General features: G+C 57.8%; 41 protein-coding genes and 18 pseudogenes (1 of these 59 running past the window's edge). 37 read left to right on the top strand and 22 right to left on the bottom strand.

What is annotated here, in order from left to right; translation table 11 throughout:
* The 13 genes and pseudogenes from B4967_RS05970 to lpxL form a co-directional block, all read left to right on the top strand.
* Positions 1-933: pseudogene (locus tag B4967_RS05970) on the top strand (GNAT family N-acetyltransferase); it begins 217 nt to the left of the window's first position.
* 82 nt (positions 934-1,015) lie between these two features.
* Positions 1,016-1,377, top strand: a pseudogene (gene ftsB, locus B4967_RS05965) (cell division protein FtsB).
* Positions 1,374-2,084, top strand: coding sequence for a 2-C-methyl-D-erythritol 4-phosphate cytidylyltransferase (ispD, locus tag B4967_RS05960; RefSeq protein ID WP_044630251.1), 711 nt, complete (start codon positions 1,374-1,376; stop codon positions 2,082-2,084). Before ftsB ends, ispD begins: the two are co-directional and overlap by 4 nt.
* Positions 2,084-2,571 (top strand): annotated as a pseudogene (gene ispF, locus B4967_RS05955) (2-C-methyl-D-erythritol 2,4-cyclodiphosphate synthase). The gene ispD and the pseudogene ispF overlap by 1 nt, the downstream one beginning before the upstream one ends.
* Positions 2,564-3,202 (top strand): tRNA pseudouridine(13) synthase TruD, encoded by a 639-nt coding sequence (gene truD, locus B4967_RS18890; protein WP_279384661.1) that lies wholly within the window; start codon positions 2,564-2,566, stop codon positions 3,200-3,202. Before ispF ends, truD (B4967_RS18890) begins: the two are co-directional and overlap by 8 nt.
* Positions 3,114-3,605: a tRNA pseudouridine(13) synthase TruD gene (truD, locus tag B4967_RS18885; protein WP_243470377.1), complete on the top strand. Its 492-nt coding sequence runs from the start codon at positions 3,114-3,116 to the stop codon at positions 3,603-3,605. The genes truD (B4967_RS18890) and truD (B4967_RS18885) overlap by 89 nt, the downstream gene beginning before the upstream one ends.
* A gap of 21 nt (positions 3,606-3,626) precedes the next feature.
* Entirely contained in the window at positions 3,627-4,373 is a 747-nt protein-coding gene (gene surE, locus B4967_RS05945; protein WP_044630248.1) for a 5'/3'-nucleotidase SurE, read from the top strand.
* Positions 4,360-5,036: pseudogene (locus B4967_RS05940) on the top strand (protein-L-isoaspartate(D-aspartate) O-methyltransferase). The gene surE and the pseudogene B4967_RS05940 overlap by 14 nt, the downstream one beginning before the upstream one ends.
* Positions 5,033-5,999, top strand: a pseudogene (locus B4967_RS05935) (DUF368 domain-containing protein). The pseudogenes B4967_RS05940 and B4967_RS05935 overlap by 4 nt, the downstream one beginning before the upstream one ends.
* Before the next feature lie 28 nt (positions 6,000-6,027).
* Entirely contained in the window at positions 6,028-7,080 is a 1,053-nt protein-coding gene (locus B4967_RS05930) for a peptidoglycan DD-metalloendopeptidase family protein (protein WP_044630245.1), read from the top strand.
* 153 nt (positions 7,081-7,233) lie between these two features.
* Positions 7,234-8,207, top strand: a pseudogene (gene rpoS / locus B4967_RS05925) (RNA polymerase sigma factor RpoS).
* 180 nt (positions 8,208-8,387) lie between these two features.
* Entirely contained in the window at positions 8,388-9,488 is a 1,101-nt protein-coding gene (gene alr / locus B4967_RS05920; RefSeq protein WP_044630244.1) for an alanine racemase, read from the top strand.
* A 12-nt stretch (positions 9,489-9,500) separates the two neighbouring features.
* Positions 9,501-10,415, top strand: coding sequence for an LpxL/LpxP family Kdo(2)-lipid IV(A) lauroyl/palmitoleoyl acyltransferase (gene lpxL / locus B4967_RS05915; RefSeq protein ID WP_083024188.1), 915 nt, complete (start codon positions 9,501-9,503; stop codon positions 10,413-10,415).
* A gap of 78 nt (positions 10,416-10,493) precedes the next feature.
* Here the strand turns inward: lpxL and speD are convergent.
* From speD to B4967_RS05895, 4 genes and pseudogenes are all read right to left on the bottom strand, one after another.
* Positions 10,494-11,291 (bottom strand): annotated as a pseudogene (gene speD / locus B4967_RS05910) (adenosylmethionine decarboxylase).
* 220 nt (positions 11,292-11,511) lie between these two features.
* A complete protein-coding gene (locus B4967_RS05905; protein ID WP_044629678.1) occupies positions 11,512-11,931 on the bottom strand; it encodes an OsmC family protein in 420 nt (139 codons plus the stop codon).
* 94 nt (positions 11,932-12,025) lie between these two features.
* Positions 12,026-12,688, bottom strand: a complete 663-nt coding sequence (gene murU, locus B4967_RS05900) for an N-acetylmuramate alpha-1-phosphate uridylyltransferase MurU (RefSeq protein WP_083024186.1) — start codon at positions 12,686-12,688, stop codon at positions 12,026-12,028.
* A complete protein-coding gene (locus tag B4967_RS05895) occupies positions 12,685-13,695 on the bottom strand; it encodes an aminoglycoside phosphotransferase family protein (RefSeq protein WP_083024184.1) in 1,011 nt (336 codons plus the stop codon). The genes murU and B4967_RS05895 overlap by 4 nt, the downstream gene beginning before the upstream one ends.
* A gap of 70 nt (positions 13,696-13,765) precedes the next feature.
* On the opposite strand from B4967_RS05895, the gene B4967_RS05890 reads away from it, so the two are divergent.
* From B4967_RS05890 to B4967_RS05860, 7 genes and pseudogenes are all read left to right on the top strand, one after another.
* Complete coding sequence (locus B4967_RS05890; protein WP_083024182.1) at positions 13,766-16,213, top strand: LPS-assembly protein LptD; 2,448 nt, start codon at positions 13,766-13,768, stop codon at positions 16,211-16,213.
* 37 nt (positions 16,214-16,250) lie between these two features.
* Complete coding sequence (locus B4967_RS05885; RefSeq protein WP_054641172.1) at positions 16,251-17,291, top strand: peptidylprolyl isomerase; 1,041 nt, start codon at positions 16,251-16,253, stop codon at positions 17,289-17,291.
* Positions 17,291-18,333: pseudogene (pdxA, locus tag B4967_RS05880) on the top strand (4-hydroxythreonine-4-phosphate dehydrogenase PdxA). Before B4967_RS05885 ends, pdxA begins: the two are co-directional and overlap by 1 nt.
* Positions 18,334-18,359: 26 nt before the next feature.
* Positions 18,360-19,207, top strand: a pseudogene (rsmA, locus tag B4967_RS05875) (16S rRNA (adenine(1518)-N(6)/adenine(1519)-N(6))-dimethyltransferase RsmA).
* On the top strand, positions 19,204-19,581 hold the full coding sequence (gene apaG / locus B4967_RS05870; RefSeq protein WP_044629671.1) for a Co2+/Mg2+ efflux protein ApaG: 378 nt from the start codon (positions 19,204-19,206) through the stop codon (positions 19,579-19,581). Before rsmA ends, apaG begins: the two are co-directional and overlap by 4 nt.
* Before the next feature lie 22 nt (positions 19,582-19,603).
* Positions 19,604-20,419: a symmetrical bis(5'-nucleosyl)-tetraphosphatase gene (locus B4967_RS05865; RefSeq protein WP_062373975.1), complete on the top strand. Its 816-nt coding sequence runs from the start codon at positions 19,604-19,606 to the stop codon at positions 20,417-20,419.
* Positions 20,420-21,547 (top strand): tRNA nucleotidyltransferase/poly(A) polymerase-related protein, encoded by a 1,128-nt coding sequence (locus B4967_RS05860; RefSeq protein ID WP_074210212.1) that lies wholly within the window; start codon positions 20,420-20,422, stop codon positions 21,545-21,547.
* A 14-nt stretch (positions 21,548-21,561) separates the two neighbouring features.
* Here the strand turns inward: B4967_RS05860 and folK are convergent.
* Positions 21,562-22,086, bottom strand: a pseudogene (gene folK, locus B4967_RS05855) (2-amino-4-hydroxy-6-hydroxymethyldihydropteridine diphosphokinase); the annotation flags it as partial.
* On the bottom strand, positions 22,083-22,463 hold the full coding sequence (folB, locus tag B4967_RS05850; protein WP_044629667.1) for a dihydroneopterin aldolase: 381 nt from the start codon (positions 22,461-22,463) through the stop codon (positions 22,083-22,085). The pseudogene folK and the gene folB, both read right to left, overlap by 4 nt.
* Positions 22,464-22,564: 101 nt before the next feature.
* Here folB and plsY point away from each other — a divergent pair, with 101 nt between their 5' ends.
* On the top strand, positions 22,565-23,134 hold the full coding sequence (plsY, locus tag B4967_RS05845; protein ID WP_083024180.1) for a glycerol-3-phosphate 1-O-acyltransferase PlsY: 570 nt from the start codon (positions 22,565-22,567) through the stop codon (positions 23,132-23,134).
* A 37-nt stretch (positions 23,135-23,171) separates the two neighbouring features.
* Here the strand turns inward: plsY and tsaD are convergent.
* Together tsaD and B4967_RS20140 are read right to left on the bottom strand one after the other, a co-directional pair.
* A pseudogene (gene tsaD, locus B4967_RS05840) lies at positions 23,172-24,088 on the bottom strand (tRNA (adenosine(37)-N6)-threonylcarbamoyltransferase complex transferase subunit TsaD).
* On the bottom strand, positions 24,024-24,215 hold the full coding sequence (locus tag B4967_RS20140) for a hypothetical protein (RefSeq protein WP_279384660.1): 192 nt from the start codon (positions 24,213-24,215) through the stop codon (positions 24,024-24,026). Before B4967_RS20140 ends, tsaD begins: the two are co-directional and overlap by 65 nt.
* Before the next feature lie 200 nt (positions 24,216-24,415).
* Between B4967_RS20140 and rpsU the strand changes: the two genes are divergently transcribed.
* The 3 genes and pseudogenes from rpsU (at position 24,416) to rpoD (ending at position 28,770) form a co-directional block, all read left to right on the top strand.
* Complete coding sequence (gene rpsU / locus B4967_RS05835; protein ID WP_016416934.1) at positions 24,416-24,631, top strand: 30S ribosomal protein S21; 216 nt, start codon at positions 24,416-24,418, stop codon at positions 24,629-24,631.
* 187 nt (positions 24,632-24,818) lie between these two features.
* Entirely contained in the window at positions 24,819-26,678 is a 1,860-nt protein-coding gene (dnaG, locus tag B4967_RS05830; protein WP_083024178.1) for a DNA primase, read from the top strand.
* Positions 26,679-26,913: 235 nt separating this feature from the next.
* Positions 26,914-28,770: pseudogene (rpoD, locus tag B4967_RS05825) on the top strand (RNA polymerase sigma factor RpoD).
* Positions 28,771-28,879: 109 nt separating this feature from the next.
* Here the strand turns inward: rpoD and B4967_RS05820 are convergent.
* Together B4967_RS05820 and B4967_RS05815 are read right to left on the bottom strand one after the other, a co-directional pair.
* Positions 28,880-30,451 (bottom strand): AbgT family transporter, encoded by a 1,572-nt coding sequence (locus B4967_RS05820; RefSeq protein WP_083024176.1) that lies wholly within the window; start codon positions 30,449-30,451, stop codon positions 28,880-28,882.
* 180 nt (positions 30,452-30,631) lie between these two features.
* Positions 30,632-31,273 (bottom strand): hypothetical protein, encoded by a 642-nt coding sequence (locus B4967_RS05815; RefSeq protein WP_083024174.1) that lies wholly within the window; start codon positions 31,271-31,273, stop codon positions 30,632-30,634.
* 189 nt (positions 31,274-31,462) lie between these two features.
* On the opposite strand from B4967_RS05815, the gene B4967_RS05810 reads away from it, so the two are divergent.
* A complete protein-coding gene (locus B4967_RS05810; protein WP_083024172.1) occupies positions 31,463-32,830 on the top strand; it encodes an L-serine ammonia-lyase in 1,368 nt (455 codons plus the stop codon).
* An 18-nt stretch (positions 32,831-32,848) separates the two neighbouring features.
* On the opposite strand, the pseudogene B4967_RS05805 reads toward B4967_RS05810, so the two are convergent.
* Positions 32,849-33,714: pseudogene (locus B4967_RS05805) on the bottom strand (LysR family transcriptional regulator); the annotation flags it as partial.
* Positions 33,715-33,872: 158 nt separating this feature from the next.
* Between B4967_RS05805 and B4967_RS18245 the strand changes: the two are divergent.
* From B4967_RS18245 to mtgA, 6 genes and pseudogenes are all read left to right on the top strand, one after another.
* Complete coding sequence (locus tag B4967_RS18245; RefSeq protein WP_207953586.1) at positions 33,873-34,163, top strand: hypothetical protein; 291 nt, start codon at positions 33,873-33,875, stop codon at positions 34,161-34,163.
* Entirely contained in the window at positions 34,105-34,497 is a 393-nt protein-coding gene (locus B4967_RS18240; RefSeq protein WP_207953585.1) for an MBL fold metallo-hydrolase, read from the top strand. The genes B4967_RS18245 and B4967_RS18240 overlap by 59 nt, the downstream gene beginning before the upstream one ends.
* A complete protein-coding gene (locus B4967_RS18235; RefSeq protein WP_207953584.1) occupies positions 34,497-34,829 on the top strand; it encodes an MBL fold metallo-hydrolase in 333 nt (110 codons plus the stop codon). Before B4967_RS18240 ends, B4967_RS18235 begins: the two co-directional genes overlap by 1 nt.
* Positions 34,830-34,917: 88 nt before the next feature.
* Positions 34,918-36,028 (top strand): annotated as a pseudogene (locus B4967_RS05795) (S-(hydroxymethyl)glutathione dehydrogenase/class III alcohol dehydrogenase).
* Positions 36,029-36,100: 72 nt separating this feature from the next.
* Positions 36,101-36,955, top strand: a complete 855-nt coding sequence (fghA, locus tag B4967_RS05790; protein ID WP_083024170.1) for an S-formylglutathione hydrolase — start codon at positions 36,101-36,103, stop codon at positions 36,953-36,955.
* 12 nt (positions 36,956-36,967) lie between these two features.
* Positions 36,968-37,684: a monofunctional biosynthetic peptidoglycan transglycosylase gene (mtgA, locus tag B4967_RS05785; protein WP_039175641.1), complete on the top strand. Its 717-nt coding sequence runs from the start codon at positions 36,968-36,970 to the stop codon at positions 37,682-37,684.
* Between the two features lie 7 nt (positions 37,685-37,691).
* Here the strand turns inward: mtgA and B4967_RS05780 are convergent, their stop codons facing one another.
* Positions 37,692-38,459: an EAL domain-containing protein gene (locus B4967_RS05780; RefSeq protein WP_455757926.1), complete on the bottom strand. Its 768-nt coding sequence runs from the start codon at positions 38,457-38,459 to the stop codon at positions 37,692-37,694.
* A 37-nt stretch (positions 38,460-38,496) separates the two neighbouring features.
* Positions 38,497-39,420, bottom strand: coding sequence for a DMT family transporter (locus B4967_RS05775; protein WP_083024168.1), 924 nt, complete (start codon positions 39,418-39,420; stop codon positions 38,497-38,499).
* A 146-nt stretch (positions 39,421-39,566) separates the two neighbouring features.
* Between B4967_RS05775 and B4967_RS05770 the strand changes: the two genes are divergently transcribed.
* From B4967_RS05770 to B4967_RS05760, 3 genes and pseudogenes are all read left to right on the top strand, one after another.
* On the top strand, positions 39,567-39,956 hold the full coding sequence (locus B4967_RS05770) for a DUF4168 domain-containing protein (RefSeq protein ID WP_083024167.1): 390 nt from the start codon (positions 39,567-39,569) through the stop codon (positions 39,954-39,956).
* A gap of 278 nt (positions 39,957-40,234) precedes the next feature.
* Positions 40,235-42,144 (top strand): annotated as a pseudogene (locus B4967_RS05765) (DUF294 nucleotidyltransferase-like domain-containing protein).
* A gap of 1 nt (position 42,145) precedes the next feature.
* Positions 42,146-42,871: a 3'-5' exonuclease gene (locus B4967_RS05760; RefSeq protein ID WP_083024165.1), complete on the top strand. Its 726-nt coding sequence runs from the start codon at positions 42,146-42,148 to the stop codon at positions 42,869-42,871.
* Positions 42,872-42,949: 78 nt separating this feature from the next.
* Here B4967_RS05760 and B4967_RS05755 read toward each other — a convergent pair.
* From B4967_RS05755 to B4967_RS05740, 4 genes and pseudogenes are all read right to left on the bottom strand, one after another.
* Positions 42,950-44,591, bottom strand: a pseudogene (locus B4967_RS05755) (BCCT family transporter).
* A 245-nt stretch (positions 44,592-44,836) separates the two neighbouring features.
* Positions 44,837-45,709, bottom strand: a complete 873-nt coding sequence (locus B4967_RS05750; RefSeq protein WP_083024163.1) for a glycine betaine ABC transporter substrate-binding protein — start codon at positions 45,707-45,709, stop codon at positions 44,837-44,839.
* Positions 45,710-45,859: 150 nt separating this feature from the next.
* Positions 45,860-46,693 (bottom strand): ABC transporter permease, encoded by an 834-nt coding sequence (locus B4967_RS05745; RefSeq protein ID WP_083024161.1) that lies wholly within the window; start codon positions 46,691-46,693, stop codon positions 45,860-45,862.
* Positions 46,693-47,895: pseudogene (locus tag B4967_RS05740) on the bottom strand (quaternary amine ABC transporter ATP-binding protein). The gene B4967_RS05745 and the pseudogene B4967_RS05740 overlap by 1 nt, the downstream one beginning before the upstream one ends.
* A 396-nt stretch (positions 47,896-48,291) precedes the next feature.
* Between B4967_RS05740 and B4967_RS05735 the strand changes: the two are divergent.
* Together B4967_RS05735 and B4967_RS18020 are read left to right on the top strand one after the other, a co-directional pair.
* The gene (locus tag B4967_RS05735) at positions 48,292-48,708 is read left to right on the top strand and encodes a hypothetical protein (protein WP_083024160.1); all 417 of its coding nucleotides are present in this window, start codon (positions 48,292-48,294) and stop codon (positions 48,706-48,708) included.
* Between the two features lie 185 nt (positions 48,709-48,893).
* Positions 48,894-49,070 (top strand): hypothetical protein, encoded by a 177-nt coding sequence (locus B4967_RS18020; RefSeq protein WP_161491476.1) that lies wholly within the window; start codon positions 48,894-48,896, stop codon positions 49,068-49,070.
* A gap of 39 nt (positions 49,071-49,109) precedes the next feature.
* On the opposite strand, the pseudogene B4967_RS20690 reads toward B4967_RS18020, so the two are convergent.
* From B4967_RS20690 to B4967_RS05710, 5 genes and pseudogenes are all read right to left on the bottom strand, one after another.
* Positions 49,110-50,510 (bottom strand): annotated as a pseudogene (locus B4967_RS20690) (sigma-54-dependent transcriptional regulator).
* Between the two features lie 11 nt (positions 50,511-50,521).
* Positions 50,522-51,967: a sensor histidine kinase gene (locus tag B4967_RS05725; RefSeq protein WP_083024158.1), complete on the bottom strand. Its 1,446-nt coding sequence runs from the start codon at positions 51,965-51,967 to the stop codon at positions 50,522-50,524.
* Positions 51,968-52,003: 36 nt separating this feature from the next.
* Positions 52,004-53,164: a PQQ-dependent sugar dehydrogenase gene (locus B4967_RS05720; RefSeq protein WP_083024156.1), complete on the bottom strand. Its 1,161-nt coding sequence runs from the start codon at positions 53,162-53,164 to the stop codon at positions 52,004-52,006.
* Positions 53,165-53,268: 104 nt separating this feature from the next.
* On the bottom strand, positions 53,269-54,144 hold the full coding sequence (locus B4967_RS05715) for an AEC family transporter (RefSeq protein WP_083024155.1): 876 nt from the start codon (positions 54,142-54,144) through the stop codon (positions 53,269-53,271).
* A 68-nt stretch (positions 54,145-54,212) separates the two neighbouring features.
* On the bottom strand, positions 54,213-55,136 hold the full coding sequence (locus tag B4967_RS05710) for a LysR family transcriptional regulator (RefSeq protein ID WP_083024153.1): 924 nt from the start codon (positions 55,134-55,136) through the stop codon (positions 54,213-54,215).
* A 190-nt stretch (positions 55,137-55,326) separates the two neighbouring features.
* Between B4967_RS05710 and B4967_RS05705 the strand changes: the two genes are divergently transcribed.
* On the top strand, positions 55,327-57,285 hold the full coding sequence (locus B4967_RS05705; RefSeq protein WP_083024152.1) for a ligand-gated channel protein: 1,959 nt from the start codon (positions 55,327-55,329) through the stop codon (positions 57,283-57,285).
* Positions 57,286-57,671: the final 386 nt, after the last annotated feature.

The raw sequence follows: 57,671 nt of genomic DNA, 5'->3' as shown, positions 1-57,671 counted from the left end.
ACCGCAAGGACCACTCCTATGGCGAATATGTGTTTGATTGGGGGTGGGCGGAGGCGCTGGAGCGGGCAGGTGGCGACTACTACCCCAAAGGGCTAAGCGCTATTCCTTTTACGCCCGCGCCTGGCCCCCGAGCACTGATAGCCGCGAATACCGATACTGCCGCTGTCCGTGAGCAGTTAGCCATCGGTTGGAAACAGCAGTGCGATGAGGTGGGGCTTTCCAGTTGGCACTTGCTGTTTGCCGAGGAGCCAGAGGTCGAGGCGTGGCAGCGCCAGTGTCCTGAGCTAATTGCGCGAGAAGGGGTACAGTTTCAGTGGCGAGACCGAGGTGTCGGCGATTTTGACGGCTTTTTAGCTAGTCTGACCTCAAAGCGTCGCAAAATGATAAAGCGTGAGCGGCGGTTAGTCGCTGATCAGGGCCTTACGCTGCATCGTCTGGAAGGTGCTGCGATTAGTGATGTCGATATGGCGCACTTCTATCGCTGCTACACCATTACATATCATGAGCGTGGCCGACCACCCTATCTTAATCACGTCTTCTTTGAACGCTTACGGCCAAGTAATGCCCGAGGCGCTGATGTTGGTGCAGGTGCGTTTGGAGGGCAGGCCCGTGGCCGCTGCGCTCTATTTTCGCGGTGCACACACTCTTTATGGACGCTACTGGGGCAGTGAAATCATCGCGGACTGCCTGCATTTCGAAGCCTGCTACTACCAAGGTATCGACTACTGCCTAGCCAAGGGGCTAACCCTATTTGACCCTGGCACCCAGGGCGAGCATAAACTGGTAAGGGGCTTTGCACCGCAGCGGGTTCGCTCGCTGCACTATGTGGCCCATCCAGGGCTTGCCGCAGGGGTCGCGCAGTTTTGCCAAGAAGAGGCTGCCCATATCATGGCCTATCGCCGTGCCGCCGAAGATGCCTTACCGTTTAAATAATTCCCACAGCGCTGCGGCTCGCTGCCTATCGCCCTTAATGGCATAATGCGCGCCGTTCTCGCTTTCACAAAGGATCTCTGTGATGCACAAATGGCTTGTGGTGATACTGCTTGCCGCTCTGGATTGCTGCAGTACCAGCTGTGGCTGGGAAACGGCGGCTGGCAAGACCTCCAGGAGGTAGAGCAACGCGTTGCCGTGCAGGAAGCCGATAACGTGCCAATGCGTGAGCGCAATGCAAGGCTCGCAGCGGAAGTCACTGACTTAAAAACGGGACTCGATGCCATTGAAGAGCGCGCCCGTAGCGATATGGGAATGGTGCGCACCGATGAACAATTTTATTGGGTGCCCGGTGTTGCCATCAAAAACGAGCTAGTGGGAATCAATGCGGGGCTGGTTTCCCTGCCTGGAGCTATACCACCGAGCAGTGAAGGCGCCGCAGAATGAGTAACACACTATGGCTCGTCGTTCCTGCAGCGGGGCAGGGCAGACGTATGGGGGCCGATAAGCCTAAACAGTATTTGACGTTGAACAATCAGCCCATTCTGGCCCACACCTTGGCAAGGCTTCACGCCGCTTTTCCGCAGGCGCGGTTGGTACTTTGCCTAGACAGCGACGACCGCTGGTTCGACCCCACCTGGGTGCCTTTTGCGCAGTGGCAGCGTGTGTCAGGCGGTGCTGAGCGTATGCATAGCGTATTAAACGCTTTGCAAGCGATGACCGCCGAGGGCTCAGACCTCGTGATGGTGCACGATGTCGCGCGTCCGTGCATTACTCGTGATGATCTCCACGCGCTCTATCAAGCAGCGCAGACACACTCAGGCGGTGCGCTTCTGGCAATGCCGGTGGCGGATACCATGAAGCGCGATAACGGTGACCAGCTCAGCCAAATTACCGAACCGCGGGATGGCCTATGGCACGCGCTGACGCCACAGAGTTTCCGTTACTCGCTGCTACGCCATGCGCTTGAGCAGGCTCAGCAAACCGGCACGGTGGTCACTGATGAAGCCTCGGCGGTAGAAGCGCTGGGCGAGGCGCCACGGCTAGTGAGCGGACGCCGAGATAATCTAAAAGTGACCCACCCTGACGACTTAGCCCTGGCGGCTGCCATTCTGGCCGCCCAGTCGGCAACCGCCAGCAACAGGAGTACCTAATGAGAATTGGCCACGGTTTTGACGTGCACCGCTTTGGGCCAGGTGACCATTTAATGATTGGCGGCGTTAAGCTGCCGTTTGACCACGGTTTTGTGGCCCACTCTGATGGCGACGTACTGCTCCACGCGATCAGCGATGCGCTACTGGGTGCCTGGCGCTGGGGGATATCGGCCGTCACTTCCCGGATACCGACCCCGCCTGGGCTGGTGCTGACAGCCGTGGCCTGCTGCGCCATGTGGTAACCCTGGTGCGTAGCGAGGGGTATCGCGTGGTGAATCTGGATGCAACGTTAATGGCCCAGGCGCCCAAAATGGCTCCCCATATTGACGCTATGCGCGCCGTCATCGCTGAAGATTTAGGAATTAGTCTTGGCCAGGTAAACGTCAAAGCCACCACTACTGAGCGCCTTGGCTTCACCGGGCGCGGTGAAGGCATTGCCGCAGAGGCGGTGGTACTGCTGACGGCCCCAGAGGCGCTGAGTGCTTAACCTACCCCCATGGCATCGTAGCCTAACGCCCGCTTTCGGCGTGCCCGCGCCAGGGCAGTACCGTGCTCAGCCGGAAGACTTTATCGTCGATGAGCAGCTTGATTTTACTCCGGAAGCTCATGGTGAACACCTGTGGCTGCGGCTTGAAAAGCGTAACCAAACCACGTTAGATATGGTGAAACAGCTAAGCCGACTGTGTGGCGTCACGCCTAGAGATATTGGCTATTCCGGCATGAAAGATCGGGTCGCGGTGGCTCGCCAATGGTTAAGCGTCCATTTGCCAGGGCGCGATGCCCCGGCGGATTTGTCGGCTTCTTTGGCAGCGCTGGGGGTTACGGTACTTGAGCAGGCGCGCCACCCACGTAAGCTAAAGCGGGGCGTGCATCGCACTAACCACTTTACGCTACGCCTGAGCGGTGAGGCGGTTCAGTCGGCCGGATTTTTGCCACGCCTGGGAAACACTCTGCGCTCAGGGCGTGCCCAACTATTTCGGCCATCAGCGCTTTGGCACAGGGGCGCGCAACTTACAGCGTGCCGCCGCCGTGCTGGCGAAAGGCTGGCGCAAGCGCGACGACCGGCAGGGCATGATGCTCTCCACTGCGCGCAGCTTTCTGTTCAACGAGCTGCTTAGCGTGCGGCTGAAGGATGGTAACTGGTGCCAGCCCATCGCTGGCGATGCTCTCATGCTTGATGGCACCCAAAGTGTGTTTGGCATTGAGGCGGTGGAGGAGAGTTTGGTGGAGCGCGCCGTTGCGCTAGACGTTCACCCAACCGGCGTGCTGTGGGGCGTTGGCCGCTCGGCTGAAGGAGATGCTGGGGCTTATGAAGCGCAGCTCGCCGCTCAGCACCCTGCACTGTGTGAAGGGCTTGAAAAAAGCGGCGTCAAGCGCGGGCAGCGTGCGCTACGCGCCCGGCTTATTGCACCGCAAATAACCTTCGAAGCAGACGCCGTGCTACTCTCGTTTGCCCTGCCGCGAGGCAGCTTTGCCACGGCGGTCATTGGCGAGTTAATTCATCATCCCGACATGGCTTAACGCTGAGGTGAGGAGATTCTGATGCGGCGACTGCTGCTTGCCAACGATGACGGTGTTCATGCCCCCGGCCTTAGAGCACTTTACGAGGCACTAACACCCCACGCTAACCTACGCGTGGTTGCCCCTGACCGTGACCGTAGCGGGGCCAGTAATTCGCTGACGCTATCTCGTCCGCTTGTGCTGACGGCGTTAGACAACGGCTTTTATAGTGTGGACGGCACTCCGGCCGACTGCGTCTATTTAGGCGTGAATGGGGTGTGGGATGAGCGTCCTGATTTGGTCATTTCAGGGATTAACCACGGCAGTAACCTCGGTGATGACGTGCTTTATTCAGGCACGGTCGCCGCCGCGATGGAGGGGCGTAATCTAGGTATGACGGCGATTGCCATGTCGCTATGCGGCACCCAGCACTTTGCCACGGCAGCCAAGTTTGCTGCCAGCTTGATCGGCGCGGCCGACCAGCTCTCGCTGCCGCCGCGCACGCTGCTGAACGTGAACGTGCCGGACGTTCCCTGGGAAGCGATCAAGGGCGTCAAGGTCACGCGTCTCGGCTATCGCGGGCCCGCAGAAAAACCGGTGCCCGTCAAAGACCCCCGGGGGCGTACGCGCTACTGGATCGCGCCTGTGGCGGCGAATGCGGATGACGGAGAGGATACTGACTTTGCCGCCGTCGATGCAGGCTATGTATCGATTACGCCACTGCAAACTGATTTAACGCGCCACCCGGCGCGTCGTGATGTGCAGGATTGGTTGGATGCCTTTGCCTGAGCTATCCCCTAGGGAGCTGCGCGGGCGGGGCATGACCTCTCAGCGCACTCGAGATCGTATGATCGAGCGCCTGGTCCAGCAAGGCGTGAGCGACCCGCGCGTACTGGACGTCATGGCCAGCGAGCCTCGCCATCTGTTCGTCGACGAAGCGCTGGCCCATCGCGCTTATGAAGACACCGCACTGCCCATTGGCTTCGGCCAAACGCTTTCCCAGCCGCTAACCGTCGCGCGCATGACCGAGCTGGTACTTCGCACGTCGCCCCAGCGCGTGCTGGAAGTGGGGACTGGTTCAGGTTATCAAACGCTGATTTTGTCGCGCCTAGTAGAAACGCTTTACTCCGTGGAGCGAATCTATACGCTGCACGAGCGAGCAGAGAGCGGCTATGGCGGCTAGGTGCCCCAGCGACATTAGCTGTGGCCGACGGCAGCGAAGGCTGGCCGGAAGCTGCGCCCTTTGACGTTATTTTGCTCACGGCCTGCGCGCAAACGCTGCCGGAAGTATTACTTGAACAGCTGAGTTATGACGGTGTGCTTATTGCACCGCTGGAAGAGTCAGATGGCAGCCAGTGGCTTACCCAAATTAAGCGTATTGGCTCTGCCTTTGAAAAACGCAGGCTTGAACCCGTGCGTTTTGTACCCCTATTGCAAGGAGTGGTGGATTGAAGCGTCGACCCATAGGACTGGTTTTAAACGGCGCTGGGATGGGCGCTGCCGATGCAGTACCTGGCGTATCGGGAGGCACGATTGCCTTTATTACCGGTATTTATGAAGAGTTAATCAACACTATTAAACATTTTGGCCCTACCGCCTTTGGCGCTTGGCGTCGCGGGGGCTGGGTGGGATTAAGTCGGCACCTGAACTTGGCGTTTCTAATACCGCTACTGCTGGGTGTTGCGGTCAGTTTGGTGAGTGTGGCTCACTTAGCGCTGTGGCTAATGGAGGCGCAACCGCTGCTGTTGGAGGGGTTCTTTTTCGGGCTTGTAGCGGCCTCGGCACTGGTGGTTGGGCAGGCTGGAGAACGATGGAAAATTTGGTACTTGCTGCCGCTGCTCATTGGCCTGATGCTTGCCGAATGGTTGCCGAGCCTAATGCCGCTGGTACTCATGGTGGGTAACGAGTCGCTGGTCGTCATCCTGGCGGGTTCCATTGCGATCAGTGCCATGTTGCTGCCCGGCGTATCCGGCAGCTTTTTATTGCTCACCGATGGGGCTCTACGGCACCATCATGGGGGCTATTCGCAGCTTCGATCTTGGCATTATCATGCTGTTTGGAGTGGGGTGCATCATCGGGTTGGCGCTCTCTTCACGACTGCTTTCGTGGCTATTGCGGCGCTACCATGGCGCGACACTACAGCTATTGTTGGGCTTTATTGTTGGCTCGCTACCGGTTCTCTGGCCCTGGCGTGAGCTGTTACGCTACCAGCTAGGTCCCGATGGGCAAATGATTCCGCTGGATTATCGCTATCTATTACCCAGCGATTACGCCGTGCTGACAGGGGCGTCGGCACAGGTAACTGGCGTGATAACGTTGATGGTCGTCGGTGCGCTACTCGTCGTAGCGCTCAACCGTCGTGCGGCCACTCATGCCCAGCATCACTCGACAGATAATCGTTCCATTGATCGTTAGCACGGCGTTGAACAGGAGTAGGGTTTCCATGCGTAAGGTTTTTATGATGACGGTGCTTGCACTGGCGGTGAGTGGCTGTGCCAGTCAGCAGTCCAACACCCCGCAGGTGCGCGATTTGAGCGACGCACGCCGTGCGGTGGAAAACTCACCACAGTACACCGTTAAAGCAGGCGATACTCTCTATGGCATCGCGTGGCAGCACAATCTGGACTATCGCCAGCTCGCCGCCATCAACAATATCGATGCGCCTTACCAAATTTATCCTGGTCAAACCATCGCTTTGCGTGAAGGCGCGGGAGGTATGTCGACTTCGTCTGGCGGCAACGCGTCACCCGCTTCGACCAGCGGTGCCGTTGCTACGGGGCTGCAACCACAAGCCACTGCCGTGGCAAGCAATGACCAGGAGCTCGACTGGCTGCTGCCGGACGAGAGTGCCATCGAGCGCAACCAGCGCCTAACCGCCGAGCGGGCTGAGCGCACGGCTGTGGAAGCATCCCAGCAGGTAGCTGCCGCTGCTAATGCCCCGGTTGAATCCACTAATCAACAGCCGCCAGCCCAGCCCGCGCAGGAGCCAGCGCCCACGCCTGAACCGACCCCAGAACCGGAACCTGCCACTGAGCCGGAACCTGCCGCTGAGCCGGAACCTGCCGCTCAGCCCACTCAAACCGTCCGCACCGATCGCTCGTCGCGTACCTTTACGCCTGCCGAAAACATCGATTGGCAATGGCCAACCGATGGTCAGGTCATCGGTGAGTTTGGGCAGGGAGGCAGCATTACAGCAGGGATTGATATCGCTGGGCAAAAGGGGCAACCTATTCGTGCAGCAGGCCCTGGTATTGTGGTCTATGCCGGTAGCGGTGTACGTGGCTACGGTAACCTAATACTACTGAAACATAACGATCAGTTTCTCAGCGCGTATGCACATAATGATAGTTTAAGCGTCAAAGAGAATGATGTCGTCGAGGCTGGTGAAGTCATCGCCACGATGGGCGATAGCGATGCAGATGCCGTCAAACTGCATTTTGAGGTGCGCCGCGATGGTCAGCCGCAAAATCCGTTGGACTATCTGCCATCGCGCTAGTCATTACCTAGCAGGTGTAACGTGTCAAGCCTGCTAGGGCAACCCGCATAGCTGAATTAGAGCGTCATATAACAATAAGGTGTATGCGCACAGGGAGTGCGACCACCCTTACTTTTCTAAATGGCGGTTAGGCGAGACAACGGGGGTATGACCATGAGTATGCTGGAGAAGGACCTACAGGAGATTGATCTGGATGAGGTTGAAGAGGCGTTAGATGACGCTGACGACGACGCCCGGCAGAGGAGGAGGCGTTTGAAAAAGCGCTGGGCCGTGAAGACCGTCAATCGACTCAAAGCTTGGATGCGACACAGATCTACCTTAACGAAATTGGCTTTTCTCCGCTGCTGACGCCGGAAGAAGAAGTGTACTATGGCCGCCTAGCGCGTAAAGGCGATGCGCTTGGCCGCTCAAGGATGATTGAGTCTAACCTGCGTCTAGTGGTCAAGATTGCCAGACGCTACCTGAACCGAGGCTTAACGCTGCTCGATTTAATCGAGGAAGGTAATCTTGGTTTGATTCGGGCGGTGGAGAAGTTTGACCCCGAACGGGGCTTCCGCTTCTCTACTTACGCCACGTGGTGGATTCGCCAAACGATAGAGCGTGCGCTGATGAACCAGACGCGTACTATTCGTCTGCCGATTCACGTGGTGAAAGAGCTCAACATTTATCTGCGTGCTGCCCGTGAGCTGACTCAAAAGCTGGATCACGAAGCTACCGCCGAAGAGATCGCTGAGCATCTTGATAAACCGGTCGAGACAGTTAAGAAAATGCTGGGGCTTAACGAGCGGGTGTCGTCGGTGGATTCTCCCATGGGCGGCGACAGCGATAAGCCGCTGATTGATACGCTCACCGACGATGAGGTGCTGGGGCCGGAAGCGTGTTTGGTGGATGGCGACGTGCGCGAACACGTAGACCACTGGCTGGATGAGCTAAGCGAAAAACAGCGCGAAGTCGTGGTACGCCGTTTCGGTTTACGCGGTCACGAGGCAGCAACGCTGGAAGAAGTGGGTGCCGAGATTGGCCTAACGCGGGAGCGCGTTCGACAAATTCAGGTAGAAGCGTTAAAGAAGCTGCGCCGCTCCCTGGAAAAACAGGGGCTTTCCCTCGACGCGATTTTCGAGAGTTAATTCCGGGTCGAGAGTTAAACCAGCTGCTTCCGACAAGCCCAACGGAAGTATTAAATAGCGCACCGAGTTATCTGCTCGGTGCGCTGTTTTTAGGGCGAACCATTTTCATTCATACATTACTGAGTGACTCCGCTCAGTCCGGCAAGTACGCCGGTCAGTGACCTAGTAAGTGAGAGAGCCATGCGCCCGTTAGTGGCCCATATTGATTTGGACGCGCTGCGTCACAACTATCAACTGGCGTGCCGCTGCGCCCCACAAAGTCGCTCAGTTGCCGTCATTAAAGCCGATGCCTACGGCCACGGTGCACTGGCTTGTGCCCGTGCCTTAGAAACGGACGTTCCGGCATTTGCAGTGGCCTGCATCGAAGAGGCGCTGAGCCTGCGCGAAGGAGGCATCAAAGCGCCCATTGTGCTGTTAGAGGGTATTTTCAGTGCCGATGAGCTGGCGCTGGTCGATCAGCACCGTTTATGGATCAGTGTGCACAGTGCGTGGCAGGTCGAAGCGCTGCTGGCGTATTCGCCACGGCAGCCTATTCCAGTTTGGTTAAAGGTGGATTCGGGGATGCACCGTTTGGGGTTCTCGCCGGAGGAGGCGACCAGTGTTTGGCAGCGTTTGGTGGATGCGCCGCAGGTAACGGCGCTGCATCTGATGAGCCACTTTGCCACCGCCGATGCGAAAGATCCTAGCTACTTCAACCGCCAGATGAATACGCTAAAAGCGCTGGCTGCCAAGCTGAAGGCACCGCTGTGTCTGGCCAACTCCCCGGCGACGCTGGCATGGCCTGCCGCACATGGTGACTGGAATCGCCCCGGCGTGATGCTCTATGGCAGCGACCCGCTGGAAGTGCCCAACGAGATCACCCAGCAGCTACGCCCGGTGATGACATTACGCTCAGAAATTATTGCGTTGCGCGAGTTGGCGGAGGGGGAGCAGGTGGGCTATAGCGGCCGCTGGAAGGCCAAGAGACCCTCTAAAATTGCCGTAGTCGCCGCAGGCTATGGCGATGGCTATGACCGCCACGCGGTCGATGGTACACCGGTACTGGTCAACGGCCAGCGCTGCCCCATTGCCGGTAAGGTCTCGATGGATATGCTGACGGTGGACGTTACCGACGTGCCTGATGCCGCGATTGGCAGTGAAGTGGTGCTCTGGGGCACTGCTAGCAATGGCAGTGTGCTGCCGGTGGACGAGGTGGCCCGCTACTGCGATACCATCAGCTATACGCTGCTGACCGGTGTGCTTCCCAGGGCTCCTCGGCGCTATCATGGGGCTCACGTTTAAACGGTTATCTGTATGTCAAAAGCGTCTTATCCGCGCTCCTTTGCGCACCCTCGCTACTGGCCGACATGGCTGGCGATTGGCCTAATGTATGTGGCCGCGTGGCTCCCCTGGCGGTTGAAGCTCTGGGTAGGTAAAGCGATTGGCCTGCTGGCGTGGCGCTTCGTGAAGCGCCGTCGGCACATCACCGCCACGAACATCGCGCTCTGCTTTCCAGAAAAAAGCGCCGACGAGCAGCGCCAACTGGTCAAAGAGACATTCATTGCCAACGGGATCGGTTTGGTTGAAACCGCAACTGGCTGGTGTCGTGATGCCGAAGGGCTGCGTCATCGAGTGGCCTATCACGGCCAAGAGCACCTTGCACGCGCTAAAGCCCAGGGCAAAGGCGTGCTGGTGGTGGGTATCCACTTTTCGACGCTGGACTTAGGCGGGGCGTTGCACTCGCTGTTCTTCCCGGCAGATGTGGTTTACCGCCCCCATAACAACCCGCTGTTCGAGCGATTCATGACCCGAGCACGTTCACGCATCTTTGGCCAAGCCATTGATCGCCATGACCTGCGCGGCGTGGTGCGCCGCATCAAAGCGGGGCACATCGTGTGGTACTCACCGGATCAGGATTTCGGCCGCGATGTGAGCGTCTTTGCGTCGCTATTTGGTCAGCAAGCGGCGACGATTCGTCTTACGGCCAAAATTGCCCGCATGACGGGCGCCCCTGTGGTGCCGCTAATGTTCCACCGTAATCCGGATAATCGCACCTACACCATTGAGTGTTTGCCCGCCTTTGAAGATTTCCCTAGCGGCGATGAACTGGCCGATGCTACGCGGGTAAATGCCTTCATCGAGCGGGCGATTCGCAAGCACCCCGAGCAGTACCTATGGCTGCATCGACGCTTTAAAACCCGTCCTGAGGGCGAGGCAGGTTTTTACTAGCCGTATCAACAAAGCGCATAAAAAAAGCTGCCCGCGGGCAGCTTTTCGGTGGCTTCATAGCTTGCTTAAGGCAACGCCTTAATCGAGATTACGGGAGTAGAATATCTCCAGCATCTCTTTACGTAGGCGGCTTTCGATATCCCGCGCTTCTTCAAAGGTGATGTCGCGGCGAGAGGTGCCGAACAGGTAGTTATCCAGAGTTCGAAGTCTTTCAGCAGCATCTTGGTGTGGAACATGTTCTCTTGATACACGTTCACGTCGATCATCTGATAGGCCTGCTTGGTGTCTTCCGCCAAGTAGTCCTGGATCGAGGTGATGTCGTGGTCAATAAACAGCTTTTTGCCATCCACATCCCGCGTAAAGCCGCGCACGCGGTAATCCATGGTCACGATATCGGAATCAAAACTATGGATCAGGTAGTTCAGCGCTTTCAGCGGGCTGATATGCCCACAGGTCGAGACATCGATATCCAGACGGAAGGTGCTGATGCCGTTGTCAGGGTGTGACTCCGGGTAGCTGTTGTACCGTCACATGGCTCTTATCCAGGTGGGCCACCACGGTTTCCGGTAGCGGGCCTGGGCCTGGTTCGGTTTGTCCAGGTGTTGGCTCATCCAGCTCGTGTTCGGCGATCAGGATGGTCACGCTTGCGCCGTGGGGCTCGTAATCTTGACGCGAAATATTCAGCACATGAGCGCCGATAATATTGGTCACGTCCTTGAGAATCTGCGTCAAACGTTCGGCGTTGTAAAGCTCATCGATATAATCGATATAAGCCGCACGCTGCTCTTCGGTTTTGGCGTAACAGATGTCGTAAATATTGAAGCTCAACGAGCTTGTCAGGTTGTTGAACCCGTGGAGTCGGAGATTATCTGACACTTCCGAACCTCCCTATGGCAGATGAAGACACCCCGACGATCCAGCGCCGGAACCGATAAACACTTGTCACCGTGCTGACGCAGCCGCCATTCATCGAGCGGCCCCGCACTACCGCAGTAGGGGGAGAAACAAGCGGGCGTATTATGCCCGCCCGAGGCGAGGGTTGCATCCGGCCAGACGATTTTTTTTGAACCTGAGTGAAGGTGTCGCGGCGTGGGGGTCAAGCTTCGACAATCTCGAAGGAGTGAGTAATCTCGACGCCGCCGTTGACGAGCATGATCGAGGCGCTGCAATACTTCTCCGCGGACAGCTCTACCGCCCGTTGTACCTGCTTTTCTTTCAGGCTGCGGCCTGTAACGACAAAGTGGACGTGAATCTTGGTAAACACAGAGGGCACTTCGTCGGCGCGCTCGGCGTCCAGCTCGGCAACGCAGTCGGTGACATCTGCGCGGGCCTTATCAAGAATGTTCAAGATATCAAAGGCGGTGCAACTGCCCATGCCCATCAACAGCATTTCCATCGGCCGAGGGCCGGTGTTGCGACCACCGTGATCGGGTGGGCCATCAATCACAACGCTGTGTCCGCTACCGGATTCCGCCACAAACTGGCGGCCATCGGTCCATTTTACCCGTGCTTTCACGTTGCTCTCCTCATCTTGGCGACGAAAGGTAAGTCGCGCAGCATAACATTTCTAGAAGGCAACGCACGGCTTCATCGTGCGCTGCCAGCTGGTATCAGGCTGATTGAAGGTGCCTATCAAGCTCGGCCAGTCGTTCAGGCGTGCCCACATCGACCCAGTGGCCCGCAAAGTGCTCGCCGCTAACGCGGTGCTCTGCCATGACCCGTTTCAGTAGTGGGGCCAGGGCGAAGGCACCGGCAGGTTCAAAGGCGACCAGTTCAGGGCGTATCAAACTGATGCCTGCAAAGGTGAAGCGAGCCTCCCCGTGTGGTGAAACGCGCCCCTGGCGAAGTGAAAAATCGCCTTCAGGGTGATGGGCGGGGTTATCCACCAATACCAGATGCGCCAAATCACCTGCTGCCAGCGTGGAAGCACTCGGTAGGTAGTCCCACCACACATCACCATTGACCAGTAAGAACGGCGCATCGCCCAGCAGCGGTAGTGCCTGTTGAATACCACCGCCGGTCTCAAGCGGGCTAGCCTCCTGGCTCCAGTGAATGCGCATTTGGTAGGCCGAGCCATCGCCCAGTGCAGAGATAATTTGCTCAGCACGGTAGCTCACGTTAATGACCACTTCATTAATGCCAGCACGCTTTAAACGCTCCAAGTGGTGCACGATCAGCGGTTTGCCCGCCACGGGCAGCAATGGTTTAGGGCAGTGGTCGGTGAGCGGGCGCATCCGTTTGCCCAGGCCTGCCGCCAAAATCATCGCTTTCATGGCGCGCCCTCTTCCAGGCGCTGCATGATCGCCGGGCGCAGCACGCCCGTTACCCAGTCGGTAAACTCGCGGTGTTGGGGTAGGGCCGCTAGGCTATCTTCCAGGTGCGCCAAAAAGTGGGGCAGGCGGGCTAAATAGCCTTCTTTGCTGTCGCGCAGCGTCAACCGACAAAAGATGCCCAGCACTTTCAGCGAGCGCTGTGCGGCCATGGCGTGGCACTGCGCTAAAAAAGTTTCCTCGCTGACCGAGCGGGTCAAACGACCTTCTTGCCGCGCCTGCTGATAGAAAGCGCCGACGAAGGAGGCAAACTGGTCAGCGCTAAAACGGCAGTAGCGGCCCCGCAGTAGCGAAATAACGTCGTAGCTGAGCGGGCCTGCCACGGCGTCCTGGAAGTCGATCATGTAAAGCGTTTGATCGTGCAGCATCAGGTTCATGGCATCGAAATCGCGGTGGACGCTCACCACCGGCTGCGCTAATGCATGCTCTATCAATTTATCGCGTACTGCCTCCCAGCTATCGGGAACTGATAGCGACAGCCAGCGCCCCAGGCACCACTCGGGAAATAGGTCCAGCTCCCGGCCAAGCAGGGCGGCATCGTAATCAGGCAGGGCGGCCGGGTTAGTGCGGTTTTGCAACTGGGCAATCACAGCAAGTGCGTCTAGATGGCTCTGCTCCGTGCGGGCCGGGTCGGTAAAGGTAGCCTGCAGTGGTGTGTCACCCAAGTCATCAAGCAGCAAAAAACCAGCGTCTAAGTCGCTGGCGTGAATGTAAGGCACAGGCAGCCCGGCGGCGTGCCAGCGCTGGCCGATAGCCACAAACGGCGCCGAGTCCTCCTGTGCCGGAGGTGCATCCATTACGATTTGGGTGTTGCCATCCGGTAGCGTTAGTCGAAAATAGCGCCTAAAACTGGCGTCACCGCCCGCAGTAGAGAGGCGAATGGTGGCGCTATCAAGGCCGTGGTGTTGCGCCGCCCACTGAGTGAGGGCGTCAATCCGAGAAGAGGACATGCAAGCTCCTTGCTGGTCGGGCATCATGCGGGCTGTATAATACCGATTCTGGATGCCAAGGATAACGAACATGGGCAAGCGAATCTCGCGCACCGTACCGGTTGCGCATACGCTGCTGGGCAGTTTGCTCGCTGGCGCCTCGTTTTCAGCGGTGGCGCAGGACCAAACCCTGCCCGCAGAAGCGCTGGACTGGCAGGCCTGGAGCCAAGACGAAGCGCCGCAACAGCTATGTCGGGGGCGCTATGTGATGCCCGCCTACCGCTTGCCAGCGGAAGAGAACCCGGAAACGCTCTCGGTAGAAACCCGGGAAGTGGATTACGCCGCAGACGGTGAAGCCCTGCTGCGTGGCGACGTGGTACTACGCCGGGGCGATACCGAACTGCAGGCAGAGCGCGTCTTTCTACCCGCAGACCGTCAGCAGGTGGATGCTGAGGGCAACCTGGCTATCCGCGATGGACAAGCCCTGGTGCGTGGCGAGCAAGCCACCCTCATGCTGAACGAAGACCGCGCCTCGCTGCGTAACAGCCACTATGTGCTCTACGACCAGCACCTGCGCGGCCAGGCCAGCCAGCTAGAGCAGACCGGCGAAAATCAGTACCGCCTTCAGGAGGCCACGTTTACCACCTGTGACCCCGGCGCCAATAGCTGGCAGTTGGTAGGTAGTGATATTCGCCTCGATCAAGCCTCGGGGTTTGGCACTGCCCGCCATGCGCGCCTGGAAGTTAAAGATGTGCCGGTATTTTACTGGCCGTGGCTGCGCTTCCCCATTGATGACCGCCGCCATACCGGGCTGCTCTCGCCGTCAGTGAGCTTCTCAAGCGATGGCTTTGATTATACCCAGCCTTTCTACTGGAACATTGCACCGAACCAGGATGCCACCATTACCCCGCGCTGGATGTCTGACCGAGGACTGCTGCTCAACGGCGAGTACCGCTACCTGCTGGAAGAGAGCCAAGGCTTGGTCGAGGGCGGTTATCTCGATAGCGACGGCGGCACCAATAGAGGTGACAACCGCTTTGAAGGCGACGACCGCTGGTACATTGATGCCCAGCACGCGGGCACGTTAACGCCCCGCAGTGATTACCGGCTCCGTTACGGCGCCGCCAGCGACGGGCGCTATTTCGACGACTTTGGCGGCGAGTTCGGCAACAGCGACCGCGTCAGTATGGAGCGCCTTGCCCAGGTCGATTATCGCGGCGAGCGCTGGCAGTTAGACGCCCGCGCCCAGGGCTTCCAACGTTTGGAAGACCCGCCCAGCGATACCGACCGTCCGTTCTACCGCCTGCCGAGTTTGACCGCCAATGCCAACTGGCAGCTAGACAACGGCCTGTATACCCAGTGGCGCTCGAACGCGACCTACTTCTGGCGCGACGTGGATGAGCGGCGAGTTCCGGAGCGCGAGGCGGCCATCGGTTCGCGCCTTCACCTGACGCCTGCGGTGGGCTGGCGCTATGAGCAGCCCTGGGGCTATATCGAGCCACGCACCGAGCTTTGGCACACCGCGTACGAATTGGATTATGGCGACCGCGTGACCGATCGCACGACCTCACCGACGCGCAGCGTGGCGATCACTTCCATCGACAGCGGCCTGGTATTTGAGCGTGAGCTTGAGCTAGGCGGGCGCGGTTATCGCCAGACGCTTGAACCCCGCGTTAACTATGCCTACGTGCCGCGTACCGACCAGACCCAGCTGCCGTACTTCGATAGCCGTGAACGGGTATTCTCCTGGGATCAGCTCTGGTCCCCGCACCGCTTCTCGGGGGCTGACCGGGTCGGTGATCTGAATCGCGTCTCGTTGGGCGTACAGTCACGCTTGATCGAAGATAGCGCTGGTCGGGACCGACTCACCTTCGGCGTCGGTCAAAGCTACTACTTCTCCGAGCGGCGCATCGATAGCGAAGGCGACCCGGACACGCTGCCGCCGCGCCCCAGCGAAGACCCTTCCGTGAATCCGGAAAGCCGCTATCAGGCCACCCGTGACCGCTCTCCGCTGGTCACTCGCCTGGATTGGCAAATATCGGATCGCTGGAGTACCGGCTACGAATGGCTCTACGATGACGAGCGTGAACAGACCGAGCGCTCCAGTGTGGATGTACGCTATCGCCACCCGGAAGGGCACGTAGTGAACCTTGGCTACCGTTGGGAGATCGAAGGGTTCGATCCGAGCGTGATACCCGGCGACTATGGCTTCCGTGACTACCGTCGCGAAGAGTGGGATCTTTCGCTGGCGTGGAAAGCGAACCCAAGGATTGATTTGATTGGCCGCTACCTGCACGATCAAACCAACAACCGTCCCCTGGAACAGCTCGCGGGCCTGCAGTGGAACGACTGCTGCTATGGCGTACAGCTGGTATGGCGTGAATGGATCGACGATAACGATACGGCGCGGGTTGGCGATGACTTCAACGACCGCGGGCTATTTTTGCGCTTTGTGTTTCGTGGTCTAGGTGGCGTGGGTCAAGAGGCCGACGGCTACTTTGAGCAGGCGATTCCTGGCTACCGTCCCACGCCCTTATGAACGACCACTTTAAAATAGCGACTGAAAGAGACTTTTTATGATGATCAGAAAGACCTTGCTGAGCTGCGCGCTGAAGAAACGAGCCACCCAGCTGTCCGCAGGCAGCCTGATGGTGCTCTGCCTGAGCACGGGTGCGGCGCTGGTTCCGCTGACCGTGCATGCGCAAAATTTCGAGTCGGCCCAGCGTCAGCAGTTGGATAGCGTCGTCGCGGTCGTCAATGATGGCGTCATCATGCGCAGCGAGTTGGATGACCGCATTGCCCAGGTGGAGCAGCAAGCAGCGGCTCAGGGCGGCAATTTGCCGCCGCGTAACCAGCTGGCCCAGCAAGTGTTGGAGCGTATGGTCATGGATGAAATCCAGCTGCAAATGGCCCGCCGAGCCAATCTGAGTGTGGATGACACCGAACTCAACCGCCAGCTACGCAGCATTGCCGAATCCAACAACATGACGCTGGATCAGTTTGCCGATGCGGTAGAAGCCGACGGCATTACTCTGGCCGACGTGCGCGAAGACGTACGCCGTGAAATGTTGATGCGTCAAGTACAGCAGCGCCAGATCAGTCAGCGCGTCACGGTCTCCGATCGCGATGTGGAGCGTTTCTTGAGCCAGCAGCCAAGCCAGCAGCAGGGGCAAGCCTTTATCGAAGAGACCCGTGCCCGCCATATCCTGGTGGAACTGACGCCTACGCGTAACGAGAACCAAGCCCGCGCCCGCGCAGAAGAGGCTCGCCAGCGTTTACAGCAGGGCGCAGACTTCGCGTCGGTGGCCCGTGAGTACAGCGACGATCGTGGTAGCGCCATGAACGGCGGCGACCTGGGCTGGGTGCGCCCTGGCCAAACGGTCCCTGCGTTCGAAGAAGCCATGACGTCTCTCAGCCCGAACCAGCTCTCCGAGCCTGTGCGCTCGCAGTTCGGCTATCACGTCATCGAAGTGCTGGAGCGTCGCCGTCAGGACGTGACCGAAGAGAGCCGTCGTGAGCAGGTGCGCCAAGCGATTTTCCAGCGTCGTGCCAACGAAGAGCTGCAAACCTGGCAGCGTGAAATCCGTGAACAGGCCTTCGTGGATATTCGTCTCTAATGACGCGGCCGCTGCTGTTGACCACCGGTGAGCCTGCGGGCATCGGGCCAGAGCTTGCGCTGATGCTGGCCGCTCGTGGGCAATTAGCCAACACGGTGGCGGTGGGTGACCCGCAGATGCTGCGCCAGCGCGCCGCGCTGCTCGGGCTGGCCGTAGAGGTCGTCGAGGCCGCGCCGGGTGGCTTGGATATATCCTCTCCAGGGCGTTTGGTGGTGTGGCCCGCCACACTGCGAGCGCCTGCCACGCCTGGGGTGCTCGATCCCGCCAATGCCCGCTACGTGTTGGAGACACTGCAAATTGCCGTAGACGCCTGCCAAGCAGGGCAGGCTGCGGCAATGGTCACCGCGCCGCTGCATAAAGGGGTCATCATCGAAGGGGGCTTTCCCCACTTCACCGGCCATACCGAGTGGTTGCGCGACGCCTGTGGCGTCGATGAGGTGGTGATGCTGCTGGCGACCGATGCCGCGCTGCATGCCAAGAACCCGCTTTGGCAAGGCAGCGGCGATTTGCGCGTGGCGCTGGTGACGACTCATCTGCCGCTGCGTGACGTGGCCGATGCCATCACGTTCGAGCGGGTCACCCAGATTAGCCGCTTACTGGCCGCTGACCTGCGGCGCCAATTTGGCATCTTGAATCCGCGCATTGCGGTGTGCGGCCTCAACCCCCATGCCGGGGAAGAAGGGCATTTGGGGCGCGAGAGCTGGACACGATCATTCCGGCCCTCGACGCGCTGCGTGCCGACGGGTTGGATATCCAAGGGCCGCTGCCCGCCGATACGCTGTTCACTCCACGCCACCTAGCCGGAGTCGATGCGGTGCTGGCGATGTATCACGACCAGGGCTTGGCAGTGCTAAAATACGCAGGCTTTGGGCAAGCTGCGAATATTACCCTCGGCCTACCGCTGGTACGTACTTCAGTGGACCACGGCACCGCGCTGGATTTGGCGGGCCGCGGCACTGCCGACCCCAACAGCCTGGGCGTCGCGCTATCGCTTGCACAGCGGCTTGCTGCCCAGCGTGCCAGCACCCTGGCCGCTCCATGAATCAACCCTCCAAGGAACACTGTTAGATGTCTCAAGTGCCTCAGCAGCACCGCGCTCGTAAACGTTTCGGTCAAAACTTTCTGCGTGACCTCGGCATCATTTCGCGTATCGTCCGCGCTATCGGGCCACGCGAAGGCGACCGACTCGTCGAAATTGGCCCTGGGCAAGGTGCACTGACGGCACCGCTGTTAGAGGCGACTGGCAAGCTGGAAGTGATCGAACTCGACCGCGACCTGATTCCTGGCCTGCGGGTACAGTTTTTTAACTACCCCGAGTTCGTGATTCATGAAGGCGACGCGCTGAAGTTCGATTTTGCCGAGCTGAAGGGCGATGGCCCGGCGCTGCGGGTAGTGGGTAACTTGCCCTACAACATCTCCACGCCTTTGATCGTGCATTTGCTGAGTATGGGCAGCGCCATCGCCGATATGCACTTCATGCTGCAAAAAGAGGTAGTGGAGCGCTTGGCCGCCGAGCCAGGCAGCACCGACTGGGGCCGTCTTTCCGTCATGGCGCAGTACTACTGCCAGGTAGACCATCTGTTCATCGTGCCGCCGGAAGCCTTTGTCCGCGTCCGAAGGTAGATTCCGCGATTGTGCGCTTAACGCCCCACGACCACCTGCCCCACACCGCCGATGACCCGACGCTGCTGTTCGAGCTGGTGAAGCTGGCCTTTGGCCAGCGGCGTAAAACCCTGCGGAATAACCTGAAAGGGCGTGTCAGCGCCGACACGTTGGAAGCGCTAGGCATTGACCCTGCACGGCGGCCGCAAACTCTAACCGTGGCGGAGTACGTGGCAATTGCCAACCAAGTAGCCGCCGATGAGGCGGCCAGCGCAGTGGCTAACGGTGATACTAAGGGGAGTGATGAGGCTTGAGCGGTTTAGACATTGAGGTGAGCGTCACGCCGGAGTTTCGTGACGCAGAGTCTAGTGACAGTGAATCCCGCTACGTGTTTAGCTACACGGTGACGGTTCATAACCAAAGCCCGCACAGCGTACAGCTAATGGCGCGTTACTGGAAAATCACCCAGGGCAGCGGCGACAGCCAAGAGGTGCGCGGCAAAGGCGTGGTGGGCCAGCAGCCGTTAATCGGCCCTGGCCAGCGTTTTCGTTATACCAGCCGGGCGATTTTGCAAACGCCGGTCGGTGTGATGGAGGGTGCCTACACCCTGCTTAATACGTATACCCAGCGGGCTTTTGATGTGCCCGTTTCGCCTTTTCGTCTAGCGGTGCCCCGTCAACTGCACTGAACTCGGTTCGCCGGGAATGCCCATGAGTATCTATGTCATTGGCGACCTGCACGGCTGCCATGTTGAATTTATTAGCCTGCTGGAAGCAATAGACTTTAACCCGACCCACGATACGCTCTGGCTGGTTGGGGATTTGATTAACCGTGGCCCAGGGTCGCTTGCCTGCCTGCAGGAAGCTAAAGCGCTGGGCAGTGCCGTGCGCTGTGTGCTCGGTAACCACGATTTTCACCTGCTGGTGGTCGCCCGCGGGGGCGGCAGATTGAAGAAAAACGATACGCTGGACGATATTCTCGCCTCGCCCCAGCGGGAAGCGCTGCTGGATTGGCTGCAGAGCCAGCCTTTGGCGGTTCAAGAAGGCAATACGTTAATGACCCACGCCGGAGTGTTGCCGAGCTGGAGTGCTGAGCAGGCTCTGGCGCTGAGCGGTGAAGTTCAGGCGGCGCTACACAGTGAAAGCGCGGGTGCGTTTCTGACCCAGTTGTTTGGTAATCAGCCTGACCGTTTCCGGGAGGACTTGGAAGGCGTGGATCGCCTGCGCTGCATCGTTAACGTGTTTACCCGCATGCGCTTCATTGATGCGCAGGAGTGCCTCGATTTTGCCGCCAAAGAGGGGCTCGATAGCGCACCGACAGGCTTTGCCCCCTGGTTTCAATTTGCTCGTCAGGATGATCTGCAGGTCCTGTTTGGCCACTGGGCGGCGCTGGAAGGGCGCACGCCGCATGCGAAGATCAGCGTTCAAGGGCTGGATACCGGCTGCGTGTGGGGTGGCTCACTCACCGCGATGAACCTAGACACTGGTGAACGCACTAGCGTGCCGAGCCTGCAAGGAGGCCGTTAAGTGTTTCAACAGGATGCATTGACTCAAGGGCTTGACGTTTACCGGGTAGGCGGTGCAGTGCGGGATGCGCTGCTGGGCTGGCCGGTAGTGGATCACGACTGGGTAGTGGTAGGCGCCACGCCGGAAGCGATGCGTCAGCGGGGCTTTAAACCCGTTGGCCGAGATTTTCCGGTGTTTTTGCACCCGCACACCGCGGAAGAGTATGCGCTGGCGCGCACCGAGCGTAAGTCCGGCCATGGCTACAGTGGTTTCGAGGTGTATGCCAGCCCCGATGTAACACTGGAAGAGGATCTCTCCCGGCGTGACCTAACGATCAATGCCATTGCCCAAGGGCCAGGCGGCCAACTGACAGACCCCTTTCACGGCCAGCAGGATATAGAGCAGCGCCTGCTGCGCCATGTATCGCCTGCGTTTAGCGAAGACCCGCTGCGGGTGCTGCGTACTGCGCGCTTTTTAGCCCGCTATGCTCACTTGGGTTTTACCATTGCCCCAGATACCCACACGCTGATGCGTGAAGTGAGCCAAAGCGGTGAGCTTGGCCACTTAGCCGCAGAGCGGGTGTGGATAGAAACCGAGAAAGCATTGGGTGAACCCAATCCTGAACAATATTTCACCACGCTAAACGAGTGCCAGGCGCTTGCCACTTGGTGGCCTGAGCTTGCCGAGGGCGAGACGTTGACTGCTGCCCTCGATGCGCTAGCCAGCGCGCCTGAGACCTCGTCACCCGCGCTGGCCCACTGGCGCTATGCGCTATTGGTATCGGTGCTTAGTGATGAGCAGCGCGACGCGCTAGCGAGCAGGTTGCGGCTGCCCAACTCAGTAGCGCAGTTGGCTCGCCATACCGCGCTGACTAAAGCGTTGCTCAATGAACCGTTAAACGGCGAGCGAGTGTTGCACTGGCTGGAGCGGCTGGATGGCTGGCGTAAACCTGCCCAGGTAGCGGCGCAGCTGGCGCTTGTTAGTCGTCTGGCACCTGAGCGCCAAGCTGTGCTGCGCGCTGCGTGGCAGGCAGCGCAAGCGGTAAGCCCGCAAGCGCTGCTGAGCGAGGGGTATCGGGGAGCGGCATTAGGAGAAGCGCTGCGCCAGCATCGGCAGAAGGCGGTGGCAGGTGCGTTAGGCGAGGGGTAGGGCATCGCCGCAGGAGGCTGCGGATCTGCTTGGGAAATCCAACGGCCCCGCCAGTGAAAATCAATCGCCCACAGGCGCTGGTCACCTAATGTGAAGCGCTTCCAGAGTGTAGCGTAGGATGTTTGGCAGGCGGGGTGGCGCTCGTTGGGTAACAGTTCAGCGAGTGGCTGGAGCACAAAGGCATTGCGGGTGATTTCCGCGCGGGGCAGGGCGACGCCATCAATCGTATCGCAGACACTGCCGACGGTCAGCAGGTCGATATCCAGAGCACGGGGGCTGTATTTAGCCATGTTGGGGGTGCGGCCATGATCAATCTCAAGCTGCTTAGACCACGCCTGGAGCTCACCCACCGACCAGTCGCTATCAAACGCCACCACTAAGTTGTAAAAGTTGCGGCTGTCCTTGAAACCTACGGGCTCGCTTTCAAAAATGCGCGATATCTGTAGGCGGCCAAACGTAGCTTCTAGAGCATCCAGGCAGAGGCGAATATGCGTGTCGGGATCAATGTTGCTGCCTAGACTGAGAGTTACCAGGCTCATAAGTTCGGGTCCTTGGTAGCCTCCGGCAGCGTACCGCGAGTGATTTCAAGACCAACGCTTGCCGCTTGAGGCACCGCGCCCGGCTTTCGGACGGTCATGCGCAGCCAGCTAATCGGGAATTCATGTTGCAAGCAGGCGGCGAGACGTTCAGCGAAGGTTTCTACCAAGGCGAACTGATGCTCGTCGGCGAACTGCTGGATTCGCTGGCATATCGCGGCATAATCAAGCGTTAAGCGTAAATCATCCGTAGCGGCCGCTGGCCGAATATCCGTTGCCAGCGATAGATCCAGGCTCAGCGATTGCGTTATCGTGCGTTCCCAGTCGTAGACACCGATGACGGTGTCTACGGTGAGTGCTTCGATCAAAATGCGGTCCACAGGCCTTCCCCAGGGCCAACAAGCGGGCGATTGTACTTGAGGATGACCAGAAACGACAGTAAGGCAGCGGCGTTGGCCGCTAACGCAAGGGTGGGCAGGCCATGATATGGATAGTGATCGGCTATTTAAGCGGCAGTTGGCTGGCGGCAGTGAGCGTATGTCGGTGGGCCGGTGTGACGGATCCACGGTTTTGCGGCTCTTACAACCCAGGATTTTCGAACGTGCTCCGCCTGTATGGTCCAAGGCTCGCCGCGGCCACGCTGCTGCTCGATGCGTTAAAAGGGGTGCCTGTAGTGCTGGCTGCCAAGCTGGTGGCGCTGCCGGTATGGCTGCAGGGGCTTGTCGGCTTGGCTGTGCTGCTGGGACACAGCTACCCGATTTGGTTTAGCTTCCGTGGTGGAAAGTCGGTCTCCAGTGCGTTTGGCGTGTTGCTGGTATTGGTGCCCAGCGTGGCGCTGATCACGGCGCTTTGCTGGGCGCTACTCGCGTGGCGGTTGCGCACGGCGGCGGCGGCATCGCTCGTTAGCGCGCTGTTGGCACCGCTGCTGCGTCTCTGGCTAGCCCCCGGCTACGTCAGCGTTGTAGGGGGCTTTAGCCTGCTCGTATTGGCCCGCCATGGCCTCAATATTCGCCGCTTACGCCGTGGGGAAGAGCCGCCCCTACGCGGATAGCCCTACGCGGATAGCCCTACGCGGATAGGCGCGAGAGCTACCGTGGTGCTGTAAGCGTATCGAGCGGCCAGCGAGGGGTCGCCTGCATTATGCCGTTGTCATCACGCTCGCCGGCTGCCAAGCGCTGCGCACCGACATAGGCAATCATGGCGCCGTTGTCGGTACAAAAGCGCCCGCGAGGGTAATAAGCACGGGCTTGGCGCTTTTGGGTCTCCAGCGCTAGCCGTTCACGCAGGCGAGTATTGGCGCTGACGCCGCCTGCCATCACGATGCGTTTTAGGCCGGTTTGGTCAAGGGCGCGGCGGCATTTGATCACCAGTGTATCGACGACGGCTTCTTCGAAGGCTCGCGCAACGTCGGCCTTCGCCTGATCATCCAGTTCGTCTGCCGCTTCTAGCTGGCGAATGGCCGTTAGGGTGTGGGTTTTAAGGCCTGAGAAACTGAAGTCCAGCCCCGGACGATCAGTCATTGGGCGCGGAAAACGAAAGCGCTTGGGTCGCCCTGTTCGGCAAGCTTTGCGACCAGCGGGCCGCCTGGATAAGCAAGGCCGAGCATTTTGGCGGCCTTGTCGAAAGCCTCCCCGGCGGCGTCATCCACCGACTCCCCCAGCAGTTGGTAGTGCCCTAACCCCTGTACTTCGACTAGCTGAGTGTGGCCGCCCGAGACCAGAAGGGCCACGAACGGGAACTCCGGCGCGTCATCTTCCAGCATCGGGGCGAGAAGGTGGCCCTCCATGTGGTGAACGCCCAGCACCGGTATGTTCAGAGCTTTGGCCATGCCGTGAGCGGTGCTAGCGCCCACCATCAAGGCACCAACCAGGCCCGGTCCGGCAGTGTAGGCGATACCGTCCAGGTCTTGACGGGTGAGGTTGGCATCCTTCAGTACTTGCTCAATTAGCGGGCAATAGCTTGCGGGTGTGATCCCGAGAGGCCAGCTCAGGCACAACGCCGCCATACTCCGCATGCATGGCGATTTGGCTATACAGCGCATCGGACAGCAGACCCTGTCCACCGGTGAACGCGGTATCGTAAATAGCGACGCCAGTTTCATCGCAAGACGTTTCAATGCCCAGTACGCGCATGGCAAAAGAACTCGTGTAGGTGGTAAGGCAGAGGTTTAAAACCGGCTAGTCTAGCATTATGGCAGTAGAGGGGCGTAAGCATTTGCAAAGATCGCCAACCGCGACTAGACTACTGTGCGCTGTAAAACTGGGTCGTACACCGTTGTGTTCGGTGTGCGAACTATCCGAACTCAAGACTCCTTAAGGTAGGTGAGTGCTTAATGCCTTCTGTAAAAGTACGTGATAACGAGCCGTTTGACGTCGCCCTGCGTCGCTTCAAGCGTTCTTGCGAAAAAGCTGGCGTTCTGTCTGAAGTACGTCGTCGCGAGCACTACGAGAAGCCGACTGCTGAGCGTAAGCGCAAAGCGGCCGCTGCCGTAAAACGTCACGCCAAGAAGTTGCAGCGTGAGCGTAAGCGTTTCGAACGGCTCTATTGATCCGTACCTGGGGATAGCCTGCGCAGTTAGCCGGTTATCTCAAGAGGGATGCCAAGCGGCCGCCACTAGGTGGCCGTTTGTTTTTCGTTCTGTGATGTGTGTTTTGCGCGGTTTAAGGTGATCAGGCGCGTTGCCTGATGACGTTAGGCCCGCCCATTAGCGCTTCGCGCGAGGATGCCCGCAGTTCATGGCAGGCCAAATTCCACAGCGTTTTATTGACGACCTGCTTGGCCGCGTTGACGTGGTGGAAGTGGTTGGCGAGCGCGTGCAGCTTAAAAAAGCGGGCCGCAACTTCTCCGGTTTGTGTCCTTTCCATCAAGAAAAAACGCCGTCGTTTACGGTGAGTGCCGATAAACAGTTCTACCACTGTTTTGGCTGTGGCGCTCATGGCAACGCGCTGCGTTTTTTAATGGAGTACGACAAGCTGCCGTTCCCCGAAGCGGTGGAGCAACTGGCTGGACGTTTAGGGCTCGACGTACCCCGCGAGGGGGCGGATGACCCGCGTGCTCAGCAGCGTGAGAAGAAGCGTAAAGAGGGCGTTAACCTGTTGGAAGTGGCTGCCAGTTTCTACCGCGAGCGGCTAAAGATGCAGGAGGGCCAGAGTGCCCAGCGCTACTTGCAGGGCCGTGGACTGTCGCCAGAGGTCATCGACACCTATGGTATTGGTTATGCACCGGGTGGCTGGGAGGCGCTCAAGCAGCATCTGTCGGCAAAAGGGATCGGCGAGCCGGTACAGGTCGAGTACGGACTGCTGATCCACCGCGAAGACACTGGGCGCACCTACGATCGTTTTCGCGACCGAGTGATGTTTCCCATCCGCGACTTGCGTGGCCGTACCCTAGGCTTTGGCGGCCGGGTCATGGGGGATGAACAGCCCAAATATCTTAATTCACCAGAAACGCCTGTCTTTCATAAAGGGCGCGAGCTATATGGTTTGTACGAGGCGCGTCAAGCGTCTAGCAAACTTGAGCAGTTGGTGATGGTCGAAGGCTATATGGACGTGGTGGCGCTGGCTCAGTTCGGCATTCATAACGCCGTCGCTACGTTGGGAACTGCCACCACGGAAGACCACTTAAGCCGCCTGTTTCGTTTGGTGAGCCGAGTAGTGTTTTGCTTTGACGGTGACCGTGCTGGCCGTCAGGCGGCAAGCCGCGCCTTGGAAACGGCGCTGCCGGAAATGATTGATGGACGTGAGGCGCGTTTCCTATTTCTGTCCGATGGCGATGACCCTGATTCACTGGTGCGTCGCGAGGGTAGCGAAGCATTTCAGGATCGTGTGACCTGTGCGATGCCGCTCTCGGAGTTTCTCTTTGAGCAGGCCGCCCAGGGGCGTGACTTGAACACGGTGGAAGGGCGCGAGCGTTTTGCCACCCAGGTGCTAGAGGCATTGAACAAAGTGCCTGAAGGCATGCTCAAATCGCTACTGCTTGAATCACTGGCAAAGCGTAGCGGGCTGGCGCAGTCGCAGTTGCAGGCGCTGTTAGATAGGCGCACGGCAGATGCCGCTGCAAAAGCGTTGCCGCAGTGGGGGCCTGTTGAGGAGCCAGCCGCTGAAATGGTGCCAGAGCAGGCGCTGCCTCGCTCGGCGGCACGTGGCCGCCGCCAAGGGGCAAGGCTGCAAACGCTCTCTACGGTGAGTCGTATTGTGCAACTGCTGCTTCATGAGCCGCGTTTGGTGGCGTCGCTACCCGAATCGCTGGATTGGCTGCCAGAAAATAGTGAAGAGGCGCCGCTGTGCCGCGCTTTAATCGAGCTGCTGCGCGCCGGACGCTATCGCAGTCCGCAGGTGGTGTTAGCGCATTTTCAGGGTAGTCATGAGGGGCAGGTGTTGGCAGAGCTGGCACAGCGGGAGCTGCTGATTCCTAAGGGGGCAAGGGAAGCAGAGCTAAGCGGGCTGGTAGAGCATTTGGTCGAGAAGCAGCGTAAGCGTTCGCCCCAGGAAGAGTACGATGCGCTGTTGGCACTAGAGCGTTCTGGCCAGAAGCTGGATAAAGCTCAGCGGCAGCGGTTGGCGAGTCTGATGATGGAGCTAATTCAGCGCATATGAGGGCGTCAAACCAAAGCAATTCGCACAGTGGGGTTGAATTAACAAGCTTCAGCACCACATACAGGGTTAGTCGCCAGGCGCTGGCCTAACCGAACAACCTAACACACCTGAATGACCGCGCAAATACGTTTCGCTGGAAAAATTCCAGCTATTTACGCTATACTGTTCGGCTTGTTGAGTTTAATCGATTCAGCGCCCCAGGTGTTTCATTCTTCTTCGTCGAGATAGGGTTTCTATGGCTGGAAATGCGCAGCAGCAGTCACGTCTGAAGGAGTTGATCGCGCGCGGCAAGGAGCAGGGCTACCTGACCTATGCCGAGGTCAACGACCATCTACCCGAGGATATCGCCGACCCGGATCAAGTGGAAGACATCATTGGCATGATCAACGACATGGGTATTAGTGTCGTTGAGGAAGCGCCAGATGAAGACACTTTGATGATGTCGGATCACTCCACGGACGAGTCCGCTGCGGAAGAGGCCGTTGCGGCACTCGCCGCCGTGGAAAGCGACGTAGGTCGCACCACCGACCCCGTACGTATGTATATGCGTGAAATGGGAACGGTTGAGCTTTTGACCCGTGAAGGCGAAATCGAAATCGCCAAGCGGATCGAAGAAGGCACGCGGGAAGTGATGTCCGCACTGGCTTATTTGCCGGGTGCAGTTGCCTCTATTCTCGAAGCCTACGACGCTACCCAGGATGAAGAAGCACCTGGGCGCCTATCTGACCTGTTCTCTGGCTTTATCGACCCCGACGAAGGTATTCCGGGTGTTGCTGAAGCGGAAGTGCCGGAGCCTGTCGTTGAGACTGAGCTGAGCGATGATGACGATATCGACAGCGACGATGACGACGAAGAGGACGACACTACCGCCAGTGAAGGTGGCCCGGACCCCGAAGAGGCGAAGGCACGTTTTGAGCAGATTCGTGAGCAAAATGCTGCCGTTGAAGCAGTGCTGGCCAAGCATGGTCGGGGTAGCGCTTAGCTCAAGGCTGAACAAGCGCGCCTAGCGGAGCTGTTCTCGCCGATTAAGCTGGTGCCTAAACACTTTGAGCGTTTGGTCGGTCAGATACGTATCAGCGTTGAACAGGTGCGTGCCCAAGAAAAAGCGGTCATGCAGCTGTGCGTCAAGAAAGCCAAGGTGCCGCGCAAGACGTTCATCAAGTCGTTCCCGGGCCACGAGTCGGATCCGACGTGGCTGGACGCCTTCCAAGAAGCGCATCCCAAGTACGCTGACCGCTTAGAGCCACTGCGTGCCGATATCGCCCGCGCTCAGCGTAAGATTGCCTTCGAAGAGGACATGGTGCAGCTCTCGGTTGCCGACCTCAAAGAGGTGAATCGCAAGCTGTCGATTGGTGAAGCAAAAGCTCGTCGCGCCAAGAAAGAGATGGTTGAGGCGAACTTGCGCTTGGTAATCTCGATTGCCAAGAAGTACACCAACCGTGGCCTGCAGTTCCTGGACCTGATCCAGGAAGGCAACATCGGCTTGATGAAGGCGGTGGACAAGTTCGAATACCGTCGTGGCTACAAGTTCTCGACCTACGCGACATGGTGGATTCGTCAGGCCATCACTCGCTCGATTGCCGATCAGGCGCGTACCATTCGCAGCCCGGCTCACATGATTGAGACGATCAACAAGCTCAACCGTGTTTCCCGCCAGATGCTGCAAGAGATGGGTCGTGAGCCGACGCCGGAAGAGCTGGGCGAACGCCTGGAAATGCCGGAAGACAAGGTGCGCAAGGTGCTCAAAATCGCCAAAGAGCCGATCTCCATGGAGACGCCGATTGGTGATGACGACGATTCGCACCTGGGTGACTTTATCGAAGACGGCACCATGTTGCTGCCGATCGATATGGCCACCGGCGAAGGCTTGATCGAAGCAACCCGCAACGTGCTGGGTGGCTTGACTGCCCGCGAAGCGAAAGTCCTGCGTATGCGCTTTGGTATTGATATGAATACTGACCACACGCTGGAAGAGGTGGGCAAACAGTTTGACGTCACCCGTGAGCGGATTCGTCAGATCGAGGCCAAAGCGCTGCGCAAGCTGCGTCACCCCAGCCGCTCAGAACCGCTTCGTTCGTTCCTAGACGAGTAAAGCCGCGAGTAGTGAAGAGTGAGTGGTGAAATAGAGTCGCCACGAAGACCGAAAAGCCCGCCGTTCTCTGAACGGCGGGCTTTTCGGTTTATGTTATGCCGTTTAAAGCTTAGAGCGTGTAGTAAGTGGCAGAGCCTGGACCAACCGGCAAGCCAAGAATAAACACCCAGATAAAGAACAGCACGCTCCAACCGATCAGCATGAACAGCGTGTAAGGCAGCATGAGAGCGACCAGCGTGCCGATGCCCATGTCGTTACGATAACGGGTCGCCACTGCGAGAATCAGGCCAAAGTAGCTCATCATGGGCGTAATCAGGTTGGTGACGGAATCGCCGATCCTATACGCCGCCTGAATGACTTCGAGCGCGTAACCCATGAGCATCAGCATGGGGACGAAGATAGGGGCAGTGACCGCCCACTGCGCCGACGCGCTACCCAGCGACAGGTTCACGAAGGCGCACATGAGGATGAACAGCGCAAACAGGCCGGGGCCGCGCAAGCCAAGGGAGTCCAGCAGGTCAGCGCCCGCCACGGCAGTCACGGTGCCAAAATTACTCCAGTTGAACAGCGCCACGAACTGAGCGGCAAAGAACACCAGTACAATATAGAGCCCCAGGCTGCTCATGCTTTTGGCCATGGCATCGACGATATCGCGATCGTTTTGCATGGTGCCCGCGAGTCGACCATAGACAAAGCCCAGCACGGTGAAGGCAATGGCGACAATAACCACAATGCCGCGCAGGAAGGGTGAGCCGCTCACAAGGCCCGTCTCCGGGTTCCGCAGAATGCCACTTTCTGGCACTACCATCACAGCGACCAGCGCAATGAGGGCCAGGGTGGCTAAGCCGGTACCTTTTAGTGCCCGCTTTTCAGTGGGCGTCAGGCCCTCCATACGGTTCTGGTCGATATCGCTATCCGCATAGGCGGAGTCAAACTTGCCAAGCTTAGGTTCCACAATGCGTTCGGTGACCAAGCCGCCAATGAGAGTCACAAAGAAGGTGCTGGCAAACATAAAGAACCAGTTGGCTTCAGCCCCGACTGAATAGGTAGGGTCGAGCAACCGTGCCGCTTCCTGGGTAATGCCAGAGAGCAGCGGGTCGACGGTGCCAATCAATAAGTTGGCGCTGTAGCCGCCGGAGACGCCACAAAACGCCGCCGCCAGGCCCGCTAGCGGGTGCCGACCTAAGGAATGAAAGATCATCGCTGCTAGCGGAATCAGTACCACATAGCCAAGCTCGGCGGCCATGTTCGACATGATTCCGGCAAACACCACTGCATAGGTGACGATGCGTGGTGAACGGTTAAGCACTAGTGCGCGCATGCTAGCGGACAACAAGCCAGAGTGTTCGGCAACTCCCACCCCTAGCATGGCCACTAGTACCGTGCCCAGGGGCGCAAAGCTGGTGAAGTTAGTCACCATTTCGGTAACCAGGCGGCGTAGACCTTCCGCGTTTAAGAGTGAGTTCACTGCAATCCACTCGCCCTCATTGGCGGGGCGCGGGTCAGCGACTGAAACGCCAAGCGCTGCCGCAATGCCGCTCGCCACAACGACCAGTACGCAGAGAATGGCAAATAGTGTGACCGGGTGCGGCAGCAGATTACCTAGCCACTCGACGCTATCGAGAAAGCGGGTAAATGCTCCGCGTTTTAGGTTTTCTTCACGATTTTGTGGGTTTGTCATAAGGTTTATATCGTTGATAGGTTATTTTTCAGCAAAAATGCCTATATAGGTTTGGTGGCTGACACTACGTTGATGATGCAAGCGGCGCAAATGGCTTTACGCATAGCGGAATTTAAAAAATGAAACGCCGCTGACTGAGCCAGTCAGCGGCGCTTGAGAAGGGGCGAACGTCAGGAGGTATTAAAGCGTCAGCCGTGCGCGATGCAGGCGGCGAGCGAGGAAAAATAGTTCAATTAGGGCGAACAGAATTAAGCTGTAGCCCAGCAGTTCAATGGCCTCTTCGGCGATATCTTTAAAGTCGCGAATGTAGCTCTCTTCAAGCACGGCGCGCCAAAAATCCTGACGTCCATATAGACGAGAAAAGATATAAGTGACCAGGACACCTGCCGCGAACAGCCCAAATGAAAACGTATTGCTGTAGTAGCGGAACTCATCCAGGAAACGCTGACGATGAATAATGACCCAGGCAAGGCTCGGTAGCACAATCAGCGCGACGAGATATTTCCAGGTGTCTTCCGCCACGTAGTGATCGAGAAAGTAGTCCTGCTCACGCACGAGCGATGCGCTGATAAACGCCAGCAGCAGCGTGACGGTGGGCCATACGTTCAATACGTGGCGAATATAGATCAGTAGCGCGCAGCAGCTTGCTAATACCAAGGTTTGGGTGAATTCGGTAAAACCAAGCTCGGTGTAGCGAACTTCAGGCAGGTAAAGCACTTCCAGGTAACCGCCTTGGGCGATACCACCGATGGCGAGCGTGTACAGAGTGGCACGAAGTAGCGCGGTGCGAAAGCTAATCGCCCAGGGGGGAGATGGTGACATACCAGTGTCCTTATCGGAGATAAAATGTTACGGGAGGTAAACAAACATGCAGGGGTGAATGTTAATTATATCGTCACATTTCTATGCTCGCACGTCTAACTAGCTGAGAATTGCTCGACGGCTAGCCGGTTAGGCTACAAAGTAGCGCTACAAGAAGCGTAATAATTACCTCTAGGGGCAGGCACTTTTATGGCAATTAGTGTGTTTGATCTGTTTCGGATTGGCATTGGCCCATCCAGCTCACATACCGTTGGGCCCATGCGGGCAGCGCGAGATTTCGTCATGGCGCTGACAGCGCCCAAGGTCAGCCGTGTTGTGGTAAGGCTGCACGGCTCGCTGGCAGCGACTGGTGTCGGTCACGGCACTGATAATGCCGTGGTGATGGGGTTGATGGGCGAGACGCCAGAGGCGGTTGACCTTGATACTATCGCCGAGCGCTTAGCCGCATTGGATAACAGCGAGCCATTGAGGCTTCCCAACGGCCAAGCGCTAGCGTTTCAGCGCGCACGTGATATCGAATGGGATGAGGCCTGCCTGCCGTTTCATCCTAACGCCATGGTACTCACGGCGTATGAAGGAGATACGGTGATCAGTACGAACACCTATTACTCCCTGGGCGGTGGATTTTATGTGGACCAGGCCTGCGCTGACCGAGGCGGGCTGGATGAAGACAAAACAGCGTTGCCTTATCCCTTTGAGTCAGCAAATGAGTTACTGACACTGTGCCAGCAGCACGGCCTAAGCATCAGCGAGCTGATGTTAGAAAACGAGAAAGCTTGGCGTAGCGAAGCCGCGATACGTGACGAATTACTCACCATCTGGCACGCCATGCGCCAGAGCATTGATAATGGCCTGGAGGCCACCGGGCGCCTACCGGGCGGCTTAAATGTCCGCCGCCGCGCCCATTCACTGCATCAGCAATTGCTCTCGCCGCCCGACAATCAGCGCCTGATTGTGACCAGTTTTACCGTGATGGACTGGGTCAACCTGTTTGCGCTAGCAGTGAACGAAGAGAATGCCGCTGGTAAGCGGATGGTGACCGCGCCTACCAACGGTGCCGCGGGTATCGTGCCCGCCGTGCTGGCGTACTATCTAAAGTTCGAGCCGGACGCCTGCGATGCCGATGTAGTGAATTTTTTGCTGACTGCCGGTGCCATGGGCATTCTATGCAAAAAGAACGCTTCAATTTCCGGCGCTGAAGTGGGGTGCCAAGGGGAGGTGGGCTCTGCCTGCGCCATGGCCGCGGCCGGGCTGGCCGAAGTGCTGGGCGGTACGCCCAAGCAGGTAGAAAACGCCGCGGAAATTGGCCTGGAACACAACTTAGGGCTCACCTGCGACCCGGTGGCAGGGTTGGTGCAGGTACCCTGTATTGAGCGCAACGCCATTGCCTCGGTGAAGGCGATCAATGCCGCACGCATGGCGCTGCACGGTGACGGCGACCACTTCGTCTCGCTGGATAAAGTGATCCGCACCATGCGCGATACCGGGCGCGATATGCAGGATAAGTACAAAGAGACCTCGAAAGGTGGTCTCGCAGTCAATGCCATCGAATGCTAATGAGCGGGTAACAGAAGTGTCGATATGGTCGACCAAATGGTCGACCAACTGACGAATCTTGGGCGAAAGTGGCGGTGGCGAGGGTACACCGCCCACACCGCCGTGTCGTGGTGTTGGAATGGCTCCAGCACCGACACTAACTCTCCACTGGCCAGATAAGGCGCCACGTAGTAATCCGGCAGCTGGGCGAGCCCCAGCCCTTTGAGGGCGGCATCCAGCAGGGCAGGCCCCGAGTTGCTGCTCCAGCACCCCTCTACCTTGACCTCTCGCCGCTGACCGTGCACTTCGAACAGCCAGTTGGGGCGCGACCCCAGCAGGCAGCGGTGTTGGCTCAGCTCGCCCAGCGTGTGGGGACGGGGCGCCTGACGAAAATAGGCCTGTGAGCCCACCACGTATTCGCGGCGTCCGCACAGCCGCCGGGCAATCAGGCTGGAGTCTTTCAACACCCCCATGCGAATGGCGATGTCGAAACCCTCTTCGATCAACTCCACCGGGCGATTGGTGAAGTGCATGTGTACTTCGAGCTGAGGGTGCAGGCGCTGGAAGTCATTGACTAGCGGGGCAACGTAGCGCTCACCGAAAGTCGTTGCCGAGGTCAGTTTTAGTAGCCCATGGGGTTTGGCCTGCAGCTCGCTGATCGCCTGCTCGGCATCACGCAGCCCATCGAACAAATGGCGGCAGTGCTCCGCGTACAAGGCCCCAGCATCGGTCAGCCGAATCTGCCGTGTGGTGCGGTAGAGTAGCTGCACGCCTAGTTGGTTCTCTAGCTGGCTGACCAAACGGCTGATATGCGAGGTAGAGACTTTGAGGTGTCGAGCGGCGGCGGAAAAGGTGCCCAGCCTGACCACCTCGACGAAGGCTTCGATACGATCCCAGCGCTGCATGGCGAACCCTTAATGAAAGAGATTGTTGCTCAGGAGCAATAATCTTGTGAGTGTATCCCGCTTTATCTTTCTCGCCTAGCTGACCTACACTTCAGGTCTATCTCGCGTTTTCATGGAGTGTTTGATGATGTCGATGATCTCTTCACGCTGGCCACGGCGTGCTTTGGTGGCTGCTATCAGCGCCAGGTTGGGTCGCTGCCGCTCAGGCAGAGGTGCCTGCCCAGCAGCAAGAGCAGGCATCGGGCTGGTTCCGTATGATGGTAGGCGATACCGAAGTGACGGCGCTGTACGATGGCCATACCACACTAGACACCTCGCTCTTAAAAGGCATGGAGCATGACGAGATTCTGCGCCATCTCGACGCATTATTCATCGATGCTGAGAAACGGCATGCAAACTGCCGTGAACGCTTTTTTGATTCACACCGGCCAGAACCTGGTGCTCGTTGATGCAGGGTCGGCGGCGTGTTTTGGTCCCACACTGGGCCAGGTCGAGCAGAACTTACGCGCGTCGGGCTATGCACCGGAACAGGTCGATACGATCTTGATGACCCACCTGCACCCGGACCATGTGTGCGGTTTGGTGGATGAGAACGGTGAGGCGGTCTATCCCAATGCCGAGCTGCGCGCCAGCGAAGGCGACGCTGACTTCTGGTTGGACGAAGAGCGCTCTCAAGCGCTTCCGAGGAGGAGCGTGCCTTCTTTACCATGGCACAAGAGGCCGTGGCGCCCTATCAAGAGGCTGGCCGATTCAGCCCCTTTGCGTCGGGCGATGAGCTGCTGATGGGCATCGTTGCGCGGGATACTCACGGCCATACGCCGGGCCATGCGAGCTTTATGCTCAATAGTGATGACGACGCCATGTTGGTATGGGGCGATGTCGTCCACAGCTACGGCGTGCAGTTTGCTGACCCAAGCGTTGCCATCGAATTCGATTCCGACCCCGAGCAAGCGGTACACACACGTGAAGCGGTGCTGGAGAGAGCGGTCGATGAGAAGCACTGGGTGGCCGGTGCTCACATGCCGTTCCCGGGCATCGGTCACATCGTCGAAGACGAAGAAGGCTACCGCTGGCTGCCCATTGAGTTTGCGCCTATCGCCCGCGATAGCGAGTAATCCACACCCTTGGTAAGTCGAGTGCGCCACGGCGTGCTCACTCACAGACATTTAAACGATAGTCAATAAACTTTAGCTAGGAGTGACCATGAAATCACGTGCTGCGGTTGCATTAGAAGCGGGTAAGCCGCTTGAGCTGGTTGAGATTGATGTTGAAGGCCCGAAGGCGGGAGAAGTGCTGGTGAAAATGGCCGCCACCAGCGTGTGTCACACAGACGCCTTTACGCTGTCCGGTGCCGACCCTGAGGGCAACTTCCCTGCCGTACTGGGCCACGAGGGCGCGGGCGTTGTTCAAGAAGTGGGCGAAGGTGTTACCAGCGTGAAACCTGGCGACCACGTTATTCCGCTCTACACCGCCGAGTGCGGTAAGTGTAAATTCTGCCTCTCAGGTAAAACCAACCTCTGTGGTAGCGTACGTGCGACCCAAGGTAAAGGTGTCATGCCAGACGGCACATCACGCTTCTCGCTAGACGGCAAAATGCTGCACCACTACATGGGCACCTCCACGTTTAGTGAGTACACCGTGTTGGCCGGAAGTATCGCTGGCGGTGGTCTCCAAAGAAGCGCCGATGGATAAAATCTGCCTGCTGGGCTGCGGTGTTACCACGGGTATTGGTGCCGTTATGAATACCGCGAAAGTAGAGCCCGGCTCTACCGTTGCCGTGTTCGGCTTGGGTGCCATTGGCTTGGCGGTGATTCAGGGGGCGGTGATGGCGAAAGCTTCTAAAATCATCGCGATTGATGTCAATCCAGACAAATTTGTGCTGGCCAAGCAGTTCGGCGCGACTGATTTCGTCAACCCCAAAGATTACAGTGACCCGATCCAACAGGTCATCGTTGATATGACCGATGGCGGCGTCGACTACTCGTTTGAGTGTATCGGCAACGTCAACGTGATGCGTTCAGCGCTTGAGTGCTGCCACAAAGGCTGGGGTGAATCGATCATTGTCGGCGTGGCAGGCGCAGGCGAAGAGATCTCAACCCGTCCCTTCCAGCTGGTGACAGGCCGCGTTTGGAAAGGCTCGGCGTTCGGTGGTGTGAAAGGCCGTAGCGAGCTGCCGGGCTACGTGGATCGCTATATGAACGGCGAGCTGAACATCGACGACTTCATTACCCATGACATGCCGTTTGAGAAGATCAACGAAGCCTTCGACCTGCTCCATGCCGGCAAGAGCATTCGTACCGTTCTGCATTACTGAGTATGATGAAAGCAGCCTGAAAGAACGCGGCCGGGGCAACCCGCCGCGTTTCACTGTTTAAGGAGCCTGCCCATGAGCATGAGTGAAACTTTAGAACTGGTGTCGGCAAACCGCAGTTTTGGCGGTTGGCACAAGCGCTACCGCCACTACTCCCGGGCGCTGGATTGCGACATGGTCTTCGCCGTGTACCTGCCACCCCAGGCAGAAAACGAGCGTGTTCCGCTGTTATGGTGGCTATCGGGCCTGACCTGCAACGACGAAAACTTTATGCAGAAGGCTGGCGCGCACCGCATTGCCGCCGAATTAGGCGTGGCGATTATCTGTCCGGATACCAGCCCGCGTGGCACCGATCTCCCCGGCGAGCACGATAGCTATGACCTTGGCTCCGGGGCGGGTTTCTACGTGAACGCCACCCAGGCGCCGTGGAAATCCAACTACCGTATGTACGATTACGTGATTGAAGAGTTACCGTCGGTGGTGCGCCAGCACTTCCCCGTTAATGGGCGCGAATCTATCAGCGGTCACTCCATGGGTGGCCATGGGGCGCTGATTCTTGCCCTGCGCCATCCTGGCCGCTTCCGCTCGGTATCGGCCTTTGCGCCGATCGTGAACCCGACGAACTGCCCTTGGGGGCAAAAAGCCTTCACCAGCTACCTTGGGGAAGATCAGACCCGCTGGCGCCAGTACGATGCCTGCGAGCTGGTGGCCAATGGCGCTTCCCGGCAACGGTTGTTCATCGATCAAGGAGAAGCCGATCAGTTCCTGGAAGAGCAGCTGATGCCCGAGCGTCTGGAAGCGGTATGCGCCGAGCATGATCACCCGCTAACGCTGCGCCGTCAGCCAGGCTACGATCATAGTTACTTCTTCATCGCCTCGTTCATCGAGGACCATTTGCGCTATCATGCGGAACACCTCATGAAACGTTAAGGGTACCGAGACATGGTCAATCGCGCGCTGCGCCGAGTTCTTCGTCTGCTTTGGCGTCTTGTTTGGCGTGGCGCGCTGGCCTTTGTGCTGCTCTCGGTGGCCTTGGTGTGGCTGTTTCGCTTCGTGCCGCCGCCGGGTTCCATGGTGATGGTGGAGCGCAAGGTACAAAGCTGGGTCCATCGCGAACCCATCACCATCCAGCGCCAGTGGCGTAGCTGGGACAATCTCTCGAATAACGCCAAGCTGGCGGTGATTGCCGCCGAGGACCAGCGCTTCCCGATTCATCGTGGTTTCGATGTGGTGGAGCTGCGTCGTGCCTGGGAGGCCAGCCGCGATGGCTCGAGGCTGCGGGGGGCCAGTACGCTCAGCCAGCAAACGGCCAAGAACGTTTTCCTATGGAGTGGGCGCAGCTGGCTGCGCAAAGGGCTGGAAGCCTGGTTCACCCTGCTGATCGAAACCTTCTGGAGCAAGCAGCGGATTCTGGAGGTGTACCTGAACGTGGCCGAGTGGGATACCGGGGTGTTTGGGCTGGAAGCTGCCGCCGACCACTACTTTGGTGCTTCCGGAAGTGCCTTGACCGAGCGCCAGGCCAGTTTGCTGGCGGCCATCCTGCCTAGCCCGCGCACTCGCAGCGCATCGCGACCCGACGCCCAGGTCGAGCGCCGCGGCCAGTGGATTCGCCAACAGATGCGTAATCTGGGCGGCACGGCTTACCTCGAACGGCTTTGAACGTTCTTCAGTCGTATTGCTCGTCAGCCACGCTGGCCAGCACGCCTACCTGTGGCCTGGCGAAGTAATACCCCTGCTGTACCGAAATGCCCAAGGCCAGCAGGCAGCGTGACTCCGCACGTGTCTCGACCCCTTCGGCCACCAGTTGGGTGCCCAGAGTGCGCGCCAGGGCGACCAGGCTCTTGAGAATGGCCTGCCGCCGTGGATTGCCGTCGCAGCCCATGACCAGCTCTCGGTCTATCTTCAGCGTATCCGGTCGCAAATCGGTCAACAGGTCCAGGTTGGCATAGCCGTTGCCAAAATCATCCAGCGACGTGGTGAACCCCATCCGGCGATAGCTATCGATGATGTTGCGCAGGTGTGTTCGGTCGACCACCCGTTCGGTTTCGGTGATTTCGAAGTTCAGCCGTTCGGTGGGCCAGCCTACCCGGCGTGATGTCTCCAGGGTAGATTGAATACAGGCTTCGGGTTCGTAGACGGCATTGGGAAGAAAGTTGATCGAGAGACGCGCCGCCATCCCCAGCTCACTGGCCAACTCGATGGCTTTGACCCGACACGCCTGGTCAAAGCGATACAACAGGTCGTCGGTCACCTGCTCCAGAATGGAAAAGGCGGACTCACCGTTGATGCCTCGTACCAGCGCTTCGTAATAGATCACTTCACGACGAGCTACGTCCACGATGGGCTGAAAGGCCATGGTAAACGCGAAAGGTACCGGTGTGTCGCAGCGGTTGCAGACGCCGTTTACTCTGGCGCAATGAGGTTGTGCTGTCATGTTCTTCCAAGCCCTGGAACGATCAAAATTATTAGGGTTATTTGCTGGCGGATTTGACGACCATCACCACCCCTGCGATGGCAATGACCATGCCGATGAGCCCCATCAGCGGCAGCCGTTCATCAAATAACCACCACGCCTGCAGCGCGGTCACGGGAGGCACCAGATAAAAGAGGCTTGCCACGCGGGAAGCCTCCCCCTTTTTTATCAAGGCCATCAATAACAGGATAGCGGCAATTGAGAGAGCCAGCACGAGCCAGCCAACCGTGAGTATGAACGTTGTGCTCCACTCCACCTCGCGGCTTTCGAACAGTAGGGCGCCAATGCCCAACAGTCCACCTGCCGCCATGTACTGGATCGCTGCGCCCGACAGTAGTGGCATGCTGGTGCAGTAGCGCTTTTGGTATAGGGTGCCAAGCGAGATACCCACTAGGGCAGCCATCACGCTCACCAATGCGCCCATCCCAAAGCCGCTAAAGAGCGTGCTGCCGAGTTCCAGCTTACTGCCCAGAACCAAGCTGATGCCGACCAATCCCAACAACAGGCCTAACCACTGCCGTCTGGTCAACCGCTCGCCGAGCAGCGGTCCTGCGCAGGCGGCGGTGAGGAGTGGCTGCAGGCCAACCAAAAGCGCGGCCAGACCCGCAGGCATGCCCCAATAGATACCGTAAAATACACCGCCTAAGTAGGTGCCATGAACCAGCAAACCCGATACCGCGATATGTTTCCATAACGTAGGGGATGAAGGCCATGAAATTCGCATTATCCATATCAAGGGAGTCAGTAGCAGTAGGGTGAGTACGAAGCGGAGGAACAAAAAGGTGAAGGGTTCGGCGTAAGGGAGGCCAAATTTTGCGCCAATAAAGCCCGTGCTCCATAAAAGAACGAAGATACCAGGCATGGCGGCAAGCCCGAGAGAGGCAGCGTCTTTTTCTTTTAAAGCATTGAAAATACTAGACATAATTCTCCTATAGCAGCATGAGTTGCTGCGTGAATAACTTACGCTTTGTTCTTTTTGTTACTGAGTTTTACATAAAAGATTGAACCAGCGCCCAAACGACGCGTCACACTGGGCACATTTATAACGCGTCAATGAGGTTTCTTACCATGCAACGTATGACTGCTCTGTTCTCTGCTGCACTTCTTGCGACGGGTCTGATGGCGGGCACCGCTCACGCCCAACAAGCCGACGGTCAAACGCAAGACCCAATGGCTACTCAACAAGCCCCGACTCAGGATTTCTCTGATCAGCAGCTACAGCAGTTCGCCGATGCTTCTCAAGAAATCGCCGTGATCTCGCAAGAGTACACCCAGCGTCTGCAGGAAGCAGAAGACGAAGCCACACAACAGGAAGTTCGCGCTGAAGCTAACGACCGCATGATCGAAGTCGTCGAAGATAGCGGCTTGGACGTCGACACGTTCAATGCTATCGGTCAATCCATCCAGCAAGATCCTGAAATGATGCAGCGCGTTCAAGAGATGGCTAACCAGTCATAAGCGCCATTTCTTAAGTGATTCATCTAAGGCTATGCGGATAGTGACAGATTTTCCTTAACGTGCGAAGTAACTGTCACGCCGCAAGCCGACCAAAGCCCAACGTACATGCGTTGGGCTTTTTCTGTGCGGGTCATTGAGTCCGGCACTTTCGTTTCACCTCAAAGGGTTGTCCAAGGTGAATGTTCACGACACACTGAGACCAGGACGACCTATTTGTCGTCCCATGATGCATCAAAGCACAGCCCGTTCAACAGAGTCAGCGCCCAGCAGGAGAGCGTATGGACGTCGAGTTATTAGAAATACGCCAGCATATGGGGCAGTTTCCCCCGTTTGATGGTTTGTCGGATGAACTGCTGGACGCGATTGCCGAGCAGGTAGAGGTAAGCTACTTCAAAACGGGCAGCGATATTCTGGAGCTCAACGATACCCTCGACGAGCTTTACTACATTCGCAGCGGCGCAGTTGAAGTCTATCGCCGCCAAGGGGAGCTTTATAACCGCCTAGGCGAGGGGGATATTTTTGGCCACTTTAGCCTGCTGCGTAACCACAAGGTGCGTTTTCCCGCCAAAGCTATTGAAGATTCCTTGATTTACTTTATTCCCAATGAGGTATTTCAACGGCTATGCGAAGAGGATGTTGACTTCGCTGACTTCGTCGAGTTGGAGCGTCCTCGATTAGAGACCGCCGCAGAACAACAGAAAAAGTCTAACGACATGATGGTGACCCGTATTCGTAAGCTGGTCACCCGTTACCCGGTGATGGTCGAATCCACCACCAGCGTACAACAGGCGGCCAAGCAGATTAGCGATGCCCAGGCCTCTGCGGTGCTGGTGATTAATGAAGGTAGCGATAACCCCCGTTACAGCTTCCAGGACAGCGAAGGCAAAACCTGGCAGATGTGCGGTATTCTGACTGACAGCGATTTCCGTACCCGCGTGGTGGCTGAAGGGTTATCGTCCAGCACGCCTATTGGCGAGGTCGTGTCGGAACGGCTAATTACCGTGCAGTCTGATGCGTCAATATTTGAAGCAATGCGCACTATGCTGCGTAACAACGTGCATCACCTGCCGGTGCTTTACCGCCAGCGCCCGGAGGGGGTCGTGCACCTTTCCGATATTATTCGCTATGAAACCCAGAGCGGTCTTTATCTGGTGAGCAATATCTTCAACCAGTCCAGCGCCCAGGGGCTTGCCAAGCTAGCGCCAGACGTACGCGCCGCCTTTGTGCGGATGGTACAGGAGGGGGCCAACTCACAAATGGTGGGCAGTGCGCTTTCCACTATTGGGCGTAGCTTTACTCGACGGTTGTTAGAACTGGCAGAAGATACCCTTGGGCCGCCGCCAGTGCCTTATTGCTATATGGTCAATGGCTCCATGGCGCGTAATGAGCAGAGCATTGTCACCGACCAGGATAATGCGCTGATTCTCTCTGATGACTTCGTCGCCGAGAGCACGACGAGTACTTCCATGCCCTGGCGGCGTTCGTCAGCGATGGCTTGGCCGCCTGTGGCTACACCTATTGCAAGGGCGATGTGATGGCGACCAATCGCCAGTGGCGTCAGCCGCTGTCGGTATGGAAACGCTACTTCTAGGACTGGATGGCGAACCCAACGCCCGAGAAGCTGCTGCACAGCTCGATATTTTTTGATCTGGATAGCGTCTATGGGGAAGACCTGTTCGTTGAAACGTTGCAGGATTTGATTGCCCAAACCGCTCCCAAGTCGCCGCTGTTCCTGGCGGCGATGGCGCGTAATGCGCTTAATCGCACGCCGCCTTTGGGGTTCTTCCGCACCTTCGTGATGGAAAAAGATGGCAAGCACAACAACTCCATCAACCTAAAGCGGCGCGGAACGGCACCGATGGTGGATTTGATTCGCGTGCATGCATTGGCCTGCGGTTCCAAAGCGCAAAACTCCTTCCAGCGCTTGGACGACATCAGCAAAACCCAGCTGCTAGCCACCGGGGTGAGTGACAAACTCAGCTATGCGCTCGAGTTCTTGTGCATGTCGCGGATCCGTCACCAAATGATCGACCTGCAGGAGGAGCGTGAGCCGGACAACAATATCGAGCCGGAGAACGTAGAAGATAGCGAACGGCACACCCTAAAGGATGCTTTTCAGGTGTTGAGCAATGCTCAGAAGTTTTTGAAGTTCCGCTATCCCGTTCCCACCCAACGGCAGGGGCGCTGATATGCACGGCATACGACCGCGCCAAAAAGTTACTCAGGCCGACTGGGCGAGTTATATGGAAGCCCGCGCTGAGCGAGCTCAAGATGAGATGTTGAAGCGCTTTTTCAACACGCCCATGCCTGATCCTGATACGCCCTTGTCAGAAGTGCCCATGGTGGCGCTGGATATGGAAGCCACCGGACTCGATGAGCGACGCCATGCGATCGTCAGCATTGGCGTCGTGCCGTTTACGTTAGGGCGTATATCCATGGCTCAGCGCCGTTACTGGGTAGTGAAACCGCCCCGTCCGTTAGATGAGGAATCGATAGCGTATCACCACATCACGCACTCGGAGATTGCCGATGCGCCAGACTTGGATAGCGTGCTAGACGAGCTGTTGGCGGTGTTGGCCGGGCGGGTCGTGGTGGTTCACTTTCGTAATATCGAGCGGCCTTTTCTCGATGCGGCGGTGAAGGCGCGCCGTGGGGAGGGGGGGTTGTTTCCCATGATCGATACCATGTCGTTGGAAGCGCGGTGGCATCGACAAACACTGGGGGCGCGCTTTCGCCGCTGGCTGGGGCGTCCGCCGGTATCGATTCGCCTCAACGCCAGCCGCGAGCGCTACGGCTTACCCGTTTACCAAGGCCACCATGCGCTCATTGATGCTCTTGCCACTGCCGAGCTTTTGCAGGCGCAAATCGCCAATCGCTATAGCCCTGAGACGCCTTTAAAAGCGCTTTGGTGTTAGCGCTCGCACCTTCTTTGCATAATAAAACGGGCAGCCCTTGAGCTGCCCGTTGACTTCTTGCCGAGTTGAAGCTGTTACTTACACTGCTTTGGGTTCGCTCATCAAGCCTTTGATGATGGCGTAGCAGGCCACCAGTAGAATGATGGTGAACGGGAACCCGGTCGACACGGCCATGGTTTGCAGGGCCGTCAAACCGCCCCCCAGCAGCAGTGCAATGGCAATCGCGCCTTCGATGATCGCCCAGAACACACGCTGCGGTTTCGGTGCATCGACCTTGCCACCTGCGGTAATGGAGTCGATGACCAGCGAGCCCGAGTCAGACGAGGTCACGAAGAAGATGATGACCAGCAGAATCGCAATGAACGAGGTCATCTGCGACAGCGGCCACTGCTCCAGCATCACGAACAGCTGCAGGTCCACACCGGCGTCGCGCACGGCCTCGATGCCTTGGCTGACGTACTGATCGATGGCGGTGCCACCGAAGGTCGTCATCCACAGTACCGAGACGACCGAAGGCACCAGCAGCACCGAGATCAGGAATTCACGAACGGTCCGGCCACGGGAAACCCGCGCGATGAACATGCCGACGTAGGGTGACCAGGAGATCCACCAGGCCCAGTAGAAGGCCGTCCAGCCTTGGCTGAAGTTGGCATCTTCACGGCCAAAGGGGTTGGAGAGGGCCGGAAGATGAACCACATAGTTCACCAGGTTCTCGAAGAAACCAGTGGCAATCAGCAGCGTCGGGCCGACACCGATCACGAAGAACAGCAGCGCGGCAGCCATGGCGATGTTGATTTTCGACAGCAGCTGTACGCCCTTGTCGACACCGGCAACGATCGAGCCAGTCGCTATTATCGTGATACCGATGATGAGCAGAATCATCGTGATATCACTTTCCGGCGCGCCAAACAGATAGGTCAAGCCAGCAGCGGCCTGGGTAGCGCCCAGCCCCAAGTGACGTGGCCAGACCAAACAGTGTGGCAAACACCGCCAGAATGTCGATCAAGTGGCCCGGCCAACCCCAAACGCGTTCACCCAGTAGCGGGTAGAACACCGAGCGCATGGAGAGCGGCAAGCCTTTGTTGAACGAGAATAGCGCCAATGACAGAGCCACCACGGCATAAATCGCCCACGGATGCAGACCCCAGTGGAAGATCGTTGCCGCCATGCCCAGCGCCGCTGCGCCTGCCGTATCGCCCTCAGCGCCAGCCAACGGTGCCCAGTCGCCACCCTCCAAAGAGGTGCCGAAGTGGGTCAGCGGCTCATTGACGCCAAAGAACATCAGGCCAATACCCATGCCAGCGGCAAACAGCATGAAGAACCAGCCGGTATAGGTAAAGTCTGGCTTGGCATCTGCCCCGCCAATGCGGATTTTACCTAACGGCGAGACAATCAAGCCCAGGCACAGAATGACGAAGATATTGGCGGCCAGGATAAAGAACCAAGCCAGATTACCGGTTAAGAAACCAAAAATGGCGTCGTAAACCGGTGAAATCGCATCTTGCAGTGCTAGGGTTAGCACTACAAATAGCAACACCACGAGCGCAGAAATGGTAAATACCTTGCCATGTAGATCAAGGTTAAAGCCCACAGCACTGGTAGCAATATTGTCCTGACCGATCACATAATCGGTATCGATCAGGTTAGCCGGACCATCAGGGGCGGGGATGCCTTCTGATACCGGCTCATCAGCGGGATGCTTAGAGTCAGGATTATCCACGGGAGCCTCTCCATGTCGGACAGAAACCGCCAAACGCGCCTGGATGGGCCAGCAGTTACCTTCTGGCCAATCACCAATGCGTTAGCAGGCGTGTATTACATCAGTAACAGTAGCAAACGTTGCTTAATCTTTGTTCAACGCGCGGGCACATTAGCACGAAAAAGCGTCACATTTACAACGACACATTTACAACGACGACAGAGGGCCGAAGCCCTCTGTCATTTAACGCTCGGGGCAGAGTATGACTAGCCGTTGAGCCACTGCTCGACCACGTCTTGGTTCTCTTCTACCCACTGCTTGGCATTTTCGTAGGGGTCGCTGCCATCTTCTTGGTTCATCAGCATCACCTCGCCCACCTGCTCGGGCGTCCACTCGAAGGCATCCAGAATGGCGTAGGCTTCTGGCATGTCTTCTTCCAGACCGCTACGTACGACGGTATGGATCTGCTCGGCACCGCCGTAGACGTTTTCTGGGTCTTCGAGGTACTTCAGATCGAACCGAGCAAACATCCAATGCGGCGTCCAGCCAGTGACGACCACATCCTCTTCGTTTTGGATGGCACTGGCCAAAGCAGCCGTCATGGTAGCACCGCTGCCGCTGCGCAGGTTCAGCCCGAGGTCATAGGTATCCACGACCTCTTCGGTGAGTGCCATCAGGCCGGCACCGGGGTCAATACCGATGATCTCGCCGTTGAAGCTGTCGGCGTTGTCGTTCAGATCGGCGATGGAGTCCACGTCGGTGTACTCAGGTACGACCAAGCCGAGCTTGGTGCCATCCAGATTGGGGCCTAAGTCTTCGGTATTGTCACCGACACGATCCATGTACTCTGCGTGAGTGGTGGGCAGCCAAGCGGCGACGATGGCATCGGCCTCACCCGTGGAGAGGGCTTGGAACATGGCCGCTGCGGACAGCGAGGTCAGTTCCACCTCGAACCCTGCCTGCTCGAGAACCGCAGCAATGACGTTAGTGGAAGCGACTTCAGAGGACCACTCGACATAGGCCAAGTTGACCGTGCCTTGATCTTGGGCGTGGGCCATGCTGCCGGCAGCGAGACCTGTGCCAGCGACGAGGCCTAATGAGGCGAGACGGATGCGGTGATTCAACGTCCGAGTTTTCATTCACTTGCTCCCTGTTGATGGGCAGTGGCGAGCGCCACTGCAGTATAAATAGTGTGTTGTGGTTTAACGTAAATTACCTTTTGGCGCTTTCAGCATGGTCAATCATCACGGAGGGATCAAATGCCATGGTCAACGCAGCGCCGAGAGCGGCTATGAGCGGCGCGATTTGCGCAGCGACTGCGTCAGACGATCCAGCAGCATGGCTAGAATGACCACGGCAATCCCGGCTTCGAAGCCATCCCCTGGACGCAAACGCTGAATGGCTCGCCAGACTTCGCTACCCAAACCATCGGCGCCGATCATGGCGGCAATGACCACCATCGACAGTGCCAGCATGAGGGTTTGGTTGATGCCCGCCATCACCGTGGGCAGCGACAGCGGCAGCTGTACCTTGAACAGCTTTTGACCACGCGTGGCGCCATAGGCATCGGAGGCTTCAATGAGCTCCACCGGCACCTGACGAATACCTAGAGTGGTAAAGCGAATCGCGGGGGGCATGGAGAAAATGACCGTGGCAAAAATCGCCGACACCGAGCCAATACCGAAAAATGGAATGGCAGGGAGCAGACACACAAACGCTGGCATGGTCTGCATAAAGTCCAGCACTGGCATGATCACCCGGTAGAGCCGCTCCGATAGTGCGGCGGCAATCCCCACAGGCAGGGCGATGACTACTGCGACCAGCGTGGTAATCACCACCAGCGTCAGCGTCTCGATCATCGGGTTCCAAAGCCCTAGGTTCCAGATCAAAGCCAGCCCGGCAACCGCACCAATGGCCAGGGGAGTGCTGGCGAGTTTCCAGCACAGCAGTGCAATAATCGCCAGTAGCGCCCACTCGGGTAGCCACATTAGGCCATCGTTGAGGCTGTTGATCCCTGTCTGTGTCACGCGGGAAATGCCGCGGATAACCACCGAATATTCACTTGTCAGCCACGTCATGCCGCTTCCGATCCAGCTACCTAAAGGAATGCGTGTTATCTCCATTACTGTTCTCCTGCTCGTGCCAGTTCATCCAGGACTGCGCCTTTCACTACAACGCCCAGCAGGCGCTGCTGCTCATCCACCACGGCAATCGGGTAACTCTTTTCGCTAAACATGGCGAAGAGGTTTTGCAGCGGCTCGTCTGGCGGCACTTTGCGGAAATCTTGAGTCAGATGGGCGGTAATGGTCTCGGCTTTTGCCTCAATGGCGCGGCTGGCAGCGTCCGCTTCCAGCAGGCCTAACAACTGACGGTCACGGTCAGTGACGTAGATGGAGTCAATGCTGTGATCGCGCATCCGATGCAGCGCTGTACGTGGGCCCTAGCTGTCGCGTGCGCTGGTGCGTACCGGGCGCATGGCGCTCTCGGCGGTCAGAATGCGCGAGCGGTCCACCCCTTCAATAAAGCGGCGGACGTAGTCATCGGCGGGCTTGGTCAGAATCTCTTCTGGCGTGCCAATTTGTACGACTTCACCATCTTTCAGCAGCACGATGCGGTCGCCGATATTGAGCGCTTCATCGAGGTCGTGGGTGATGAAGACAGTGGTCTTCTGCATTTTGCTTTGCAGCTGCAGTAGCTCTTGCTGCATATCCTTACGGATCAGCGGGTCGAGGGCCGAGAACGCCTCGTCCATTAAGAGCACGCTGGCATCGTTCGCCAGGGCGCGAGCAAGCCCAACGCGTTGCTGCATACCACCTGATAGTTGATTGGGGTATGCGTCTTCCCAGCCCTCTAAGCCCACCTGCTTCAGCGCGTTATGAGCAATCGACTGGCGCTCCGATTTTTCGACGCCGCGAATTTCCAGGCCGAACTCGGCGTTCTGTTGAACCGTGCGATGGGGGAACAGGGCGAAGTTTTGGAAAACCATCGAGAAGTGGCGGCGGCGGCACTCCAGCAGCGCTTTTTCACCCAACGTGGGGATGTTCTCTCCGTCGATGATGATCTCGCCTTCGGTAGTATCGATCAGGCGATTCAAACAGCGAATCAGCGTGGATTTACCCGAGCCAGACAGGCCCATGATGACCAGTAGTTCACCTTCGTAGACGTCGAAGGAGATATCGGAAAGGCCGAGGGTTTGGCCGGTTTTTTCGAGAATCTCAGGGCGTTTGAGGCCCTGGTCGCGTAACTCGAGGGCTTTTTTGGGCTGTTTGCCAAAGACCTTACTCAAGCCGCGTACCTGAATTTTGACAGGGCGTGTCTCGTCCATCGGCGGTGCCTTTTGATTGAATGAGCAGCCTTGTGTCGTTACTCAATGCGCTTACCTGCGGCATTTACGTGCTCCCTGCAAGCAACGACACAAAACGGTTCATAAGTAGAAGATGAGGTTATGTTTAATAAATTATTAAAAATTATTATACATAAATGGGTGGGATGTGTCACAACGCGCCCGCCAGCCAGGCCATATTACGCCACATGTGCCATTTTGAACCCACGCCCATGACCCTGTCGTGACAGCGAACGGTGGCTACGATTTTTTAATAAGCTATTGTTTTTTTAAATATAAATGTATTTTTTTCAATGTTGGCATGAAGTGTGAATGTGCCTTTTTAGAAAAGCTTGGCAAGTGACGCAAGCACGTTAGTCGAAAAAGGAGGCAATCTTTATGGATAAACAAGTGAGCCAATCGCGCAAGCGTCCACGTGTGCTGACACTGTGCATGTTAGCCGCAACCGGCAGCACCTTGGCCCTGGCGGGGTGTGGCAACGGCGAAGATGAAATGCCCCCGGCGCAGCAACCTGACACCATGGAGCAGGATGCGACGACCACGACGGCTCCGGCTACCGGGAACGAGCCTACCATGGCAGACGAGCCGATGAATGAAGACCCGGGCTTGGGCGAAGATCCCGCGGCGACGCAAGAGCCAATGCCGAGTGAGAATACCCAAGCGGGCGCTGTCAACAATCCTGAAGAGAATCCTGGTTTCGGTGAAGGCACCGATCCCATGCCCGGTGCTAGCGAGACCACTACCGACGACGTTAACACTACCGATGATGAAGACGACATGACTAACGGCCAATAGCCGTCAACGCTCCCTACGATGGTAAGCCAACCCAGCTGTCTGTTCCCTGCGGCTGCTCCACACGGTTTATCATCCTTTCGCCCCCGCGCCCGCGGGGGCTTTTTTTGCTTGTTTAAAGCGTATGACGGTGAGTTTGGGCGGTTGCAAACCAGTCAGCTGATAAGGTTAGGGGGCAGGCGCTACTGTTGAGCGCACTGCTCATGGCGGGCGTGCTGACAGGCTGCGGTGATTCCGAAGCACCGACCACCGATTCGAAAGTACCGACCGACGAACCTCAAGAGCCCATGGATACCGGCCCCATGGCGAATGATGGGCAAGCGACACGTGAGTCGACCGGCGATGGCGTGAGTGACCCGGAGTAAGCATGAAAAAGCCGGGCGGCGAGTGCGACCGGCTTGGACTTACTCTTCGCTATCTTCCAAACGCCGATAAAGAGTGCGGCGGGCGATGCCTAATACTTCGGCCGTCCGCCGGTTATTTCCCCCTGTCGCTTCCAACACTTTGCGAATATAGCGCTTTTCCACCTCTTCCAAACTTGGCCAACGGGCAGGCGCTGGGGCAGGAATCTGCGTGCCGGGTAGCACCTCGCCGCTTAGCGTTGGGGTACTGTCGGCACTGCTTTTTTGCTTAGACTGTTCGCGCAGGCGCTCAGGTAAATCCTGATGCTGCAGTACGCCCGCTTCGCTGAGCGTTACCGCGCGCATAATTGCGTTTTCCAGCTCACGCACATTACCAGGGTAGGCGTAGTTCAGCAGGCTATTAGCGCCTCTGGCTCGATCTGTTCGATCTGGTTGCCTTGGGCTTCTGCGTGCTTATCAATCAGTGCGAACACCAAGTGTTCGATATCCGTGCCGCGCTCGCGTAGCGGTGGAATGCGCAGTGAGAATGTCTCTAAGCGGTAGAACAAGTCACTGCGAAAGTTCTCCTGCTCAATCTCTTTTTCCAAGTGGCGGTGCGTAGCGGCAATGATGCGCACATCTACTGGTTCCTCACGCTCGCCGCCCACGGGGCGAACGGTTTTCTCTTGCAGGGCGCGTAGTAGCTTGGCCTGCAGATTGATCGGCATTTCGCCAATCTCATCGAGAAACAGGCTGCCGCCCTGGGCGCTATGAAACAGTCCTTTTCTGGCCTCGTTAGCACCGGTAAAGGCACCTTTCACATGACCAAAAAACTCGCTCTCCATCAAGTCGGCGGGAATGCTGGCGCAGTTAACGGGAACGAAAGGAGCTTCGTTGGCGGCTACTTTCTTGATGAATCGCTCGGGCCAGCAGCTCTTTACCCGTGCCGCTTTCACCCAGGATCAAAATAGGTGCATCGCTTTTGGCTAATCGAGACGCATCGTGGAACAGTGACTGCATGGCTTGGCTTTTACCCACAATACCGTGGAAGTGACTGAGTTCCGTATCGTGGGGAAGGGACAAACGCTGTCGCTCCAGTACGCGAAATACGGCTTCGAGGATAGCATCTAAATCAAGTGGCTTAGTTAAAAAATCATCTGCGCCAAGCTTTAAGGCTTCTACCGCCTGGTCAATCGTGCCAAACGCGGTAATGACAATAATGCCTAGCTCGCTGCCACTCTGGCGTAGCTGCTGCAGCAGTTGAATGCCCGTCATGCCGGGTAGCCGTACATCGGTAATCATCATGGCCACTGGCGTGTGGCTAAGCAGGGCGATGGCCTCTTCAGCGCTGGGGACACCCAGTGTGTCATAGCCCGCGTCGTTGAGCTCTTCCTCTAATAACTCACGGATAGCGGCGTCATCTTCCACCACCAATAACGGTAAAAGGTGTTCCTGATGGGTCACAAACGTCGTCCTCAAGCGGATGCGGTTTCACTAAGGGGAAGCGTAATTTCAAAGCCAGCGCCGCCAAGCGCGCTGTCAAATACGCCAATCGTCCCGCCGTGGTCGTTAATAATGCGGTGCACCATCGATAGTCCCAAGCCGCTGCCCTGGCCCACCGGCTTGGTGGTGAAAAAGGGGTCGAACACTTGATGATGATGCGAAGTCGGTATGCCTGACCCGTTATCTTCGACCCATACCGTAAGCTCGTCGCTGTGCGACTGGGCGCGAACACGAATATGGCTAACGTCCGGGGCTTGGGCGGCGTTGCGTAATAAGTTGGTCAGTACCTGCACAATTTGTTGACCGTTAACTAATAAATGGGGAGGAGGGGACGGAAGCTCAATATCCAGATAGATATTTCGTGGTTCCAGCTCCTCCTCGACTAGCTCGCTGGCACTAATGATAAGCTGGTTAAGGGCTTGGTGTCCTTTCTCCACGTTATGTTGTCGGCCTAATTCCATCAGTTGGCGGACAATTTCGACGATTCGCTCTACCTCGCCGCGAATCCGGCCAAGCCTAGCACGCTCGTCGTCGCCAATCGTATCCCTGCGGGCCAACCGTTGGGCCTGGCCGTTGATGACTGTCAGCGGTCCGCCAATTTCGTGGGCCACCCCGGCGGCCAACACGCCAAGCTCTGCCAGCTTTTTCGATTTGCGCAGGCGTTTTTCCAGCTCGATTTCTCTCCGTTGGCGAGCATCGATATCACGATCTTTTTCGGCCATAGCGTCCAGCATGCCGTTCAAGCCCGACGCTAAACGGCGATACTCCGTCGGGCCGTCTACTGTGGCACGTTGGCTGCGGTCGCCATCTTCCACTAGCAGCATGACGCGCAACAGACGGTTGAGCGGCCCCTCGATGTAGTGACGAAACCCCCACCAAATGCTGAACACGATGCCCGCCGCGCCAATCACGAAGACCAGCACGGCCACAATGCTGATAAACCCGGTGTAATTCTCAATGCCGGTATTGAGTCGGTTGACCTGCAGCACCCCTTGCACAGTGCCAGCTTGGGTGCGTAGTGGCGTGAGAGCAGAGTAGTAGGTCCACCCTTCCTGTTGTCGGTAGCTGCTGTGCAGGTCGTCGCTATCGATGACCTGCTGAATCTCTTCCGGTGTGAACAGATCTTTACCCAGCCCAAGGCCGTATACCTCACGGCCTTGGGTATCGAATACGTAGGCCCCGTAGATGCGGTTAAACGAAAACGCCGACTGCAGCGCCTCTTCTAGCGGCGTGGCGCTGTCTCGAGCCACCGCATAGCTCAACGACGTGCTCAGCGCGCGAGTAATGATCTCGACTTCGGGTTGCAGTTTGGAACGAACGTTGTCTTCCAGCGATTTGATCGCCACCAGACTAAACACCACCAGGATCACGAAGAGCGGCACGATGACCGTTAAGATGATGAGGTTACGTAATCGCATCGTGCTTCCTGGTGGTGTCTCGGGAGTCGAACAAGGTTAGCGCTGTGTGGGCGTCAAGCGATAAAGGCTGCCTTGGCCGCCGTCGGTTAGCAAATACATCGCTTCATCTAGCCCTTGGCGCACATCGCGAATACGGCCGATCTCACCTTCTAAAATCAGCTCTTCATCGGCCACTTGACCCTCTTCAAGGGTAAGGCGCAGCAGCTTTTGGCTGCCCAGACCACCCGCCAGCAGGCTTCCTTGCCAGGGCTCAAAGGCATCGCTAGTCACCTCGGCAAGACCTGAGGGGGCAAAGCGCCCATCAAAGCGATACACCGGGTCAACCATGCCAGGCTTAGATTCAACGCCTATCGGCTCGTTGGTGCTGTAGTCATTGCCTAAACTCAACCCCGGCCAGCCGGAGTTATTGCCAGGTACAATCTGATTCAGCTCATCACCCGGTCGCGGGCCGTGCTCGGTGGCCCAAGGTTCACCATTGCTGAGAACGGTCATGCCCTGAATGTTGCGATTGCCCATGGTGTAAATTTCATCCAGTGTATCGTCATCATCCACAAAGGGATTATCGCCAGGGGCCTCTCCGGTCTCGGTGAGCCGAAGGGTAGAGCCTGCGTGGTCATCGCTGGCCTGAGCGCGAGAAGGGGATACGCCGCGGTCTCCGATGCTCATCAGCATGATGCCATCTTTGAGCCATGCCAAACGGGAGCCGTAGTGTCGGTCGGGAGAGGAGGCGCGATCCTGCTCGAAAAGGTGCTCAACGTCGCCTAACGAATCCCCTTTCCACTTAACGCGGGAGAGCGCTGAACGGCTGTTATTGCCCTCAGGCTTGCTCCAGGTAAAGTAGATCCAATCGTGCTCGCCATCGCCAAACTCAGGGTGCAGCGCCACATCGAGCAGGCCTCCCTGGCCGTTTTGGCTGACGCGGGGCATGCCTTCAAGCACTTGCGTTTGCCCGTCAGAGTCAACGAGATTTAACTCACCGCTGCGCTCGCTCACCAAGTAGCGACCATCGGGAAGAAACGCCACCGCCCACGGGTTCGCAAAGCCATTGGCCACGCGCTCAATGGTAATAGCGAAGTGGTCGGTTTCCAGGGCATCATGAACCACCTCTGCCTGGGCAGTGCTGGCAAGCATCAGCCCCACCAGGGAAGGAGCCACCCAGCGTTTAGCCTGTAAACGTAGCGAGCGGTGTGGGGTCATCAACGGCGTAGCGTATCGAGTTGGCATCGAGTGTCCTCTGTTAGCGCTGGATCAGAGTCTAAGTCTAGCAGTGACTGCCGTAAGCGGCCGGGGGTTCCCCGGCGCTACATCAACAGTGCCAACAGTATCGGTAAATAGATCAGCGCCATGAGCGTTGAGCAGAAGACTAAACTGGCCACATAAGCGGGTTCGCGCCGGGCGCGCTGGGCAAACAGATAGTTGAATACCGCCACGCGCATGCACATTTGCACCACCAAAATGCTCTGCGCCAGCGGCGGTAAGCCAAGCCCACCAGAAATAAACCAAGCGGCAGCGGCGGCCAGAGGGATACGGATCAAGCTAAAGCCAATCCCTGAGCGTAAGCTTTCCACCTGAATACTAGCGAGCGATCCACCGAGGGCGATGAGCATCAGCAGTACTGTGAACCCAGACATTAAATCAACGGTGTTGGCCATCCATAGCGGGAGCGGCGTGTCGGTCAACAGCAGGGTCATGGAAATTAAGATGGCATAAACCGTGGGGGGTTTAATCAGCGTTTTAATCGGGTTTCCGCTACTGCTGAGCACGGCTCCTAAGGTGAACTGAAACAGCGATACCGTCACCATCACCGTAATACCGTAAGCAAAACCTGCGCTGCCGAAGCCGTAAAGCACGCCAGGCAGCCCCATATTACCCTTGTGGGAATACATCAGCGGCGCGATCAGTACCCGCCAATCTCGACGCAGCAGTTTGGCCACGGCAAAGCTGGCTGCCCCCATGCTGATAATGACCAGCGCGGTGGCTAACATCATCTGCCCAAAGGTGCCGGCATCAATGTTGGCACCAGAGAGCGACGCCAGTACCAGCGCAGGGGTACCAATGTTGAAGACCAAACGCGTAATAAAATCGACGGGGTAGGGTTGCCCAAGGCGAACCCATAAAAAACCCAGCCCGGCACCGGCCAGCACTGGTGCCATGACGGCGAAGAGTTCAGCGAGCATTAACGTTCCTTGGCGATCATCGGTCGCCTATTGTGGGTAATTAGGCGGCTAACTGGCAAGGCGAATTGCTAATGGGCGTAAACGGCGTTTGCGTGGGTTTGCCACTCGTTAGGCACCTGGTCACGCAGAAAGTCTAGCAGCGCATTGACCCGGCGGGAGTGATGCCCATAGGCATACAGCAGCGTCACGGGTAAGGGGGCGGGCTCCCAGCCGGGCAGGCAGTTGACCAGATCCCCAGGGTGGTGGCGTTCGCGCTTCTCGACCACCCAGTGGGGCAGCAGGCCGATCCCTTGGCCATAGGCAATGGCATCGATGTGCCACGCCGTGAGATCTACCCGGAGCCGCGAGCGGGGCGCGTTCATCAGGTAGTCGGCGTGTTCGGGGTGATGCAGCAGCAGGCCGCTAGAGGCAGTATCCAACAAGTCGATCCAGGCATGCGCATCCAGCTCTTGGGGGTGTTGCGGTGTTCCCGCGTGGGCCAGATAGTGTGGGTTGGCGTAGAGGCCGCGGGTGAGGTGGCCCAAGCGCTCTTGATTCAGCCCACACTCATGGGTAGCGCCTAGCCAGATATGCACGCTATTGCTGTGCATTTTACTAGGCGGCGTTTCCCGGGTGTGCAAGGTCAGCTCGACCTTGGGGTAGCGGGTCAGAAACGCATCCACGACGCCCGCCATCCAGCCACGGGCCAGCGCACCGTGTACCTCCAGCGTCACTTTACCGCTGATCTCCTCGCGAAGTTCTGCCAGCGCCTCTTGGCTGTGGGCGGCCATGGCCAGCAGCTCGGTGCAGTACTGATGAAACAGCAGGCCCGCTTCGGTGGGAATCAAACGGTTCGCCTGGCGACGCAGCAGCGGCTGGTTCAGCCGGGCTTCTAGCTGACTAATGCGCCGGCTTAACGTGGATTTAGCAAGCCCGAGCTTCTGTGCGCTGCGCGTCAGGCTGCCGGTGGTCATCACATCGGCAAAAGCGGCGAGTTCATCAAAATCGTACATAGTCGGGGCCACTGGGGGAAAGAGGTCACGCCATTGTGCCACTTAATTGTTTGATTGTAAATAATTGCCATTTGTTTTCCGGTGGGTTGAACGCACCGTCCCGCCTCTTTGTGCAAAGAGTATGCAAAAATACAAATGCTAATAATTCGTATTTAACTATAAGTGCTCTTTCAATTCAAAGGAACCCGCTATGTCTTTACGTTTGCGCCGTACGCTGCTGGCCAGCGCTATCTCATCTCTCGCCTGCGGGGCAGTTGCGGCTCAAGAAACGCCTCAGCTCAACGATATCGTGGTCACCGCTTCTGGTTTTGAGCAGCAAATTAGCGGTGCGCCCGCCTCAATCAGCGTCATCTCCCGCGAAGAGCTGGAGCGTGGTCACTATCAAAACGTCACCGATGCGCTGCGGGATGTCCCCGGCGTGGTAGTGACTGGGGGCGGAGCAGGCGATAACGGCAATGACCTGTCCATTCGCGGTATGCCTTCCCAATACACGCTGATTCTGGTGGATGGCCGCCCACAAAACTCCCGCGAATCACGCCCCAACGGCAGCGCAGGCTTCGAACAGGATTGGCTGCCGCCGCTGCAAGCCATCGAGCGTATCGCGGTGGTGCGCGGGCCGATGTCAACGCTATACGGCTCCGATGCCATCGGCGGGGTGATCAACGTGATTACCCGCAAGGTAGCGGATACCTGGCACGGCAATATCCAGCTCGATACCGTGCTGCAGGAAGACAGCGCCTCCGGCGACAGCCGCCAAGCCAACTTCTACCTAAGCGGGCCGCTGGTGGCGGATCGTTTAGGCCTGCAGCTGTATGGCCGCACCTCAGAACGCGACGAAGACGATATTGAAAACGGCTACGAAGAGAAGAGCTTGCAAAGCCTGACCGCACGGCTAAGCCTGGCCGCCAGCGATAACCACGACTTTACTGCAGAAGCGGGGATCACCGAGCAGGATCGCCGCTCGCTGGTTGGGCGCTCGGCGCCTGCGGAAGGGTGCCGTGGCGGCTGCACCGACAGTATCGGTGAATACACCAATAGCCATGTAGCGCTGACCCATAGCGGCCGCTTCGAGTGGGGCACCAGCGAAACCTTCGTGCAGCGTGAGCGCAGCGAAAACCAATCGCGGGATATCGAGATTACCAACACCACCGCGAAAACCAGCGCAGTGATTCCCTTGGGTATGCACATGCTCACCGTCGGCGCGAGCTGGGAAGAGGAGTCGCTGGAGGATGGCACCACCAACCAAATCTCCGACCGTACGGCGGTTGAAAACAGCCAGTGGGCGCTGTTTATGGAAGATGAGTGGATGCTGACAGACGCTTGGGCACTGACAGGCGGGTTGCGCTTGGACGATGGCGACAACTACGGCAGCCATCTGAGCCCGCGCCTTTACAGCGTATGGAACATGACGCCAGAATGGACGCTGAAAGGCGGCGTATCCACCGGCTACCGTTCCCCCAACCTGCGGGAAATTACCCCGGACTGGGGTCAGATCAGCCGTGGCGGTAATGTTTATGGCGACCCTGACCTTGAGCCGGAAACATCGCTCAACAAAGAGATCACGCTGCTGTACGGCAGCGACGCAGGCCTGAACGGCAGCCTGACGCTGTTCCATAACGATTTCGAGGACAAAATCCCCCGGATCGCCTGCCCGATCAATATTTGCAATGCAGGCCCGAACCAGTTCGGCAGTGACCCCACGTACCGGGTCAATATCGACGATGCAGTGACGCAAGGGGTCGAGGCCAGTCTGAGCGCACCGTTGAGCGATACGCTGGCGCTTACCGCCAGCTACACCTTCACCGATTCCGAACAGAAAAGCGGTGAGTACGCCGGCGAGCCGCTGACCCAGCTGCCCCGCCACCAAGTGTCGGCCACGCTAGATTGGGATGTGAACGCACGGCTTAGTCAGTGGACCAAAGTGAGCTACCGGGGCGAGGAGAGCCAGCCCACCACCGGGCCGTCGCAAAGCTCGATTGTCGCACCGTCTTACACCTTTGTGGATGCGGGTATTGGCTATCAGCTCAACGATAGCACCACGGTGAATGCCGGAATCTACAACCTGTTTGATGAGCGCATCACCTACGACGAATACGGCTATGTGGATGACGGCCGCCGGGTGTGGCTTGGCCTGAACGTTGCTTTCTAAACATACTGTTATTAGGCGATAGACGCGGCCACCGATGGGTGGCCGCGTTTTTTTATGCCCGCGACCAGCCCGGCCACCGACGAGGAGAGCAGCGCATCCTCCCGGGAGTTCTCCCCGTGCCGACCAGGTTAAGCTCTTGATAAATCGGCTCCCGGTTGACGCTCGCCAGCTCGACTCGTGGGGCAGATTGGGCCAGCGCGGTGCCAGCAACGAGTGAAAAGGCCAGTAGCAGCACAAAAGAAAGAGGGCAAGTAAAGGCACCGTCATAACAGGTTGTTTCCTAACATGAGTGAAAGGTGGTAAATGCGAAGGCGAGTAAAAGGCGCGCTGCTCATACTACCCAAGCGAGTGCGTTGACATATACCTGAATCCGTGAAGCCGGCGCC

Source organism: Vreelandella lionensis (assembly GCF_002087295.1).
Classification (GTDB): domain Bacteria; phylum Pseudomonadota; class Gammaproteobacteria; order Pseudomonadales; family Halomonadaceae; genus Vreelandella; species Vreelandella lionensis.
Note: the sequence above shows the minus strand (reverse complement) of the source record. Positions and strands in the feature narration are given on the sequence as shown.

What these genes read in the sequence shown, in the direction of transcription:
- B4967_RS05710 (WP_083024153.1), bottom strand. Translation starts at nt 55,136, where the DNA reads ATGTACGATTTTGATGAACTCGCCGCTTTTGCCGATGTGATGACCACC.
- ispD (WP_044630251.1), top strand. Translation starts at nt 1,374, where the DNA reads ATGAGTAACACACTATGGCTCGTCGTTCCTGCAGCGGGGCAGGGCAGA.
- B4967_RS05745 (WP_083024161.1), bottom strand. Translation starts at nt 46,693, where the DNA reads ATGGAGATAACACGCATTCCTTTAGGTAGCTGGATCGGAAGCGGCATG.
- B4967_RS05720 (WP_083024156.1), bottom strand. Translation starts at nt 53,164, where the DNA reads ATGACCCCACACCGCTCGCTACGTTTACAGGCTAAACGCTGGGTGGCT.
- alr (WP_044630244.1), top strand. Translation starts at nt 8,388, where the DNA reads ATGCGCCCGTTAGTGGCCCATATTGATTTGGACGCGCTGCGTCACAAC.
- lpxL (WP_083024188.1), top strand. Translation starts at nt 9,501, where the DNA reads ATGTCAAAAGCGTCTTATCCGCGCTCCTTTGCGCACCCTCGCTACTGG.
- B4967_RS18240 (WP_207953585.1), top strand. Translation starts at nt 34,105, where the DNA reads ATGCAAACTGCCGTGAACGCTTTTTTGATTCACACCGGCCAGAACCTG.
- surE (WP_044630248.1), top strand. Translation starts at nt 3,627, where the DNA reads ATGCGGCGACTGCTGCTTGCCAACGATGACGGTGTTCATGCCCCCGGC.
- B4967_RS05820 (WP_083024176.1), bottom strand. Translation starts at nt 30,451, where the DNA reads ATGACAAACCCACAAAATCGTGAAGAAAACCTAAAACGCGGAGCATTT.
- mtgA (WP_039175641.1), top strand. Translation starts at nt 36,968, where the DNA reads ATGGTCAATCGCGCGCTGCGCCGAGTTCTTCGTCTGCTTTGGCGTCTT.
- B4967_RS05890 (WP_083024182.1), top strand. Translation starts at nt 13,766, where the DNA reads ATGGGCAAGCGAATCTCGCGCACCGTACCGGTTGCGCATACGCTGCTG.
- B4967_RS05775 (WP_083024168.1), bottom strand. Translation starts at nt 39,420, where the DNA reads ATGTCTAGTATTTTCAATGCTTTAAAAGAAAAAGACGCTGCCTCTCTC.
- plsY (WP_083024180.1), top strand. Translation starts at nt 22,565, where the DNA reads ATGATATGGATAGTGATCGGCTATTTAAGCGGCAGTTGGCTGGCGGCA.
- B4967_RS05885 (WP_054641172.1), top strand. Translation starts at nt 16,251, where the DNA reads ATGATGATCAGAAAGACCTTGCTGAGCTGCGCGCTGAAGAAACGAGCC.
- B4967_RS05815 (WP_083024174.1), bottom strand. Translation starts at nt 31,273, where the DNA reads ATGTCACCATCTCCCCCCTGGGCGATTAGCTTTCGCACCGCGCTACTT.
- murU (WP_083024186.1), bottom strand. Translation starts at nt 12,688, where the DNA reads ATGAAAGCGATGATTTTGGCGGCAGGCCTGGGCAAACGGATGCGCCCG.
- B4967_RS05705 (WP_083024152.1), top strand. Translation starts at nt 55,327, where the DNA reads ATGTCTTTACGTTTGCGCCGTACGCTGCTGGCCAGCGCTATCTCATCT.
- B4967_RS05735 (WP_083024160.1), top strand. Translation starts at nt 48,292, where the DNA reads ATGGATAAACAAGTGAGCCAATCGCGCAAGCGTCCACGTGTGCTGACA.
- B4967_RS05725 (WP_083024158.1), bottom strand. Translation starts at nt 51,967, where the DNA reads ATGCGATTACGTAACCTCATCATCTTAACGGTCATCGTGCCGCTCTTC.
- B4967_RS18235 (WP_207953584.1), top strand. Translation starts at nt 34,497, where the DNA reads ATGGGCATCGTTGCGCGGGATACTCACGGCCATACGCCGGGCCATGCG.
- B4967_RS05810 (WP_083024172.1), top strand. Translation starts at nt 31,463, where the DNA reads ATGGCAATTAGTGTGTTTGATCTGTTTCGGATTGGCATTGGCCCATCC.
- rpsU (WP_016416934.1), top strand. Translation starts at nt 24,416, where the DNA reads ATGCCTTCTGTAAAAGTACGTGATAACGAGCCGTTTGACGTCGCCCTG.
- dnaG (WP_083024178.1), top strand. Translation starts at nt 24,819, where the DNA reads ATGGCAGGCCAAATTCCACAGCGTTTTATTGACGACCTGCTTGGCCGC.
- B4967_RS20140 (WP_279384660.1), bottom strand. Translation starts at nt 24,215, where the DNA reads ATGCGCGTACTGGGCATTGAAACGTCTTGCGATGAAACTGGCGTCGCT.
- B4967_RS05930 (WP_044630245.1), top strand. Translation starts at nt 6,028, where the DNA reads ATGCGTAAGGTTTTTATGATGACGGTGCTTGCACTGGCGGTGAGTGGC.
- B4967_RS05895 (WP_083024184.1), bottom strand. Translation starts at nt 13,695, where the DNA reads ATGTCCTCTTCTCGGATTGACGCCCTCACTCAGTGGGCGGCGCAACAC.
- B4967_RS05715 (WP_083024155.1), bottom strand. Translation starts at nt 54,144, where the DNA reads ATGCTCGCTGAACTCTTCGCCGTCATGGCACCAGTGCTGGCCGGTGCC.
- B4967_RS05865 (WP_062373975.1), top strand. Translation starts at nt 19,604, where the DNA reads ATGAGTATCTATGTCATTGGCGACCTGCACGGCTGCCATGTTGAATTT.
- B4967_RS05760 (WP_083024165.1), top strand. Translation starts at nt 42,146, where the DNA reads ATGCACGGCATACGACCGCGCCAAAAAGTTACTCAGGCCGACTGGGCG.
- B4967_RS05770 (WP_083024167.1), top strand. Translation starts at nt 39,567, where the DNA reads ATGCAACGTATGACTGCTCTGTTCTCTGCTGCACTTCTTGCGACGGGT.
- fghA (WP_083024170.1), top strand. Translation starts at nt 36,101, where the DNA reads ATGAGCATGAGTGAAACTTTAGAACTGGTGTCGGCAAACCGCAGTTTT.
- B4967_RS05780 (WP_455757926.1), bottom strand. Translation starts at nt 38,459, where the DNA reads ATGACAGCACAACCTCATTGCGCCAGAGTAAACGGCGTCTGCAACCGC.
- B4967_RS05750 (WP_083024163.1), bottom strand. Translation starts at nt 45,709, where the DNA reads ATGAAAACTCGGACGTTGAATCACCGCATCCGTCTCGCCTCATTAGGC.